The organism is Rathayibacter sp. AY1B8, from assembly GCF_002932775.1.
Classification (GTDB): Bacteria; Actinomycetota; Actinomycetes; order Actinomycetales; family Microbacteriaceae; genus Rathayibacter.
In genome coordinates this window covers 1-54687 of the sequence record NZ_PSWJ01000023.1, presented here as the reverse complement: position 1 = coordinate 54687, position 54687 = coordinate 1, and the positions used below count along the sequence as shown (strand labels likewise).

Here is a 54687-nt window from a genome sequence, read left to right as displayed (position 1 = left end):
GAGACCGCGGATCCGCGAGCCGGCGGGCTGGGAGACGTCGATCACGTAGTCCAGGCCCGAGATCGCGTCGTAGTTGTAGTCCGGGATGCCGTCGGGGCGGTCCTCGGTCGTCGCGTTGGTGCCGGTCTCGGGGTCGAACACGGCGCCCTCGGCGGTCTGCACGAAGTAGCGGGCCGAGAACTCGAGGTAGTCGCGCACCTCGGCTCCGGTCAGCTCCACTCCGCGGAGGGTGTTCTCGTAGATGTACAGGCCCGCGATGTCGCGGATGCTGACCTGCCCCTTCGGGAAGACGGCGGTGCGCGAGAACGGCGACGCCTGCGAGATCACCGGCAGGTCGGCCCACTCGGTGCCCTCGAGAGCCGTCTCGACGGTCTCGGCCTGGACGGTGTTGATGAAGTCGATGATCGGGGTGTCCTCGTAGCGCGAGGTCGCGGCCGAGAGCTCCTCGACCGAGTCGGCGACGGGGGTGTTCACGTACTCGATCGTGGCGGCGTGCTGCTCGGCGAGGGCGTCGACCAGTGCGGGCGACTCCTCGGCGATGTCCTTCGCGTAGACGGGCTGCGTGACGGGCGCGTTCCCGGCCGACCAGTCGACCTCGAGGCCGCCCGCGGCGTCCGGCACCAGGTTCAGCGTGACCTCGGTGAGGCCCTGCGCCCAGAACTCGGGCTGGGTGACCAGCACCTGCTCGCCGGCGACGTTGGTGAACAGCGTCTGCGGCAGGTCCTTGTGGCTGTGGCCGGCGACGACCACGTCGATGCCGGCGACCTGCGTCGCGATGTTGTTGACGACGTCCTCGTTGAGATCGGCGGCGTCGTACTCGGCGTCGGGCACCGTGCCCTGGCCGGTGTGCGCGAGGACGACGACCACGTCCGCCTGCTCCTGCACGATCGGGACCCACTGCTTCGCGGCGGCGACCATGTCCTGGAACTCGAGGACGCCGTCGACGTACTGCTTGTCCCAGACGCGGACGCCGGGGGTGACGAGGCCGAGGACGCCGACGGTGACCGTCTTCCCGTCGATCTCGCGCTCGATCAGCGTGTAGGGGTCGTGGTACGGCTTGCCGGTGGCGACGTCGACGACGTTCGCGCCCAGCAGCGGGGCGTTCAGGTCGCCCTCGTACGCGCTGAGCATGTCGAGCCCGTAGTTGTACTCGTGGTTGCCGACGACCTGCGCGTCGTAGCCGATGGTGTTGAACGCGGTGGCCATCGGGTGCGTCGTCTCGCCGGAGAGGACGCCCGCGGCGCCGTCGCCGAGGCCGTAGTAGTAGGTGAGCGGCGTGCCCTGGATCGCGTCGCCGTTGTCCATGACGAGCACGGACTCCTCGCCCTTCTCGGCGCGGAGGCGGTCGACCTCGGTCGCGACGCGGGTGAGGCCGAGCGCACCGTCGGCCGGGTACGGCGCGTTCGCGAAGTAGTCCCAGTCGTAGACGTGCCCGTGCGTGTCGGTCGTCGACACCAGGGTGAGCTCGACGCCGTCGTCGAGAGGGGCGGCCGAGGCGATCGGAGCGGCGGTGGCGGCTCCGAGTGCGACGACGGCGAGGAGGCTTGCGGCGCGGAGTCTGCGCATCGTGGTCCTGTTCGCGTGATGAGTGGAGTGTGAACGTCCTCGAATCTATGCGCCGCGTGTGAACTGCGCATGACGGGATCGAGAGCATTGCTCGGCGATGGATCCGCGGTGCCGGCCCGGAGCCGGGGGAGTCCGCGGTGCCGCCCCGCGCGCTGGAGCCGTCCTCCGGCCCCTCCGCTAGAATCGAGCGGCTGGTCGCGCGGAGGCGGCACGACTGCCGCGCCGCACCCGCCCACCCCCGCCCCTCCCGTCGAGAAGGACACGCCATGCCAGCAATCGTCATCACCGGCGCCCAGTGGGGCGACGAGGGCAAGGGACGCGCCACCGACCTCCTCGGCAGCCGCGTCGACTACGTCGTGAAGTTCAACGGCGGCAACAACGCCGGGCACACGGTCGTGGTGGGCGACGAGAAGTACGCCCTGCACCTGCTCCCCTCCGGCATCCTCACCCCGGGCGTCGTCCCGGTCATCGCGAACGGCGTCGTCGTCGACATCGAGGTGCTGTTCCACGAGCTCGAGGCGCTGAGCGCGCGCGGGGTCGACGTGTCGAAGCTGCTCGTCAGCGCCAACGCACACGTCATCACCAGCTACCACCGCACCCTCGACAAGGTGACGGAGCGCTTCCTCGGCAAGCGCCAGATCGGCACCACCGGCCGCGGCATCGGCCCGGCGTATGCCGACAAGATCAACCGCGTCGGCATCCGCATCCAGGACCTCTTCGACGAGAACATCCTCCGCCAGAAGGTCGAGGGCGCCCTCGACCAGAAGAACCACCTGCTGGTGAAGGTCTACAACCGCCGCGCGATCCTGGTCGAGCAGGTGCTGGAGGACCTGCTGCAGTACACCGAGCGCCTCCGCCCGATGGTCGCCGACACGTCGCTGATCCTCTCGCAGGCGCTCGACGCCGGCAGGACGGTGCTGTTCGAGGCCGGCCAGGCCACGATGCTCGACGTCGACCACGGCACCTACCCGTTCGTCACCTCCTCCAACGCGACCTCGGGAGGAGCGGCCACCGGCTCCGGAGTCGCGCCGAACCGCATCGACCGCGTCATCGCGGTCATCAAGGCGTACACGACCCGTGTCGGCGCCGGCCCGTTCCCGACCGAGCTCTTCGACGAGTGGGGCGAGTACCTCCGCCGGCAGGGCTTCGAGTTCGGCACCACGACCGGCCGCCCGCGCCGCTGCGGCTGGTACGACGCCCCGATCGCCCGCTACTCGGCGCGGATCAACGGGGTCACCGACTTCGTCCTCACCAAGCTCGACGTGCTCTCGGGCCTCGAGACCATCCCCGTCTGCGTCGCCTACGACGTCGACGGCGTGCGCCACGACGAGGTCCCGGTCTCGCAGAGCGACTTCCACCACGCGAAGCCGATCTACGAGGAGTTCCCCGGCTGGCAGGAGGACATCTCCGGCTGCCGCGAGTTCTCGGACCTGCCGCAGACCGCGCAGGACTACGTGCGCGCGCTCGAGGCGATGAGCGGCGCCCGGTTCTCGGCGATCGGCGTCGGGCCGGAGCGCGAGCAGGTCGTCGTGCTGCACGACCTGCTCGACTAGAAGCGGCGAGGAGCCGGGCCGGGCAGCCCTCTCGGAGGCGGCCCAGGTGTTCACAGCGGAGGAAGAACATCGGTGACCTCGCGGAGAGACGCGGATCCCGGGCCCTGTCGACGAATCCTTCCTGCGGTGTGGACACGACCGCCGCCGAGCGCGCCGGATAATCGGCGCATGCAGATCTACGCCGACCTCCCGGCCGTCCGCGCGCGGCAGATCCTGGCCGACGCCCTCGCTCTCGGCGTGGCCGTCGTAGCGATCGCCGCGGGGATCGCGGTCGGCTCGCTGATCGCCGGCCTGGCCGAGATCGGCCGTCGGCTCGAGAGCGCCGGCAGCGGCTTCGGCTCGACCATGAGCGACGCCGGGACCACCCTCGGCGGCATCCCCCTGCTCGGCGACGCCGTGCGCGCGCCGTTCGACGAGGCGAGCGGGGCCGGCTCCGTGCTCGCCGCCGCCGGACGCGACCAGCAGCAGCTCGCGAGCGCCCTGGCCGTGGTCGCCGGGCTCGCCGTCGGGGGCCTCCCGCTCCTGCTCCTGGCCGTGCTCTGGCTCCGGCCCCGGCTCCGCTTCGCCCGCCGGACCGCCGAGCTGCGCGCCCTCGGCTCGACCGGCGGCGGAACCGAGCTGCTGGCCCTGCGCGCGCTCACCCAGGCGTCCCCCCGCGACATCCTCGCCGCGCACCCGGAGGCCGCCGCGGGCTGGAGGACCGGCGACCCCGCCGTCACCGCCGCGCTGGCGGCCCTCGCCCTCCGCCGGGCGGGACTCCGGCCCCGCTGACCCCGCAGGACCATCGCGGGTCCGCCGGAGGGATGATGCCGCGAGCCACTGCGGACGACGCCGGCGACACGGGTGCCTCCGTAGCGTCGAGGACATGCAGAACCAGACCTCCTCCGTCGTGGCGCGCGTCGAGGGCGTGCTCAAGCTCTACGGCAGCACGCCGCCCGTCGTCGCCCTCGACGACGTCACGCTCTCGATCGAGCGGGGCGAGTTCACCGCGGTGATGGGCCCCAGCGGATCCGGCAAGTCGACGCTCATGCACGTCCTCGCCGGCCTCGACACCGCCTCCTCCGGCCGCGTGTTCCTCGGGGACGCCGAGATCACCTCGATGAGCGACGCCGAGCTGACCGTGCTCCGCCGCCGCAGCGTCGGCTTCGTCTTCCAGGCCTTCAACCTCGTCCCCACGCTCGACGTGCGCGGCAACATCCGCCTCCCGTTCGAGCTCGACGGCCGCTCCGTGACCGGCGACGAGGAGCAGTGGATCGCCCGGCTGATCGAGTCCCTCGGGCTCCGCGAGCGCCTCACGCACCGGCCCCACGAGCTCTCGGGCGGGCAGCAGCAGCGCGTGGCGATCGCCCGCGCCCTCGCCACCCGGCCGCAGCTGATCTTCGCCGACGAGCCCACCGGCAACCTGGACTCCCGCACCGGCCGCGAGGTCCTCAGCCTGCTCCGGGCCTCCACCCGCGAGTACGGCCAGTCGATCGCGATGGTCACTCACGACCCGATCGCGGCGGCCTATGCCGACCGCATCGTCTTCCTCCGCGACGGGGCCGTCGTCGACGACCGCCGCGGGATGAGCGCCGAGGAGATCTCGCGCGCGATGCTCACGATGGAGGGCGCGGCGTGAGCGGCGTGCGCACGGGCTCGAGCCAGGGCGGGGGCGCCATCGTCACCGTCGCCGCGCTCGCCGCGGCGTTCGGCGCCGTGCTGGTGCAGGTCATCGCCGACATGGTCGCGGCCTTCGCGGCAGCGGGGATCGACGGCATCGGCCAGGTCGCCCTCATGCTCGGGATGGTCGGCGCCGTCTTCTTCGGCATCGCGGTGTTCGTGGGCGGGATCGTCACGGCCAACGCGGTCTCGACCGTCATCGCCGGGCGCACCCGCGAGATCGCCCTGCTGCGCCTGCTCGGCGCCTCCGGCCGGTCGCTGCGCAGCGGGATCGTCCGCACGGGCCTCCTGCAGGGGCTCCTCGGAGCGGCGATCGGCCTGGTCGCCGGCGTCGCTCTCGTGGCGCTCGCCGCGGAGCTCGCCATCCGGAGCGCCACCCTGCCCCGCTTCGACTACCCGCTCGTCTCGCCCGGCCTCGTGCTGCCGCTGATCGCCGTGGTCGCCTCGACGGTCATCGCCTCGTGGTCCGGATCGCGCCGCGTGCTCGCGGTCGCGCCGTCGCAGGCCGCCGGATCGTCCGCCGAGCCCCGCTACGAGGAGCTGCGCGGCCGCACCGCCCGCAACGTCACGGCGATCGTCTTCGTCGTGGTCGGCGCGCTGCTGCTCGCCGGCGGCGTGGTGTTCGGGCTGGCCAACCCCGGCGGCGTCCTGCTCGGGCTCGTCGGAGGCATGGCGTCCTTCACCGGCGTGATCCTCGGAGCGCCCGTCCTGCTCCCTCCGCTCACGGCCCTCGTGGGCCGCGCCTTCGGCCGGGGCCCCGTCGCCCGCCTGGCGTCCGCCAACGCCGTCCGCAATCCGGCGCGCAGCGCCCGCGCCGTCATCGGACTGGTCATCGGAGTGTCGCTGGTCACGATGTTCGCGGTCGCCGCCGCCACCTTCGGCACGATCATGGAGCGCTCGGGTGAGACGAATCCCGAGGTGATCGCGGCGTTCGAGCAGTTCATCCAGGTGAGCACCGCGGTGATGAGCGTCCTGCTCGGCTTCTCGGTCGTCCTGGCCGCCGTCGGGATGGTCAACACGCTGTCGCTCAGCGTGCTGCAGCGCCGGCGCGAGCTGGGCCTGCTCCGCGCGCTCGGCTTCACCGGCTCGCAGGTGCGGTCGATGGTGGTGCTCGAGGCGGCGCAGATGATCATCGCTGCCGCGGTGCTCGGCATCGTGCTCGGGATCGTCTACGGCTGGTGCGGCGCGATCTCGGTGTTCGGCTCGCTGCCGGGCATCGGACTGATCCCGCCGACCGTCCCGGTGCCGATCCTGGTGGCGGTGCTCGTGGTGGGCGTCGTGATCACGGTCGTCTCGGCCGTGCTGCCCGCCCGCCGCGCCACGAAGGTGTCGCCGGTCGCCGCTCTCGCCGTGGCCTGAGGACCGGCACCACGTAGAACCCGCGGCCGGAGGATCGGCGCCCTCACCACGGAGGACCCGGTGCCCCGAGGGCCGGCGCCGCGCAGAACCCGCAGCCGGAGGGCCGGCGCCCTCACACCACCGAGAACCCCGCGGCGAGGGGCTCCCGCCCGCTCAGCGCGAGCAGGAGCTCCTCGCCGCGTCCGGCTCGAGCGGCCAGCCCGCCGGTCAGCGCGCAGCACGCCTCGACGGCCTCGGCGGGCAGCACGTGCGGGATCCCGGTGGCCCGCGAGAGGTCGAGCGTGTGCACGACCAGCTCGAGCAGCCGGGTCCGGAGGTACTCGTCCAGCTCGATCGCGTGGCCGCCCACGGCGACGAGGCAGCCGGGACGCTGGGCGGCGACCAGCTCGACCGCGCGGCCCGCCGCCTCCGCCAGCGCCTGAGCCGGCCTGTCGCCGAGCAGCAGCCCCGCCTCGACCCCGCGCCGCGCCACCGCCGCGGGGTCGGCGACATTCCCGGCCAGCGCGGCGTAGTAGTCGAGCGCGTCCTCGATGGTCGGCTCGGGCGGCTCCGGAGCGAGGAGGTACGCCTCGACGGTCAGCACCGCCCGCGAGGCGTGTCCCGCGAGGCCGCGGACGTCCCAGACACCGAGCCCCGGCTGCTCCCACTGGTCCTCCCGCACCTGCGCGAGCAGGCCGACGAGGGCGGCGGCGGCGGACTCGAACAGCGCGGCGGTGCTCATGGAGCCATGCTGGCACGGTGCCCCACACTGATCGCATGAGCAGCCCCCGCCGCCCCGGTCCCGTCACGCTCGTCGGCCGCTCGATCGTCCTCGAGCCGCTCGCCGTCGAGCACGTCGAGCCGCTCGGGCGGGCGATCGGACGTCCGGAGGTGTTCGCCGGCGGCTACGGAGGAGGACCGTCCGGCCTCCCCGGCACCCCGGAGGAGTTCCGCGCCTTCGTCGACCGCTACTACCCCTGGGGCACAGGCCTGCCGTTCGCCGTGCTGCAGGAGGGACGCGTCGTCGGCACGACCTCGCTGGCCGACTTCGACGAGACGCGCGAGGCGGCCCACCTCGGCTGGACGGCCTACGCGCCCGAGACGTGGGGCACCGTCGTGAACCCGGAGGCGAAGCGGCTGGTGCTCGGACTCGCCTTCGACAGCGGCTACGAGCGGGTGAAGCTCCAGGCGGATGCGGTGAACGCGCGCTCGCGGGCCGCGATCCTCCGCCTCGGCGCCGTGTTCGAGGGGGTGCTCCGCCACGACCAGCGCCGGGCCGACGGCTCGTGGCGCGACACGGCCGTCCACTCGATCCTCGCGGCCGAGTGGCCGGCCGTCCGCGACGCGCTCGACCGCCGGATCGACGCGGCGCTAGCGCTCCCTCCCTCGACCGCGCAACCGCTGACCGGGCGGCCGCCCGAGGAGTAGGAAGAAGGCATGGAACGCATCCACTACGCCGGCAGCTCCGTGCTGACGGGTACCGCCATCGCGCGGTCGCTGCTGGCCTACGCGGAGGCGCTGGCGCTCACCAAGGGGTCGATCACGGTCGACATCCCGATCCGCCAGGAGTCCGGCCGGCCCGGACGGGCGGCGCTGCTGATCGGACCGGCGAGCCAGCTGTTCTCGGAGTCCGAGGACGACGGAGCCGAGGAGCTGCTCGACGAGGAGCTCGTCGAGCGCTTCACCCGCGAGACGGCCCGCCTGGGCGTCTCGCACCCCGTGGCCGAGGAGGACGGCGGCGCCGGGCCCCTCTCCGCCGTCGACACCGAGATCCCGCACTTCCACGGCGAGGACGACTCCTGGTGAGCGTCCGGGGCGCCGGTAGGATCGACACTCACGACTCCGCCCGATCCTTCGCGGACGGGCGACTTCCCGAACGGAGAACCGCCTGATGGGGCGACTGATCTACGACTCGACCCTCGAGGCCGACTTCGACGACCGTCTGCTGGCGCACCTGCAGATCGTGATCGGCTCGAAGCTCGCGCGCAACGAGTCCTTCTACTTCTCGTGGAAGGACTCGCAAGCGGTCGGCGACGGACGCACCTCGATCTGGCTGCACCCCGCCATCCCGCTGCGCTTCAAGTACCACGGCGGCCGTGCCCCGAACATCAACCCGGACTGGATCCGCCAGCTGCTCGCCGACTCGCACACGGCGCACGGGCTGCGGATCAGCGAGGAGCCCCACGGGACCGCCCGTCAGAGCGAGGAGAGCATGCTGTGAAGCGCGTCGAGATCATCTACGGCGGAGCGCCGTTCAGCCTGAGCGAGACGTCGGCCGCGGAGGTGCGCGAGAGCATCGACCGCGCCCTGGACGGCTCCGCGTCGCGCTGGATCACGGTGAACCAGGGCGAGGGCGAGCCCCGCGAGACCTCGATCCTGATCACGCCGGGCGTGGCGTTCTCGGTCGCCGACGTCGCGCACTGAGGTCGACGCCGCGGTCACGGTGATCGCCGCCGCTCACGCCGCCGGCCCGGGCCGGGGCGCTCGCACCGCCGGCCCGCCTCGGAACGACTGCCGTCCTCAGCGCACCCGCGCCGCTCAGCCCGCCAGCACGCGCGGGAACTCCCCCGGGATCTCGCTCGCGAGGTACCCGGCCGGGCCGATGCGCGCGGAGAGGCGCGTGTCCGCCTCCGTGTGCAGGAACGCGCCCCACGCGGCCGCGCCCATCGGATCGACGCCGCGCCCGCGCAGGCCCGCCGTCGCTCCGGCGAGCACGTCGCCGCTGCCCGCGGTGGCCAGGCCGGGGTGCTCGCCCTCGATCCGCACCGCGTCGCCGTCGGGCGAGGCGATCATGTTGAACAGGCTCACCACCGCGCCGTAGCGCTCGGCGACCGCGAGGGCGGCCCGCTCGACGTCGTCGACCTCCTCGCCGAGGAGCCGGGACGCCTCCTCCGGGTTCGGGGTCAGCAGGAGCCGGCCCGCGAGCCTCCACGCGAGACGGCGCTGCCCGGGCAGGACTCCGAGCGGGAAGGCGTCGAGGTGCACGGCCGGCACATCGTCGAGGAGCGGAGCGAGGGCACGGAGGTTCGCGGCGGTCGCGCGCGGGTCGTCCAGGCCGGGTCCGATCAGGGCGACGTCGGCGGAGGAGAGCTCACCGGCCAGGACGTCGAGCCCGCGGCCCGAGACGGAGCCGGTGCGCGTCTCCGCGAGCGGGACCACTCCGCACTCGGGCAGCGCGACCGCGGTGGCCGACGCGACCGACTCGGCGACGCAGAGCGTGATGCGCCCCGCGCCGGTCCGCAGCGCGGCGATCCCCGCGAGGATCGCGGCGCCGGGCGTCTTGCGGGCGCCGCCGACGACGACCACGTCGCCGCGGGAGTGCTTCGAGCCTCCGGGCTCCGGGAGGGGCCAGCGCTGCTCGAGCAGGGCGCGGGAGACGAGGTCACTCATGAGGGTCTCCTTCTCCGGCCGCGCGGTCGTCGTGCCGGGTGACGGGTGCGCCGGAGCGCTCGAGGTGGGACGTGCGGTTGAAGAGCTCGAGGCGCCACGCGACGCCGTCGCGGACGAGACGGGTGACGGAGCCGTTGGCGACGGGCGTCGAGGCGCCGATGTCGAGCAGCTCGTGCTCGGAGAGGCCCTCGAGGACGTAGCGGAGGACGAGGACGACCGCGTCGTGGCAGAAGAGGATCGCCGGCCCGGGAGGCGCGGCGACGGCGAGGTGGTCGACGAAGGCGCGGACGCGGAGCGCGAGGTCCGTCCAGGCCTCGCCTCCCGGCGGCCGGTAGTAGAACTTGCCGAGCCACTCGCGCCGCGCCGCCTCCTCGGGCATCCGGGCCCGCACGCCGGCGGAGGTGAGGCGGTCGGTGACGCCGAGGTCGCGGTCGCGCAGGCGCTCGTCGGGGCGCAGCCGCAGGTCGATGCCGGCCTCGCCGAGGGCGAGGCGGGCGGTCGCGGAGGCGCGGCGGTAGGGCGACGTCCAGGCGGAGGCGGGTCGCGCCTCCTCGGCCAGCCAGCGGCCGAGCGCGCGCGCCTGGTCCTCGCCGGCGGGGGAGAGCTCGACGTCGGGGTCGCGGCGGTCGACGGCGATCTCGTGCGCCCCCGAGGCCTCGGCGGCGCTCGCCGCGATGTTGGCGAGGCTCTCGCCGTGACGGACGAGGAGGAGCTCGGTCGGGCCGGTGGAGGAGGCGGGCATGGCTCCACGCTCCGCCTCGCGGGCCGGAGGCGCCAGGGGGTTCCGCCGCGGCGACGCGGGTTGCTACGGAGGCGTCAGGGGTTCCGCCGCCGTCAGGGCGCCTCTCCGTCGGCGCGCTCCTCCGCAGAGACCGCCGTGACGACCGCGGTGAGCGTCTCGGGGTCGCTCAGGATGCGGAAGTGCCCGCCGGTCTCGATCCGGACGTTGACCGCGCCCTCGAGCATGCTGCCCTCCGGGATGTGCGGGTCGAAGAGGCCGAACACGGACGTGATCCGCGCGTTCGCTCCGGGGCGGCTCGACAGCAGCAGGGTCGTGGCGTCGCGCGGAGAGAAGGCGCGCAGGCTCCGGAGGACCAGGTAGGGCGCGTAGCGGGAGCCGCCGAACGGAGTCGCCACGGCGACCATCCGGTCGACCCGGCCGTCCGGGTCGAGCTCGGTCATCACGTACTTGCCGATCAGCCCGCCCTTGCTGTGGGCGACGATCACCACGTCGTGGAGCCCGTGCTCGGCGAGGTAGGCGGCCACGTCCTCCGCGGTCCGGGCGACCGGGCGGCCGTTGCGGCCGAGGCTCGTCAGCACGTGGAGAGGGTGCCCGCGCTCGTGCAGCGGATCGATGATCGGGCGGAGGAAGGACCAGGTCTCCCAGATCCCCGGCAGGACCACGACGGGCCGCCGGTCGCCGTCGAGGTAGTCGTCCGGGGCACGGCGCGAGAGGACGCCGCGCACCTGCCAGGCGACGGCGTAGGCGTAGTCGCGGATCCACCAGACGGCGTCGCGGACCAGGCGCCGGAGCCGGCTCATGCGGCCGGCTCCGACCGGAGGGGGAGCGGGGCGGCGGGCCTCTCGCCGAGCGCGGCGGCGAAGCGGAGGATCTCGCGGGCGAGCGCTCCGGGCTCGGTGCGGGGGACGACGTGGCGCGAGCCGGCGAACTCGACGAGCCGCCCCTCGCGCGCGTGGGCCGTGAGCCGCTCGCACCAGTCACGGGTGGCGATCGGATCGTCGCGGCCGCGGGCGACGAGGACCGGCACCTCCAGCCGGGCGACGCGCTCCTGGACCGGATGCCGCAGCATCTCGGGCAGCTGGCGCAGGTACCAGCGCAGGCCGCCGCGCAGGTAGTCGGCCAGCAGGATCGCGTCGACGCCCACCGGCTCGCCGAGGCAGTCCCGCAGCAGCGCGAGCCCCTGGCGGACCGCTCCGGGCCGCTGCGGATCCACCACCGGCCCGATGAGCACCGCGCCGTCGACGAGGCCGGGCGCGCGCAGCCCCAGCTCGACCGCCACCTGCGACCCCATCGAGTGCCCGACGACGACCGCGCGCGAGACGCCCAGTCCGCGGAGGACCTGCTCGACCTGCCGCGCGTGGTCCTCGAGGCCGACCCTCCGCCGCGGGCGCGCATTCGCGCCGAAGCCGGCGAGGTCGACGCCGATCACCCGGCCGTGCCGCTTCAGGCGGGCGGCGAGCGGCGAGAAGGTGTGGTGCGACATCCCGATCCCGTGGATCAGGACGAACACCGCGCCCGCTCCGGCCGGACCGGTGTCGACCGTCCGCAGCGTGACGCCCTCGACCTCGTGTCGCACGGGGAGGACGCGGCGGGGCGGTGTCGGCAGCATCGTCCCAGGCTAGGGATCGGCGGCCGGCCGCGCGGGGGGATGCGCCCGCTCCCGCCGTGGTCTAGGCCGCATCCGCCCTGGGGAGGAGCGTTCACTCCGCCGGCCGCCGGCGGTCCCCGCCGAGCGTCCCGTCGTCCCCGCTGTCAAGCGGCTCCTCCGCGGCGGCGCCCCTGCCTAGCCTCGGAGGAGGGGGTCGGCGTACGCCGCTCCCGGAGGGATGACGCCATGCGGATCGCGATCGTCGGGGCGACCGGCAACCTGGGGACGGCGCTGCTGCGGCGCCTGCACGGCGAAGCCGGGGTGGAGGAGATCGTGGGCATCGCCCGCCGGGCACCTCGGCTCCGCTCGGAGGAGTACCGCGACGTGCGCTGGGTCGAGATCGACCTCGCGTCGAGCGTCGCCCCGCGGCGGCTCCGCGAGGCCTTCGCCGGCGTCGACGCCGTCGTGCACCTCGCCTGGGCGCTGCAGCCCAGCCACGACGAGCCGTTCCAGCGGCTGGTCGACGTCGGAGGCACCGCGGCCGTGCTCGAGGCGGTCGCCGCCGCGGGAGTCGGCCAGGTCGCCGTCGCCTCGTCCGTGGGTGCCTACAGCGCGGCGCCGAAGTCGATCCGGGTGACCGAGGACTGGCCCACGGGCGGCCTGCACACCTCGACCTACAGCCGCCACAAGGCCGCGAACGAGCGGCAGCTCGACGCCTTCGAGGAGCGGCACCCCGAGATCGTCGTCACACGCCTGCGCCCGGGGCTCGTCTTCCAGCGCGGAGCCGCGACGGAGATCGCCGGGCTCTTCGCCGGTCCCCACTACCCGACGCGGTGGCTGAAGGCGGTCCGGATCCCGGTCCTGCCGCTGCCGCGGAGCATCGTCTTCCAGGGCGTGCACGCCGACGACGTGGCCGACGCCTTCTGGCGCGCGCTCGACCGGCGCGCCGGCGGGGCCTTCAACATCGCGGCCGAGCCGGTCCTCACTCCGGAGCGGCTGGCGCACGCCTTCGGCGCCCGCCTGGTCACGGTGCCGTTCGGGCTGCTCCGCTCCGTCGTCACCGCGACCTGGCACCTGCGCCTGCAGCGCACCGACGCGGGCTGGCTCGACATCGCGGGCAACGTCCCGGTGATGTCGACCGAGCGCGCCCGCGCCGAGCTCGGCTGGGCGCCGACCCGCACGGCGGAGGAGGCGCTCGCCGAGCTCGTGGCCGGCCTGGCCGACCGCTCGACCGTCCCGGGCTCGCCCCCGCTCCGGGGATGATCCGGCCGGTCGTCGATCGGAGGCGAGCCCTCCCGGTCAGTCGGCGACGCGGATGAGCACCTTGCCCGTCGCGCCCTGCTCGACCGCGTCGTGGGCGGCCGCGGTCTCCTCGAGCGGGAACCAGGTCAGCGGGAGGCCCGCCTCCTCGCCCACCGGGAGCGCGCCGTCGGCGAGCGCCGCGGTGATGTCCTCGGCCGCGGCCTGCAGCGCCTCCTCGCCCTCGGTGTAGAGCAGCAGGCCCTGCCAGCGGGCGTTCTTCGCGAAGCTCGCGACGATCGGCACGGTGAACTCGTCGCCGTTGTTGTTCGCGTAGTACCCGATGCTGCCGTGGTTGGCGAGCACCTCGACGTCGAGCGCGGCGTTCTGAGCCGGTGCGACCTCGACCACGTGCTGGACGCCCTCGGGGGCGAGCTCGCGGATCCGGTCGGCGAGGGCGTCGTCCGGGTACTGCAGCACGTGCTGCGCACCGGCCGCACGGGCGAGCCGCTCCTTGGAGTCGCTGCTCACCGTCGCGATGACGGTCGCCCCGGCCCAGACCGCGAGCTGGATCGCGGCGTGCCCGACGGCTCCGGCGCCGCCCTGGACCAGGACGGTGCGGCCGGCGAGGGCGCCGGGGGCGAGGCGGGAGGGGCCGTGCTCGTGCACGGTGAGGGCGCGGTGGGCGGTCATCGCGGGGACGCCGAGGCTCGCGGCGACGTCGGTGCCGACGCCCTCGGGCAGGCGCACGACGTGCTCGGCGGCGAGCACCGCCGACTCCTGCGCGGTGCCGGTGGGGCGGCGGTGCGCGGAGAGGTACATCCAGACCCGGTCGCCGACGGCCAGGCCCTCGACGCCCTCGCCGACCGCCTCGACGACACCGGCGCCGTCCTGGTTCGGCACGACCTCGTCGAACGCGAGGTCGCCGTCTGCGCGCGCCTTCCAGTCGGTCGGATTCACGCCCGACGCCAGGACGCGGACGCGGACCTCGCCGGCGCCCGGCGCCTGCTCCTCCCGGTCGACGAGGGAGAGGACGGAGGAGTCACCGGTGCGGGAGTAGACGATCGATCGCATACGGAGGGCAAGGAGCGCGGGCGGCGGTGTATTCCCGGCGGCACGACGAAGGGCGGCGGGCCCGGAGGCCCACCGCCCTGTCAGCGCCGACGGATCAGTGCTGCACGTCCTCCTGGACGGCGTGCTTGGCCTCGCGGGCCGAGTCCTTCACGTCGTCGGTGGCGGAGGTGCCCGCCTCCTTGACGTTCTGCGCGGCGTCGGTCGCGGTCTCCTTGACGGAGGCGAAGGCCTGCTGCGCGGGCTCGCGGAGCTCGCTCGCCGCCTCCTTGGCCGCGTCGGTCACCTTGTCGACGACCGGCTGGGCCTGCTCCTTGACGCGGCTCGCCGCCTCCTTCTCCTTGCTGGAGGCGGGGATGAGCGAGGCGACGAGGAGTCCGGCGCCGAGGGCGATGAGCCCCACGGCGAACGGGTTGCCCTCGGCCTTGGCCTTCGCCGAGCCCGCACCGCTCGAGAGCGAGTCGGAGGCGTCGTGCGCCGAGCCCATCACCCGGTCGCGGACGGAGCCCACGGCCGACTTGACCTTGTCGGTCTGACGCTGCGCGATGGCGGACGGGCTGACCTTCTCGGCCAGCGCGTCGACGTCCCCGCCCAGCTCGAGGCGCGTGCGCTCGATGTCCGCCCGGATCTCCTCGGGTGTCTTGTTCTGTCCTGCGTCGTACGTCATCGTCCTGCCCCGTTCGGCTTGAGGGTGTCGGGAATCTTCTTGAGGGAGTCGACCGTCTCGGGAGCGCCGTCGACCTGCTTCAGGCTCTTGCGGCCCACCGCGTAGAGGATCGCGGCCACGATCGCCCAGATGACGGCCACGACCACTCCGGACCAGCCGTTGCCGATCAGAGTGCCCAGGCCCCACCAGAGGGCGATCGAGAGGAAGAGCACGGCCATCAGCGCGGCGTAGCCCGCCCCGCCGAGGAGGCCCGCTCCCTTGCCCGCCTTGCCGGCGGACTCCTTGAGCTCGGCCTTGGCGAGGGCCATCTCCTGGCGGATCAGCGTGGAGAGGTCGCGCGAGACCTCGCCGAGCAGATCGCCCAGCGACGTCGACCCGGCCCGCTGGTCGGGCGTCTCCGTCGAGCGGTGGACGCCCGTCGGGTCGGTCACAGCCGGCCGCCGTTCGGGAAGCCGCCGTCGAGCGGGTCGGCGACGGGCTCGGTCGGCGCGTAGTCGCGCTCGAGGGAGCTCGAGCCGACGGTGCCGTAGGCGGACGCGACGGGCGCGTCGTATGCGGAGGCGTCGGAGTACGCGGTGGTCGAGGCGGGGGCGTCGAACTCGGGCCCGTCGGTGCGGGTGCTCGTCGCCTCCTTCTCGTCCTTCGCCTCGGCGGTCAGGGCGCGGATGAGGCGCCCGCCGACGAGTCCCGTCGCCGCGGCGATGAGGATGAAGGCACCCGGGCGGCGGCGGGCGAACGCGCGGACGTCGTCGAGGAGCTCGGACGGGTCGCGGTTCTCGAGCCACGAGGCCACACCCTGCACGCGGGTGGCCGCCTGGGAGACGAGCTTCGCGGCGGCGTTGTCGCTGCCGCCCTCGCCGTTGGCCAGCGCGGTCAGGTCGTCGCTGAAGGCGCGGGCGCCCTTGGCGGCGTTCTCCTTCTGGGCGTGGGCCTGCTCGGTGAGCTGGGTGCGGCTCTGGTCGTAGAGGTCCTTGACCTGGACCTTGGCCTCCTGGACCACGTTGGCGGCCTCGTCCTTGCCGGTCGAGAGCACTTCGCTCGCGGCCTGCTTGGCGTCGCCGGCGACGGCGCCGGCCTGGTCCTTGGCGGTGCCCGCGGCGGCGCTCGCCTTCTCCTTCGCGGAGTCGGCCGTGCTGCCCGAGGAGGAGCCGGAGGAGGTGTCCGTGGAGGCGACGTGCGCCCCGCTGTCGATGGGGGTCTCGGTCGCGCCGAAGTTCGCGGCGCCGTCTCCGAACGGAGGTGAAGCGGGATCGATGTTCGACATCGTCTGTCCCTTCCAGGATCGAGTGGGGAATGAATGCGTGCCGGCGTCGCCAGTCTGTTCGGGCCCTCGAGTACCGGGAAGGGCATAGCGGCTGACCCCCCGATGGGGCTACCATCCCGCGCCCACGAGGGCGGGGCCCGAGAGCCCGTGGATCGACTGCTCCGCCACCGCGTCAAGCCCCTTCTGACCCGCGAACAGGGCTCCCTACCGTCGAGAGGACAGACATCGGACGTCCGCACCCGGATCCGCCCGGCTACCCCGCAAAGGCAACCAGTCATGTTCTTCCACCGTCAGGAACTCCAATTCACGTCCACGCCCTCGAAGCCCGACGCGGTCTTCGCCCGCCGCTTCCAGGAGGTGCTCGGCGGCCAGTACGGCGAGATCACCGTGGCGATGCAGTACGGCTTCCAGGCCTGGAACGCCCACGACCCGGGCAAGTACCGGGACCTGCTCTTCGGCATCGGCGCCGAGGAGTTCGGCCACGTCGAGATGATCGCCGTGATGATCGCCCAGCTGCTCGAGAAGGCCCCGGTCGAGCAGTCCGAGGACGCGATGAAGAAGGACCCCGTGCTCGCGGCGGTCATCGGCGGCTCCGACGTGCAGCACGCCATCGTGGCCGGCGCCGGCGCGCGCCCCGACGACAGCATGGGCAACCCGTGGCAGGGCTCCTACATCACCGCCAGCGGCAACCTGCTGGCCGACTTCACCGCCAATGCGAACGCGGAGATGCAGGGCCGGCTCCAGGTCGCCCGGCTCTACCACATGACCGACGACCACGGCGTGCGCGACCTCCTGTCGTTCCTCCTGGCCCGCGACACCATGCACCAGAACCAGTGGATCGCGGCAGCCGCCGAGCTGCGCGCGGAGGGCCGGGAGGACCTGCCCGTGCCCTCGAACTTCCCGATCTCGAAGGAGGAGCGCTCCGTGTCGTACGGGTACATCAACTTCTCGGACGGAGCAGCGGCCTCCGAGGGCAGCTGGGCCTCGGGCCCGACCCCGGACGGCAAGGGAGAGTTCAGCTACCGCGTCGCGGAGCCCGGCGGCAACGTCCCGATGCCCCCGCCCACCCAGCCGGACGAGCGCCTCTACGGCACCGACCCGAAGCCGAACATCGTCGAGAAGGCAGTGGGGGCCGTCAAGGACGCGGTGACGGGCAAGTGAGCGCCGCACGGGTCCTCGGGGCGCTCGGCGCCTCCGCCCTGACGATCGGCCTGCTGGCCGGCTGCACCGGCGACGCCCAGACGCCGTACCAGTCGGGGAGCGCGGTGCCCACCAGCGCCGACGACGGATCGTCGCAGACGCCCACGAACGCGCCCTCGCAGTCCGCTCCGTCCGAGTCCGCCACCCCGGCGACCTGATCCCGCGCCCTCGACCGGCCGGCACCGGTCGAGGTCGCGAATCATCGCAGTCCAGCGGGCGCCCGGGCAAGCCCCTTCCCGCTCCCAGGAAGCGGGCAGTTCCCGGTCCTACGGTCGTGCCAACGATCAGCGAAGGAGGCACCACCATGGGGCTCGATGACAAGATCAAGAACGCCGCTCAGGACATCGCCGGCAAGGCGAAGGAAGCCCTGGGCGACCACAAGAACGACGACAGCCTGAAGGCCGAAGGCCAGAAGGACCAGGCCGCGGCCTCGGCCAAGAAGGCCGGCGAGGACGTCAAGGACGTCTTCAAGTAGGTCTCGGCAGTACCGCGAAGGCGGCGCTCCCCTCGGGGGGCGCCGCCTTCGCTGTTCCCCGGCTAGGGGTGCAGGACGACCTTGATGCAGCCGTCCTCCTTCTTCTGGAAGGTCTCGTAGAGGGCCGGAGCGTCCTCGAGCGGCGCCCGGTGGGTCACGAGGTCCATCACGCCGAGCGGATCGGAGGAGTCCTCCACCAGCGGCAGCAGGTCGTCGATCCAGCGCTTCACGTTGCACTGGCCCATCCGCACCGTCACCTGCTTGTCGAACATCGACTTCAGCGGCATCGGGTCGGCCTCTCCGCCGTAGACCCCGCTCAGCGACACGGTGCCGCCCCGGCGCACCAGGTCGAGGGAGGCGTGCACTGCGGCGAGGCGGTCGACGCCGACCGTGTCCATCGCCTTGCGGGCGATCGGGTCGGGCAGGAGCCCCGCCATCGACTGCGCGAACGAGCCGACAGGCGAGCCGTGCGCCTCCATGCCGACCGCGTCGACGACGGAGTCGGGGCCGCGCCCGTCCGTGAGGTCGCGCAGCTGCGCGGCGATGTCGTCGGACAGGTCGAACGTCTCCACGCCGTACCGCTCGGCCATCGCGCGCCGCTCGGCGACGGGCTCCACGGCGAGGACGCGGTAGCCGCGGTGGGCGCCGATCCGCGCCGCGAACTGACCGACAGGGCCGAGTCCGAAGACGACCAGGGTCCCGCCGTCGGGCACCTGCGCGTACTCCACGCCCTGCCACGCGGTGGGCACGATGTCGCTGAGGAAGAGGTAGCGCTCGTCCGGCAGGTCCGTGCCGACGACGATCGTGTTGTAGTCGGCCAGCGGCACGCGGAGCAGCTCGGCCTGCCCGCCGGGGACCTGGCCGTACATCTTCGTGTAGCCGAAGAGCGCCGCTCCCGAGCCGTACTCGGTGATCTGCGTCGTCTCGCACTGCGACTGCAGCCCTCGGCGGCACATGAAGCACTCGCCGCAGGCGATGTTGAAGGGCACGACGACCCGGTCGCCGGGCTTCAGGGTGGTGACTCCGGAGCCCACCTCCTCGACGACGCCCATCGGCTCGTGGCCGAGCACGTCCCCGCGGTCGATGTAGGGCCCGAGGAGGCGGTAGAGGTGCAGGTCGGAGCCGCAGATCGCGGTCGAGGTGATCCGGACGATCGCGTCGGTCGGCTGCTGGATGCGGGGGTCGGGGACGGTCTCGACCGAGACCTTCTCGATGCCCTGCCAGGTGAGTGCTCGCATGCTCGTGTCCGTTCTCCGGCTCGCGCCGGTCGGGGTCGGTGTCCCTCCACCGCACACCCGGAGGGCGCTGAGGGGGAGGGGCTTGACGCTCCCCGGAGCGTTCCCGAGGGGGATTCCCGGGAGAACGCACGGACGTGCATCCCGCGTTCACCCGACTCACGGCGGCCGAGTGGTGGGATGGGGGGATGGATGCTCTCTACACCGCCATCGCCCACGCCTCCGGTGGAGGACGCGACGGCCACGTCCGCACCGAGGACGACCGTCTCGACCTCGACACCCGCGCCCCGCAGGAGCTCGGCGGCTCCGGCGAGGGGACCAACCCCGAGCAGCTGTTCGCGGCCGGCTACTCCGCCTGCTTCCTCAGCGCCCTGCACGGAGCCGGTCGCCAGCTGAAGATCGACACGACCGACGCGGCCGTCTCGGCCAGCGTCTCGATCGGGAAGAACGACTCCGACGGCTTCGGCCTCTCGGTCGAGCTCGACGTCTACGTGCCGAAGGCGAGCTCCGAGGACGCGCAGAAGGTCGCCGACGCGGCGCATCAGCTCTGCCCGTACTCCAACGCCACCCGCGGCAACATCCCCGTGCAGATCAACCTGGTCGACTGACCGGGCCCTCTCGACGGCCCCTCCCGGACTCCGGGCAGGGGCCGTCGTCGTGTCCGGGGGCGGTCCGTTAGGGTCGGGGCATGACCGAGGAGCTGTCGCACGAGGAGTCCCTGGCGCGGGCCGAGCTCGTGCAGATCCGTCAGAGCATCGACAACATCGACGCGGCGCTGATCCACCTGCTCGCCGAGCGCTTCAAGTTCACGCAGAAGGTCGGCCGGCTGAAGGCCGCGCACGGGCTGCCCGCCGCGGACCTCGAGCGCGAGGCCCGCCAGATCGCGCGGCTGCGGGCGCTCGCCGAGGAGTCGCACCTCGACCCGGCATTCGCCGAGAAGTTCCTCGGGTTCATCGTCGCCGAGGTGATCCACCACCACCAGCGCATCGCCGACGGCGCCGAGGACTGAGGCTCAGCCCTCGATCCGCAGCAGCCCCGCCGTGCGCTCGCGCAGCACGCCGAGCAGCAGCGGGTAGTCGGGGAAGAGCTGGTCGCGCCGCAGCGTCGGCACCCGCAGCCCGAGGGGGACCTCCGTGATGCGGCCGTTCGTCTCGGTGAGGGTCAGGCGGAGGCTCCGGCTCCCCGTCGGGCTCGAGGCGACGACCGAGCGCAGGGCCTCGAGCGGGAAGATCAGCCCGTCGATCTGGATGGCCGACTCCGACACCACGATCGAGCCCGGCAGTCCGGGCCGCAGCGCCAGCCGCGCGGCGACCAGCCCGAGCGGGAGGGAGAGCGCCACGACGACCGCCCCCAGCGCGATCTGCGCGCGGTCGCCCGACGGGGATCCCGCGAGGGCGACGGCCAGGACGCCGGCGGCGAACGCCTCCGTGGCGACGACGACCAGGGCGACCGCCCGGCGCTGGAGCGGAGCGCGGTGCGGCCGGAAGCGGACGGCCGAGGCGGGCCCGGCCAGAGCGGGCGGCAGGGCGTCGCGGACGCGGGCGGCGGCGCCGAGGTCGGCGAGCAGGGCGGCGAGGTCCTCCGGGCGGAAGTGGCCGCAGCGCACCTCGACTCCGTCGCCGCGGCACCAGGCGACGAAGCCGTCGCCGTCGGCGGACTCGAGGAAGCGGACCGACCGGCGGGGCCACTGCTCGCGGCGGCGGCGGCCGCGCATCAGCACGACCTGCGTCTCGGTCGTCATCACGCGGGTGGGGGAGACGACGAAGAGCGAGACCGCCGAGGCCAGTCCGATGACGACGGTGAGGGCGAGGAGGCCGAGCGCGAGCACCGACTCGTCGAGGACCCCGCGGCGGTCCGCGAGGACGGCGAACGGGATGAGCACGGCCGCGAGGCCGGCGCCGAGGAGCCGCAGGAGGAGGGCGCGGAGGCGCCGCAGGACCGATGGGCCGTACACCCGTCGCGTCCGGATCGCCATCGGTTCCGACTCCATCGCGTCAGGCTAGCCCCGGCCGGGACCGGTCGCCCGGAGAGGCGCGGCGGTGGCGCGATCCTCGCGCCACCCGTCCCCGGTTCGGGGGTGGAGTGGCGCGAGGCGCGGCCTACGCCTCCGCGGTGCGGTGCAGGGCGCGGACCGAGACGACCCGGCGGCGGGCGATCGCGGCGACGGTGAGCAGCAGGCCGAACAGCAGCCAGATCACCAGGCCGACGACGGCGCCGGCCGTGCCGTCGGTGCCCTCGACCACTCCGGACAGCGCGTTCTGCGCCGCCGAGAGCGGCAGGAACCCGAGCACGTCGTCGAACAGCCCGGGGACCGTCGAGATGATGCCCGCGCCGAGCGCGATCACCGCCGCGACCATCGCGAGGAAGCGGCCGATCCCTCCGAGTAGGGCGACCAGCCCCTGGTTCACCGCGGCGAACGAGGCGCCGGTGAGCATCGCCAGAAGGGCGAAGCCGACCCAGCGGCCCGGCTCCAGGCCCGCGACCCCGCTCATCACGATCGCGACCGCGAGTCCCTGCACCACGCCGATCACGAGCGCCGGCACGTAGGAGGAGAGGGCGAGCGCGGCGGAGGAGCGGGTCGAGGAGAGCGCGCGGTGCGAGAACGCGGCGAGCACCAGGAACGTCGCGAGGGCGCCGAGCCAGAGGGCGATCGTCGCGAAGAACGGGACGCTGGAGGCTCCGAACAGGTCGGTCGCGCTGCTCGCGTTCTCGACCGGGTCCGAGACGACGTCGGCGAGGTTCGTCGACTCCGACTCGGTGTAGGTCGGGAGCTGCGCGACCGCGGCGTCGAGGCCGGTCGCGAGCGTGCGGGTGCCGTCGGCGAGCTGCACGGCGCCGTCCGAGACCCCGCTCGCGCCGTCGGCGAGCTGGTCGGCTCCGTCGGCGGCGGAGGAGGCTCCCGCGGCGAGGTCGGCGGCGCCGCCCGCGGCGGTGGTCGCGCCGGTCGCGAGGTCGCGGGCGCCGGCCGCGGCGGTGGTGGCGCCGGTCGCGAGCTGCGCGGACCCGGCCGCCGTGGTGTCGAGGCCGTCGGCGAGCTGGGACGCTCCGCCCGCGGCGTCGTCCGCGCCGTCGGCGAGCTGCGTCAGGCCGCCGGACAGCTGTCCGATGCCCCCCGAGAGAGTGCGCGCGCCGGTGGCGGACTGCCCGACCGCGTCGATCAGCGAGGGCTGCCCGTCGCCGCCGAGGCGGATGCCCGCGTCGATCCCGGCGACGGCTCCCGCGGTCGTCGTGGCGAGGGTGGTCGCGCCGGTGGGTCCGTCCGCCGAGGCGATGACGGCGCGCGCGGCGAGGCACTGCGTCGTCTCGCAGCCCTCGAGCGCGGCGCTGAGCGCCTCGAAGGTCCCCGCAGTGGCGGCGGCGGCGCCGGCGCTGAGGGCGGCGACCTGCTGGGTCCCGTCGCCGGTCCTCACCACTCCCTCCCTCAGCTGGTCGAGCCCGTCGGCCAGGTCGGAGGCGCCGCCCTGCAGCGCGGTCGCCCCGGTCGCCGAGTCGCGGGCGCCCGTCGCGAGCTGTCCCACTCCGCCGGAGAGGCCGCGCGCACCGGTGGCCAGCTGCGCGACTCCGCCGGAGAGGTCGGAGGCTCCGGTGCCCAGCTGTCCCACGCCGTCGGCGAGGGACGAGGCTCCGGTGCCGATCTGCCCGACGCCGTCCGAGAGCGAGGAGGCGCCGGTGGCGAGCTCGTCGATCCCGTCGGCGAGGCTGCTGGTGCCGTCGGCGAGGGTGGAGGCGCCGGTGCCGAGCTGGTCGGCGCCGTCGGCGAGCGTGCCCGCGCCCTCGGCCGCCTGGCCGATCTGCTCGTTGAGGGTGTTGAAGCCGACGTAGACGTTCTCGAGGTAGGCCGTGGTCAGCTGCGTGTTGAGCAGTGAGGTGGCGGTGCTGGTCACCGTGGCCGAGATGGCGTCGTCGACGAGTTTGGCCTTCTCGCTGGTGGCGATGTCGATGGTCGCCTTCGTCGCCTCCGCGGCGTCGCCCGAGTACGAGGTGGCGGCGGCGGAGAAGGAGGAGGGGATCGTCACGACGGTCGCGTAGCTGCCGTCGGCGAGGCCCTTCGCGGCGTCGTCCTTGTCCGTGAGGACCCAGGTGAAATTGCCCGTCGAGTCCGAGCCGGAGACGTTGGGCACCGGGGTCGTGCTCGCGGACGGCGTCGCGCTCGCCGAGGGGGTGGAGGAGGGGGCGTCCGAGCTCGCGGAGTCGGTGCCGCCCGTCACCAGGCCGGCCGCGAGCTGGCGCCCGAGCGGCACGGTCTGCCCGTTGATCTCGACCGGGGTGTCCTCGTTGACCACGGCGGCCGTGATCGTGTCGAGTCGCTCGGTCGGGTTCCACAGCGCCCACACCAGGAGGCCGCCGATGACGAGGGGGACCAGGACGATCCCGAGAAGGGTCAGCCAGGACACCTTCTTGACGCCGCGGGGGCGTTCGAGGGAGAGGAGAGCCATCTGTCAGAGGACCTTTGCGATCGCGCGGCGCTCGGCCGCGGGCGAGACCGCGAGCACGCCGCGGTCGGAGGGGAGGAGGTCGTCGAGCGCCTCGGCGTCGACGGAGGAGGCGACCACGGTGAACGCGTCGTCGGCGGCGCGGGCGGCGTCGAGCTCGGCCCGGATCGCGCCGCGCAGCTGCGGGTCGGTGACCGTGTCGAGGTCGTCGAGCACCAGGATCGGCGGAGCCGACTCCAGGGCCGACCGGACGTCGGCGACGGGGTCGGCGGCTCCGGCGAGGCGCACCAGCCCGACCCGGCCGCGCACGGCGGCGGAGCGGATCGGCACGACCAGGCCCGCGACCTTCAGGCGCCCGGAGTCGGGGGCGAGCCGGCCGGCGATGCTCAGCAGCAGCGCGGTGCGGCCGGAGCGGTGCGGCCCGTGGACCACGAGGGAGGAGCCGGGAGCGACCCGCAGCGAGACGCCGCTGTAGACGGGACCGTCGGGTCCGTCGAGGCGGAGGTCCTCGGCCGCGATCACGTCCGTGGATCCGGGCTCCGGCCAGTCGGCCAGCGCGAGCTCCTTCGTGAGGCCCTCGCCCTCGACGTCGAAGGACGGCAGGACGCGGTCGAGCCAGCGCGGCATGTGCCAGGCGCGGTCGCCGAGCAGGTGCAGCACGGCGGGCACCAGCGTCATCCGCACGATGAACGCGTCGACGAAGACGCCCACGGCGAGCCCGAGCGCGATCGGCTTGATGTTGGTGTCCCCCTCCGGCACGAAGGCGGCGAAGACCGAGAACATGATGACCGCGGCGGCCGTGACCACCTTGGCCGAGCCGACGAAGCCCGACTCGACAGCGGCGCGCGCCGGCCTCCCGTGCACGTAGTCCTCGCGCATCCGCGAGACCAGGAACACCTCGTAGTCCATCGCGAGGCCGAAGAGCACGCCCATCAGGATGATCGGCATGAAGCTGATGATCGGGCCCGTCTTGTCGACGTGCAGAGCGTCCGAGAACCATCCCCACTCGAACACCGCCGCCACGGCGCCGAAGGACGCACCGACCGACAGCAGGTAGCCCAGCGTCGCCTTGATCGGCACCCAGAGCGAGCGGAACACCATCGTCAGCAGCACCAGCGACAGGCCCACGACGAGCAGGCCGAACGGCAGCAGGGCCTTGGCGAGCGTGTCCGAGATGTCGATCCCGACCGCGGTCTGGCCGGTCACTGCGAGGTCGACGCCGTACTCCTGCTGGAAGTAGTCGTGCTTGTCGCGGATCTCGGCGACCAGCGCCTTGGTGGCCTCGGAGTCGGGGCCGCCCTCGGGAATGACCTGGATGATGCCGGTGTCGGCGGTCTCGTTGGGCGTCGCGAGCGGCACCGAGGCGACTCCGTCGAGCTTCTCGATCTCGCCCTTGAGGTCGTCCATCAGGCCGAGCGGATCGGTCGAGCCGATGATCGTGCCGGTGACGATGAGCGGGCCGTTGTAGCCGGCGCCGAAGTTCTCGGCGAGCAGGTCGTAGGTGGTGCGCGCGGGAGTGCCCTCGGCCTGGTAGCCGGCGTCCGGCAGGGCGAGGCGGAGGCTGAGCGCCGGGATGCTCGCGACGCCGAGCACGCCGATCACCGCGATGATCGTCACGATCGGGAAGCGCGTGACGACCCGGACCCAGCCGCGGAAGAACCCGCGCGGGACCTCGGCGTGCACGTGGCCGCCGGGGGAGGCGGTCGCCGCCTCCTCGTGCGCCTCGGTGTCGGAGTGGGTGCCCGCGGCGGCGGCGGCCTTCGCGGCCTTCTTCTTCGCGCGGCGCTCCTTCGGGCGCAGCCGCGCGCCGGCGAAGCCGAGGAGGGCGGGGGTCAGGGTGAGCGCGATGACCACGGCGATCGCGACTCCGCCCGCCGCTGCGACGCCCATCGTGGTGAGGAACGGGATGCCCGCGACCGAGAGGCCGACGAGCGCGATGATCACGGTCAGGCCCGCGAAGACGACGGCGGAGCCCGCGGTCGCGGTCGCCCGCGCGGTCGACTCCTCCGGGTCCATGCCCTGCTTCAGCTGGTCCTGGTGGCGGCTGATGATGAAGAGGGCGTAGTCGATCCCGACCGCCAGGCCCAGCATCAGGGCCAGGAGCGGCGTGGTCGAGGAGATCGAGGCGAAGCGGGTGGCGATGAAGATGGCCGACATCGAGAGGGCGACACCCAGCAGTGCGGTGACCAGCGGCATGCCGGCGGCCAGGAACGAGCCGAAGGTGAGCACGAGGACGACGAGGGCGACCACGAGGCCGATCGCCTCCGTGATGGTCACGCCGGGGAGGTTCTGGGCGAAGAGGTCGCCGCCGAGCGAGACCACGGAGCCGGCGGGCAGCGCGTCCTGGAGGGTCGTCGCCTCGGCCTTCAGCGCGTCGCGGCTCTCGGGGCTCGTGGTGGTGGCGGAGCCGTCCATCTGCGCGGTGATGACGAGGGCGTTCCCGGCGTCGGAGATCGTGCCGGACACGCTGTCGGAGTAGGGGTCCGTGACGGCTGCGACCTCGTCGACGTCGCCGAGCGCGGCGACCGCGTCGCTGACGGGGCCCTTCACGTCGGCGTCCTGGACGCTGCCCCCGTCGGGCGCGACGACCACGTACCGCGCGGACGTGCCGCTGACCTGGGGGAAGGTGCGCTCGAGCTGGTCGAGGGCGGTCTGCGACTGCGTGCCCGGGATGGAGAACGTGTTGTCGGTGCCCTGGTTGAGCAGCAGCGCTCCTCCTCCGCCCGCCACCACGATCAGCAGCCACAGGACGGCGACGAGGCGGTGGGCGCGGTACACGCGACGACCGAGACGGTAGAGCAGCGACGACACGCGGTCTCCTGACGATGGGTGGGGAGGGAGGCGATACGTCTCTGTACCAGGGCGGAGCCGGGCTCCGATACACGAGCGTATCCGATACAGGACCGTATTCGATACGTGAATGTATCGGATAAGGTGAACGGCGTCGAAGGTGTTGACAGGGCGGGCAGGAGGCTGGTGATGACGGCGATCGACTCCACCCCTCCCGAGACCTCCCGCCGAGGCCGCACCCGCGAGCGCCTGCTCGACGCGGCCTACGACGTCTTCGCCGAGACCGGCGTGCACAGTGCGTCCGTCGAGCAGATCTGCGAGCGCGCCGGGTTCTCGCGCGGCGCCTTCTACTCCAACTTCTCCACCAAGGAGGAGCTGTTCTTCGCGCTCATGGAGCGGGAGAACGGCGCCCGGGTGACCGCCCTCGTCGAGCAGATGGACCGTACGATCCCGCGCGTCGTCTCGGCCGACGAGCCGCTGACGGCCGAGACGCTGGCCGTGGTGATCCTCGACTTCCTCCAGGGTCCTGCCACCGACAACCGCCGCTGGTGCGTGGTCGAGTCGGAGTTCGAGCTGCTCGCGCTGCGCGACCCGCGGATCGCTCCGCAGTACCGCGACTTCCGCGCCGGCTTCGACGCCTCGCTCGTGCAGATCGTGCACGGGGCGCTGCGCCAGGTGCGCCGCGAGTTCTCCCTCGAGCCGACGACCGCCGTGCGCCTGCTGGTGGCGGGCTACGACGACGCGGTGAAGCAGTCGATCCTCGAGGACGAGTCGGAGCCCGAGTCGCTCGAGCGCCTCCGGGCGACGCTGACGGCGATCGTCCTCGCGATCTCGTCCGCCGACGCCTGAGCCGGGCCGGCTCTCGCGGCCGCCGCCGCCGTATGCGCCGGCCGGCTCCGCACCCGGCGGCCGAGCGGCCGCTGGGGAGTGCCGGGTCCGGTCCCCGCTCCTCCGCCTGCGCGACGAGGATGGACCCATGGAACTGCGTCAGCTCGAACACTTCCTCGCCGTCGCGAAGGAGCAGCACTTCACCCGCGCCGCGAGCGCCCTGCAGATCTCGCAGTCGGGCCTCTCGGCGTCGATCCGCGCGCTCGAGAGCGAGCTGGGCAGCCCCCTCTTCACCCGCAGCACGCGCCGGGTCGAGCTGACGCCGGCCGGTCGGGCGATGCTCGCGGAGTCGGAGCGATCGGTCGCCAGCGCGCTCGCCGCCCGCGACGCGGTTCTCGCCGTGCAGGGGGTGCTCCGCGGGAGCCTCGCGGTCGGCACGGAGGAGTGCCTCGGCGGCGTGCACCTGCCGCGTGAGCTCGCGACCTTCCGCGAGCAGCACCCGGGAGTCGCGCTCCGGCTGATCCACGAGGGGTCCGGCACGCTGCTCGACTCCGTCGCCGCCGGCCGCCTCGACCTGGCGCTGGTCGCCGACATCGGAGCCGTGCCGGGCGGCGTGCGGACGATGCCGCTGGCGAGCGAGGGCTTCGCGGTGCTCGTGCGCCCGGGTCACCCGCTCGCGAGCCGCGTCGGCTGCCGCATCCCGGACCTGGCGGGCGAGACGATCGTGGGGCTGCAGGAGCACTGGGCGGCGAGTCACCTCGCGGCGCGGGCGTTCGCGGCGCACGGCCTCGCGTTCGAGGTCGAGCTCGAGGTGAACGACGTGCACACGCTGCTCGACCTGGTCGAGTACGGCATGGGGATCGCGGTCGTGCCGGCGCACTTCGCCGAGAAGCGCCCGGCCGGGCTGCGGGCGGTGGCGCTCGCCGATCCGCTCCTGGTGTGGCGGACGATGGTGGCGGTGCCGGAACGTCCGAGCGCCGCGGCCCGCGCGTTCGTCTCGGCCCTCCCGCAGCCGCTGCAGGACGCGGTCTGAGTCGGAACGCGCTCGCAACGGAGGAGGGACCAGCGCCGAGATCCCGCGATCCGCGTCGGACCGGTGCCTCGACCGGATCCCTCCTCCGTCCTGAACGGGCTCAGTCGAGCGAGGCCAGCTCCTCGGGCGTGAGCTCCAGGTCGGCCGCCGTGGCGGAGTCGCGGATGCTCTCGGGGCGGGAGGCGCCCGGGATCGGCAGCACGACCGGGGCCTTCGCCAGCTCCCAGGCGAGGCAGACGACCTGCGGCGTCACGCCGCGGGCCTCGGCGACCGCCGCGAACGCGGAGTAGCGCGAGCCGAGCTCGCCCGCCGAGGAGATGCCGCCGAGCGGGCTCCACGGCAGGAACGCCAGTCCGAGCTCGGCGCAGAGCTCGAGCTCCGGCTCGCTGGAGCGGAACGACGGCGAGAACTGGTTCTGCACCGAGACCAGGCGCTCGCCGAGGATGCCGTGCGCCTCGCGGATCTGGTCAGGGTCGGCGTTAGAGATGCCCGCGCGGAGGACGACGCCCTCGTCGAGCAGCTCGGCCAGCGCTCCGATCGAGTCGGCGTAGGGGACCGCCGGGTCGGGCCGGTGGTACTGGTAGAGGCCGATCGCGTCGACGCCGAGGCGCTTCGCGGACGCGCGGGCCGCCTCCTTGAGGTACTCGGGGCGGCCGTCCTGGTCCCAGGGGCCGGGCTCGCGCCGCAGGTGGCCGCCCTTGGTGGCGACGAGCACGGCGGAGGTGTCGCCGCCGTAGCTGCGCAGCGCCTCCGCGATCAGCAGCTCGTTGTGACCGAGGTCGTCCTGGGTGGCGAGGTGGTAGGCGTCGGCCGTGTCGATCAGGGTCACGCCGGCGTCGAGGGCGGCGTGGATCGTGGCGATCGAGCGCTCGCGGTCCGGGCGGCCCTCGATCGACATCGGCATGCCGCCGAGTCCGATCGCGCCGACCTGGAGGTCGCCGAGAGTGCGCTGCTTCATGAATGCTCCTTCGCAGTGGGGTGGATGGTCACCAGGCGTAGTCCTCGGGGGCTGTCCGGTGGCCGGGGAAGATCTCGTCGAGGCGCGCGAGGGCCTCGGGGTCGAGGGTGATGTCGACGGCGGCGACGGCGCTCTCGAGCTGCTCGAGCGTCCGCGGCCCGGTGATCGGACCGGTGACGGCGGGCTGGTGGAGGAGCCACGCCAGCGCCAGCTCGCCGGGCGCCTCGCCGCGCTCGCGGGCGAACGCCTCCCACTGCTCGAGCGCGGGACGGTGCTCCTCGATCGCGGCGAGGGTGCGCTCGGAGGAGCGGCGCCCGCCCTCCGCGGTCTTCTCGAGCACGCCGCCCAGCAGCCCGCCCTGCAGCGGCGACCAGGGGATGACGCCGAGCCCGTAGTGCAGCGCGGCGGGCAGGACCTCGCGCTCGACGTCGCGGACGAGCAGGTTGTAGATCGACTGCTCGGAGGCGAGGCCGGTGAAGTGGCGGGCGCGCGCCGCCTCCTGCGCCTGGGCGAGGTGCCAGCCGGCGAAGTTGCTGGAGCCGACGTAGAGGACCTTGCCCTGCTGGACGGCGACCTCCATCGCCTGCCAGATCTCGTCCCAGGGCGTCGTCCGGTCGACGTGGTGGAACTGGTAGAGGTCGATGTGGTCCGTCTGCAGGCGGCGGAGGCTCTCGTCGAGCGCGCGGCGCAGGGTGAGCGCCGAGAGGCGGCCGCCGTTGGGCCAGGAGTCGCGGCCGCGCTCGGCTCCGGGAGCGGCGAACTCGCCCATGTCGCCGAAGACCTTGGTCGCGAGGACGGTGCGCTCGCGGCGCTCGCCGCCTTGCGCGAACCAGCGGCCCACGATCTCCTCGGTGGCGCCGCGGCCGGCCTCGCCTCCGTACACGTTGGCGGTGTCGAAGAAGTTGACGCCGAGCTCGTGCGCGCGGTCCATGATCGCGAACGAGTCGGACTCCTCGGTCTGCATGCCGAAGTTCATGGTGCCGAGGACGGTGCGGGAGACGGACAGGCCGGTGCGACCGAGGTGCGTGTACTGCATGGTCCCAGTCGACTCCGGTTCGGGCCGCGTGTCCAACAGGTGCTCGGCATGGGTGCGATCGACGGGGGAGGTCAATCGGGGGCGCGCCGTCCAGGGGCCGCCCGAGCCCCGCCTCGGTCGGGCCTGCGCGTCGGCCGGGTCCAGCGGCCTCGACCGGATCGCCCGCAGCCCGCTGGGCGCGGTGGCGCCCGGCCGCCCGGGTGCCGGGTTAGAGTCGCGGAATGGTCCGGACGACGCAGCGCCTCGTGATCGCCCTCTCCGCCGTGGTCCTGCTCGCCGGCTGCACGGCGGAGGCGACGAGCCCCGCCGCCGCACCCGCCGAGCCGACCGCCTCGACCGCCTCGACCGCACCGCCCGCCGCCGGAGCCGAGTCCACGCCGCGGCCGGTGCCGAGCGTCGCGACCACTCCCGCACCCGTCGAGGACGTCTCGGGCGAGTGCGTCGTCCAGGCACTCGACGAGGGGACGCTCGACGGCGTCGACCTCGAGCGCGTGCGCGACCGCGGCACCCGCCCCGGCGCGACCGGGACGGCGAGCACCGCCTCCGACGGCGCCCCGGCCTCCTACCTGGTGGCAGCGGGCGACATCAGCGAGCGGATCGCGGACCGGTTCTGCATCAGCTCCGACTACCTCTCCGCGCTGAACTCGGTGCGCCGCGACGGCGTCGACATCGACAGCCTCTACGGCGGCGACACACTCAACCTCCGCCCGACGACCGTCCTGAGCGTCGGCGACCAGAACGGCCGCGTCCTCGACAACGCCGAGCCCGACGACCTCCCCGCGCAGACCGGCTGACGCCGCTCCCGCCCGCGCCCGCCGCCACTCCTCCCGCCTCGCAGCAGCACGCGACCACCGCGGAAGGCGCGGATCCGACGGCACGTGCGCGGCGCTCAGCCCAGGACGCCGATCAGGACCGCCGACACGGCGACGGTCGCCGCGAGCCCGGTCGTCCGCGAGCGGCGGCGCGCCGGGTCCTCGAACCACGGCAGCCCGTCCCAGCGCAGCACGGCGCCGGCCGCCCCGGCCGCGGTGAGAGCCACCAGCACGGCCCAGGGGAGCAGCGTCAGCGCCGACCAGTCGACGAGCGCCCGCCCGAGCAGCAGCACGGCGCCGGCCTCGACGCCGCGGGCGAGCGTCCGGACGCGGTCGCGGTCGAGGAACCCGGCCGCCCGGCGCCGGGGGATGCTCCCCATGGCGAAGCGGCCGACGGTGAACGCGACGACGAGCAGGACGAGGATCGAGGCGATCATCACGACTCCTCCCCGGCGCGCTGCAGCAGGCGCAGACCGAGCTCGTCGACCGAGCTCGCCGTGTCCCCGTTGACGAACACGGCTAGGCCGCGCTCCCGGTCCATCGCGAGCATCGTCGAGTAGCCGGAGGTCCCTCCGTTGTGCCAGGTGACGGATCCGCCGTCCTCCGACTCCGAGGTGAACCAGCCGAGGCCGATCCGCGCCCCGTCGGCGTCGAACCGGGGATCCAGGACGCTCGCCGCGGACACCCCCAGCGCGGGGTCGTCGGTGAGGAGGGCCTGTGCGTAGCGGGCCATGTCCGCCGCCGTGGAGCGGACGCCGCCCGCCGGCGCGTAGCCCGCCATCGTCCACGCATCGACGGACCGCCCGCTCGCCGAGAAGCCGGTCGGCGCGTCGGCGGGGAGGGCGTCCGCGGTCTCCGGGACGGAGGTCGCGGTCATCCCGAGCGGATCGAGGACGCGCTCGCGGAGGAGGTCGGCGTAGTCGCGGCCCTCGGCGCGGGCGAGCGTCTGGCCCAGCACCGCCGCACCGAGGTTCGAGTAGGCGTGCACGTGCTCGCCCTGGTCCGCCTCTGCGGCCTGCCGGAGGACGTCGTCGGCCGACCAGCCCGCGTAGGGGTCCGTGCCGCGCAGCTGGGCGACGAGCGTCGAGGCGAGGTCGCCGACACCGGTGGGGAGGCGCGGCAGGCCGGAGCGGTGGGTCGCCAGCTCCTCGAGCGTCCCGGTGAAGCCGCCGACGTCGGCGTGCTCGGCGGCGGGGTCCTCGAGCCCGACCGTCCCCTCGGCGGCGCTCCGGGCGAGGAGGAGCGCGGTCATCGTCTTCGTGACCGATCCGATCTCGACCTCGGTCCGCTCGTCGGCTCCGAGTCCGCCGTAGCGCACGCCGTCGGGCGTGATCACGGCGGCGACGAGGTGGTTCCGCGCCCCGTCCCCGACGTCGGTCCGGAGCCACCCGGCGATCTCGGCGTCGCCCGTCGCCTCGGTCGAGAGGGTGGGAGCGGAGGGACGGAGCAGCACTCCGCCGAGCAGGACGACGGCCGCGGCGGAGGCGGCGGCGAGAGCGAGGCGGCGGCGGGTCATCGGGGTCCTCCGGAGGCGAGCAGGATCACGAGCAGGGGGACGAGGCGCTCCGGCGGGACGCCGTAGCGACCGCGGCCGCGCGCCTCCAGCCAGCCGGCGGCGACCAGCTGGTTGACGTGGTGGTAGATCTGCCCGGTGGTGCCCGCGCCCTCGCTCTCGGCGAGCTGCGCGACGGTCTCGACTCCGCCGGCCACCGCCTGCAGGAACCGCAGACGCACGGGGCTGCCCAGCGCGGCGAGCGCGGTCGGCCCGGGGCTCGCTCCCCAGTCGCGCTCGAAGAACGCGTCGGTGCTGAGGCCGTACTGCCACTCGACGGGGCCGGCCGGAGTGGCGACCGAGCCGGCGAAGACGACTCCGCCGGGAGAGGGCAGGCGCTCGCGGAGAGCGGTCAGGGCCCAGAGCGGATCGTCGGCGGCGGGCGCGGCGGGGGTGTCGGCGCGCTCGAGGCGGTCCAGCCGCGCTCGGAGCTCGTCGACCTCGCCGGCGAGGTCTCGGGAGGAGGTCATGCTCCACTATTGCAAACATTCCGTAATCACGGAACTCCGAAGCGGAGCCGGTACCGCAGGAGTCGCGGTGGTCCAGCTCGACCACCGCGACTCCTGCGGACTCGGATCGCCCGGAGGCTCAGCCGAAGTGGCGCGGCAGCACGGCGCCGTTCACCGAGCGGAGCTCGTCCAGCGGTAGCGTGAAGAGGCCCTGCACCTCGACCGCGGGGGTCGCCGCGTCGGTCACGCCGATGCGCAGCACCGGGTAGCCCCGGCCCTCGCAGAGCCCGCGGAACTTCACGTCGTCCTCGCGCGGCACCGACACGAGCACGCGGCCGGTCGACTCCGAGAACAGCGCGGCCGTCGCGTCGACGCCGTCGCGCTCCATCAGCTCGTCGAGCCAGATGCGCGCCCCGACGCCGAAGCGCAGCGCCGACTCGGCCAGCGCCACCACGAGCCCGCCGTCGGCGAGGTCGTGGGCGGAGGCGATGAGCGACTCCTTCGCGCCCGCCGAGATCAGCTCGGCCAGCGCGCGCTCGGCGCCCAGGTCCAGCTGCGGGGGCAGCCCGCCGAGGTGGTCGTGGATCGTGCCGGCCCACGCGGAGCCGTCGAGCTCGTCGCGGGTGGTGCCGAGGAGGTAGAGGTTGTCGCCCTCGTCCTGCCAGCCGGAGGGGATGCGGCGCGCGACGTCGTCGATCACGCCGAGGACGCCGACGACGGGGGTCGGGAAGATCGGCACGTCGCCGGTCTGGTTGTAGAACGAGACGTTGCCGCCGGTGACGGGGATCTCGAGCTCGAGGCAGGCGTCGGCGAGCGCGCCCACGGCCTCGCGGAACTGCCACATCACCTCGGGGTTCTCAGGGCTGCCGAAGTTGAGGCAGTCCGAGACGGCGACCGGGGTCGCTCCGGTGACGGCGACGTTGCGGAACGCCTCGGCCAGCGCCAGGCGGGCGCCCTGCGCCGGGTCGAGCTGGCACCAGCGCCCGTTCGCGTCGGTCGCGACCGCGAAGCCGAGGCCCGACTCCTCGTCGACGCGGACCATGCCGCCGTCGTCGGGGTAGCTGAGCGCGGTGTTGCCGAGCACGTAGCGGTCGTACTGCGAGGTGATCCAGCTCTTGTCGGCGAGGTTCGCCGAGCCCAGCAGCGCCAGGGTCTCGGCGCGCAGCGCGTCGCCGCCGGTCGAGCGGGGCAGGCGGGAGGAGGAGTCGGCCTGCAGCGCGTCGAGCCAGGAGGGGTACTCGATCGGGCGCTCGTAGACCGGGCCGTCGACCGCGACGGTGCGCGGGTCGACGTTGACGATCTCCTCGCCGTGCCAGTTGATGATGAGGCGGCCGGAGTCGGTGACCTCGCCGAGCACGCTGGTCTCGACGTCCCACTTGCCGACGACCTCGAGGAACGCGTCGAGCTTCTCGGGTGTGACGACGGCCATCATCCGCTCCTGCGACTCCGACATGAGGATCTCCTCCGCCGTGAGCGAGGGGTCGCGCAGCAGCACCGAGTCGAGCTCGATGAACATGCCGCCGTCGCCGTTGGAGGCCAGCTCCGAGGTGGCGCACGAGATGCCCGCGGCGCCCAGGTCCTGGATGCCCTCGACGAGGTCCTTGCGGAACAGCTCGAGGCAGCACTCGATGAGCACCTTCTCGGCGAACGGGTCGCCGACCTGCACCGCGGGGCGCTTGGTCGGTCCGCCGTCGGCGAAGGTGTCGGAGGCGAGGATCGACGCGCCGCCGATGCCGTCGCCTCCGGTGCGCGCCCCGAACAGCACGACCTTGTTGCCGACGCCGCGGGCGTTCGCGAGGTGCAGGTCCTCGTGGCGGAGGACGCCGACGGCCAGCGCGTTGACGAGCGGGTTGCCCTGGTAGACCGAGTCGAAGTAGGTCTCGCCGCCGATGTTCGGCAGGCCGAGGCAGTTGCCGTAGAAGGAGATGCCGGCCACGACGCCGTGCACCACGCGCGCGGTGTCGGGGTCGTCGATCGCCCCGAAGCGCAGCGCGTCCATGACCGCGACCGGCCGGGCGCCCATCGAGATGATGTCGCGGACGATGCCGCCGACCCCCGTCGCCGCACCCTGGAAGGGCTCGATGTAGCTCGGGTGGTTGTGGCTCTCGATCTTGAAGGTGACGGCCCAGCCCTCGCCGACGTCGACCACTCCGGCGTTCTCGCCCATGCCGACCATGAGGTTCTTCTTCATGGCGGGGGAGACCTTCTGCCCGAACTGGCGGAGGTACATCTTCGACGACTTGTAGGAGCAGTGCTCGCTCCACATCACCGAGTACATCGCGAGCTCGCCGCTCGTGGGGCGGCGGCCGAGGATCTCGCGGATGCTCGCGTACTCGTCGGGCTTGAGTCCGAGGGCCGCGTAGGGCTGCTCCCGCTCGGGCGTCGCCTCCGCGTTCGCAGTGGTGTCGGGAACGGCGGTGCGGCTGTCTGCCATGTGCTGGAGGCTCCAGGGGAGGGGGACGGGATGCGGGTCGATCCTACCCGCCGCGGTCGCCGGGGCCCGGGCCCTCCGGTGGAGCGGTGCGGGCAGCGGCGCCTAGGATCGGGCGGGTGAAGCGGGCGGCTCTGATCGGGACCGTGCTGTGGGGGCTCTACCAGTGCTTCGGGAACCTCGGAGCGGCGAACATCTCGTCGGACGAGCCCGTGTACCTCGCCGCGGGGTGGGACTACCTGCACGGCGACGTGAGCGCGAACCTCGAGCATCCGCCGACGGCGAAGTACCTGATCGGGCTCGCGCAGGTGCTGCTCGGCGAGGGGCTGCTCGCGGGCAGGATCGCCGCCGGCGCGGCCGCGTTCCTCACCGGGGTGGTGCTCTGGCTCTGGTTCCGGCGCGAGCTCGGCCCGACGCTCGCGCTCGTCCCGGCCGGCCTGTTCCTCCTCCTCCCGCGCACCGCCGTGGGAGCCGGCACCCGGATCGACCGCCTCGCGCTCCTGGAGCCGTTCATGGTGCTCTTCGCCGTCGCGGCGATGGCGGCGGCGTGGACCTGGTCGCGCGCCTCCCCGGACAGGCGGAGCGGCTGGCTGATCGCACTGGCCGGTGCGCTGCTGGCGCTGTCGGTCACCTCGAAGCTGACCACCGCGGTCCTCGCGCCCGTGCTCCTGCTGCCGCTGCTGTGGTCGGGGAGCAGGGCCCGGGCTCTGCGGGGCGGCCTCGCCCTCTCCGTCGCGTTCGTCGTCACCGGGGTGCTCGCCTACCTGCCGGTGCACCCGGTCGAGGCGGTCCGGTATCTGCTCGAGTTCCAGTCCGAGCACAACGCCGACGGCCACCTGATCGAGGTCGCCGGGACCGCGTACGTCTTCCCTCCGTGGTGGGCGAACCTCTGGTTCATGGTCGTCGGCATCGGGCCGGCGGCGCTCGCCGTGCTGCTCCTCGGGACCCTGCTGGCCCTGCTCGCTCCACGGCGCCGCGCGCTGGTGCTCTACCTGGGCGCCGCGACGCTGCTCCTCCTCGTGTTCCACCTGGCGATCAGCTCGGTCGCGCTGCCGCACTACTACGCGGCGTGGGCGTGGCTCCTCTGCGCGCTGGCGGGCGTCGGCATGGCGGAGGCGCTGCGCGGCGGGATCGTGCTGCCCGCACCCCTCGCCCGCGGCGCCGGCGCGGTGCTGCTGGCCGCCTCCCTCGTGATCGCGATCGCCACCTCGGCGGGGATCGCCCAGGAGCGGCCGACCGGAATCGCGCGGGTGGCCGACGTGCTGCGCGAGCGCGGCCTCGACGGCGGCCTGGTCCTCGCGCAGGGCATGTCCTCGGGCGTTTACGTGCCCTACATCGGCGACCGGGTGACGACCGATCCGTCGTCCGCCGGGATCGTCGCCATCGCGATCGAGCGGTCGGCGCGCTTCCCCGTCGATCCGCGCGTGTCCGCCTACCTCGAGTCGGCGCGGCCCGAGACGGTGCGGCTCGACGACCTCACCCTCGTGCTGGTCGACGGACCGCTGCCGTGACCGCTCACTTCGAGCGGCAGGCCCCCGGATCGACGGCGTCCGTCAGCGAGGCGGCCTGCTCGACCACGGGAGTGAGGACCGAGAGCGGGATGGCGTAGCCGACGTTGTCGACGGAGGCGGCCTTGCCGAAGACGACGCCCGACACGGTGCCTTCGAGAGAGAGCAGCGGGCCGCCCGAGTTGCCCTGGTTGACTACGGCGGCGAGGGTCAGCACCTCCCGTGAGGTCGGTGCTCCGTCGACCATCAGCGAGACCGTGGCGTCGGAGGAGATCTCGGCCGAGCCGAGGGTCAGCGGGCCGCCGAAGGGGTAGCCCGCGACCACCGCGTCGTCCCCGGCGGCGACGGCGTCGTCGAGCGGGAGCGGGGAGGCGTCGAGCCCGTCGACGGCGATCACGGCGAGGTCGGCGGCCGGGTCCAGGTAGACGACGCGGCCGGTGCGCGGGGCCTCGCCCGGCGCCTCGACGACCGGCTGCGAGACTCCGCCGACCACGTGCGCGTTGGTGATCACGCGGTCGTCCGAGACGACGAAGCCGCTGCCCGTCACTCCGACGTCGCAGGCCCAGGCCGTGCCGGAGACGCGCACGACCGAGCGGGTGGCGGCGGCGACCTCCGGGTCGTCGGTCGAGACGTCCGGGATCGCGGGCGCCTGGGTCGGTGCGTCGAGCGCCTCGACGACCCAGGACGTGCCCTCGTCGACCACGGTCGACTGCAGCTGGGCGAGGAAGGCGCGGACGGGGGAGGGGGTGAGGTCGTCGATCGTGCGGATGACCGTCGAGCCGGCGACCGAGGTCGTGACGAGGGGGACGCCGAGGAGGGAGACGGCCGAGGTGACGGCGATCCAGACCAGGCCGGAGATCGCGACGCCGGCGACGCCGCCCGCGAGCCGGTCGAGCAGGCCGAGCTTCACCCGGTCGGCTCCGCGGCCGATGACCGCGCCGAGCGTCGCTCCGATCGCGTAGCCGACGCCCAGCAGCAGCACGGCGGTGCCGATCACGGCGAGCAGGCGCCACTCGCTGCCGGCCGTCCACGACGAGACGGCGGGCACGGCGAACGAGGCGCCGATCGCGCCCGCGACGATCCCGGCGAGACCGCCGAGGGTCCGGAGCAGGCCGCGCCGCAGACCGTCGACGAGCGCGCCGATGAGGCTCAGCACGACGATGACGTCGACGATCACGGATGCACCCACGCGGAACTCCTGCCGGTGTCGGGGACGGGTCCTCCAGCATGACCGACGCGGGATGCGCGGACGCCCGGAGGCGGCTGGCAGTCCGCGGCAGCTGAGGTGCGCGGGACGGCGGCGGCGCGGGAGCCGGACGCCTCCGGGCGGGCGCTGCAGCCGAGCGGGCGGTGCCGCCGGGAGGGCGGTGCCTCTTAGAAGAACGAGATGCAGTACGGCGTCGCGATCGGCGCGAACAGGCGGTCCATCCGCCCCGCCTCGCCCGTGACGCGCGCCAGCCCGGCCTTCGCCAGGATCGACGGCCGCACCGAGCCCAGCAGCAGCGAGCCCAGGTCGGCCACGTCCAGCGCGAGCTCGGCCTCGTCCCCGGTGCGCTCCACGGTGGCGGAGCCGCCCGAGGCGGTGAGGCGGTAGCGGCCGTCGGCGAGCCCGAGCCCGTCGGCCACCTCGACGACGACCGAGCCGTCAGCGGTCCACGGCCGGGCCGAGAACGCGGCGGCGACGTCGAGGATCCGCAGCCAGATCAGGTCGCCCACGTGGCTCACCTGCACCACGCGCGCGTCGCGGAGCGCCCAGGTCAGCGGATCGTCCACCGGCGCCATGTCCCAGGTCACCGCGGAGGCGAGGTCGACCGCGCCGAGGTAGCCCCAGAGCGCGAGGTAGGCGTCGGCGCCGGGGGCGACGAGGTCGACGATCTCGAGGGTCTTGTCGTCCTCGGGCCCGACCGCGCGGTAGGTCACGAAGCCGTCGAGCGTCCCCTCCTCGTCGAGGTGGACGGCCGAGCGGACGTCGAGGCCGGGCGTGGTCTCGCCGGACGCGGTGCCGACGGAGTTCGCCTCGTAGCGCGACTGGCGGGTCAGCGAGCCGGGGGTCGACGCCTGGAACGCGGCGAACACCGCGGGGATGCGCGGCTGCAGCCAGCTCGTCGCGACCACCTCGACGCGGCCGGCGGGCTCGGTCTGCAGGCCGAAGCGCGGTCCGGTGTCGACGCGGATCGAGCGGGTGAAGGCCGAGCGGCCGAAGCCGAACCGGCGGTAGATGGAGGCCTCGCTCGCCGTGAGCGCGGCGACCGGGGTGCCGGCCTCCTTCGCCAGGCGCAGGTCCTCGGTGATCATCGCGCGCAGGATGCCGCGGCGCCGGTGCGTGGGCCGCACGGTCACCTGCGAGACGAGGTGCGCCGGCAGCTCGCGTCCGCCGCCGACCTGCAGGGCACCGGGGAACGCCGCGTAGGTGCCGACCGGCACGCCCGCGCCGTCGAGCCCCTCGGGGGCGGAGGAGTCGACGACCGCGGTGAGCACGCGCTGGTCGGCGACCATGTGCTCGGCCCAGTCGCGCAGCTTCTCCGGCGTGAACTCCTTCTCGTGGAAGCCCGCGTTGATCGCGGTGGCCCACGCGGCGGTGGCGGCGTCGGGACCGCCCTCGTCGTTCAGGGCGGCGGGGAAGCGGCGGAGGTCGAGACCGGTGAGAGGCATCCGTCCAGCCTATTCACCCGGGGTGCGCGGGGGCTGAACCGGTGCGCGAACGGTCACCGCGACGGGCGCGCCCGTAACGCGGACCGCCGTCAGAGCACGGTCCACCGCTTCTCGACCGCCGCGTCCACCGCCTCCGCGAGCTCGTCCAGCCGCCGGGAGTCGAGGCGCCCCGGGTCCGCGGCCGCCCGGATCCGCCCGCTCATCGCCGCGATCGCCGAGCGCCGCCGCGGCAGGGTCGCGGTGAACGCGCAGTCGCGCAGCAGCACCAGCAGCTCGCCCGCCCGGCCCTGCGCCTCCGCGAGGACCTCGAGCCGCCGCTCGAACGGCGACTCCGGGACCGTCACGCGCAGGAACCCGTCCGGATCCTGGAACGCCGCCGGCGGATCCGGGACCCGCGCGAGCAGCGCCAGTGCGGCGCCCAGTTCGTCCAGATCGCCCTCGTGCGCCAGCTCCCGCAGCCGCGAGTCCACGTCCTCGGCCGGCCCCGCCCCGAGCTCCACCGTCCGCAGCACGAGCGCGTCGAGCCGGCGCTCCTCCTCCTCGCCCGGGACCGACGGAGTCGCCGACCACCACGAGAGCACCGGAGTCGCGGCCACCGCGTGCTCGCCGATCCGCCGCTCCAGCGCGATCAGCAGGTCCTCCCGCGCGGCGAGCGCCACCAGCGCGTCCACGTCGAGGTGGAGCAGGGTGCCCGAGGCGGGCGGCGCCACCAGCCGGCGTCCGGAGGGAGGGACGGTCTCCGCCCGCGTCCTCGCCCCGGGTCCGCGCTCGCTCGCCCGCAGGATCTCCTCCTCGAGGGTCCGCCGGGGTCGTCGTCGTCCGCTTCCGCGCGCCATGCCGTCACGCTACCGTCGGCCGCATGACCCGGTTCCTCGCCCTCCTCCGCGGAGTGAACGTCAACGGCCGCACCGTCCGCAGCGCCGAGCTCGCCGAGACGGTCGCCGGCATCGGCGTGGACCGGGTGCGGACGGTCCTCGCGAGCGGCAATGCGGCCTTCGACTCCGACCGCCCGGCCGCCGAGCTGAAGCCCGCGCTCGAGGCGGCGCTCGCCGAGCGGTTCGGCTACGACGCCTGGATCGTGCTCGTGACGCAGGAGGCGCTCGCCGCGGTGCTCGCCGCCTACCCGTTCCCGCGGATCGACGAGGAGGCGCATCCGTACGTCGTCTTCGGCTCGGACGAGGAGGCGCTCGACGCCGCGCAGGGCGCGATCGGCGAGCCGGATCCGGCGGTCGAGCTCGTCGCCCGGGGTGCCGGCGTCCTCTACTGGCGCTGCCCGCGCGGCTCCTCGACGGACACTCCGGTCGCGCGGATCCTCGCCCGCTCCGCCTACCGCTCGAGCACCACGACCCGGAACCTGCGCACCGTCGAGAGGCTCGCGACGGCCTGACGTCCGCGGCTGTGGCGGGGCCGTCTCCGGGCTCCGCGAGCGGCACCTCGGGGCGCCTCCGACCTCGGGAGGCGAGGAATCGGGGCTGAGAGCACGCACATTCTTTGGTTAGGCTGTCCTTAGTGCCGGTCCACTCGGACCCTGCGCCGCCTCCCGCACAGCCTCTCGAAAGGGACCCATGCCCCGCGCCACCACGCCCCTCGCCCTGCTCGCCGCCACCGCGCTGACGATCGGCCTCGCCGGCTGCAGCGGCTCGGCCGCCGGAGACGACGCCGCCGCCGACAGCGGCTTCACGCCGATCACGATCGAGCACGCTCTCGGCACCACCACCATCGAGTCGGCGCCCGAGCGCGTGGCGACGGTCAACTGGGCCAACCACGAGGTCCCGCTCGCGCTGGGCGTGGTCCCCGTGGGCATGGCCGCCGCCAACTTCGGCGACGACGACGGCGACGGGCTCCTCCCCTGGGTGAGCGAGAAGCTCGACGAGCTCGGCGCCGAGGCCCCCGTCCTCTTCGACGAGACCGACGGCATCGACTTCGAGGCCGTCTCGGACACCGACCCGGACGTCATCCTCGCCGCCTACTCCGGCCTCACGCAGGAGGACTACGACACCCTGAGCGAGATCGCCCCCGTCGTCGCCTACCCCGAGACCGCCTGGGGCACCTCCTGGCGCGACATGATCACGCTGAACAGCGAGGCGATGGGCAGGGCCGACGAGGGCGCCGCCCTGATCACCGAGCTCGAGGGCGAGATCGAGGAGAAGGTCGCCGCGCACCCGCAGCTGGCCGGCACCTCGGCGATGTTCCTCACCCACGTCGACCCGACGGACCTCAGCCAGGTCAGCTTCTACACCTCGCACGACACCCGCCCCGCGTTCTTCGAGGACCTCGGCATGGCCACCCCGGGCAGCATCGCGACCGCCTCCGCCGCGACCGACAAGTTCTCGCTCACGCAGAGCGCCGAGCAGGCCGACGCCTTCAGCGACGTCGACGTGATCGTCACCTACGGCGACGACGAGCTCGTGAGCACCCTCAAGGCCGACCCGCTGCTCTCGCAGATCCCCGCGGTCGCCGACGACGCCATCGTGCGCCTGCCCTCCACGCCGCTCGGCACCGCCGCCAACCCGACGCCGCTCTCGATCTCGTGGGTCCTCGACGACTACCTGGACCTGCTCGACGAGGCCGCCGCCAAGGCCGCGCAGAGCACTCCGGCCGCCTGAGCCGGGATCCGGCCCGCGTGACCCTCGCCGCTCCTCCCGCCGCCTCGGGCGTCGCCGCCGTGCGCCGCCCGAGGCGGCTGCGCGCCCTCTGGCTGCTCGCGGCCGTGGCCGTGCTGCTCGCCGCCGCCGTGGTGTCGGTGCTGGTGGGGTCGCGGGAGGTGGCGTGGAGCGACGTGGTCGCCGCGTTCGGCGGGTCCACGGACGGGTTCGCGCAGGCCGCGGTCGCCAAGCGCATCCCGCGCACCGTGCTCGCCGCGATCGCGGGCGCGGCCCTCGGCGTCGCCGGCGTGCTGATGCAGGGGGTGACCCGCAATCCGCTGGCCGACCCCGGCATCCTCGGGGTGAACACCGGAGCCTCGCTCGCGGTCGTGACGGGCATCGTCTTCTTCGGGCTGACGAGCTCCGCCGCCTACGTCTGGGTCGCGATCGGCGGGGCCGCGGTCGCCGCGGTCTTCGTCTACACGGTCGGGTCGCTCGGGCGCGGCGGCGCGACTCCGCTCAAGCTCGCCCTGGCCGGGGCCGCCACCTCGGCCGCGCTGGTCTCGGTGATCAGCGCGATCGTCCTGCCGCGCGCCGACATCGCGGGCGGCATCCGCTCCTGGCAGATCGGCGGAGTGGGCGGCGCCACGTCCGCGAGCATCGCGCAGGTGCTCCCCTTCCTCCTGGCCGGCCTCGTCCTCTGCGTGCTCTCGGCCAAGAGCCTCAACACCCTCGCGCTCGGCGACGAGCTCGCCGCGGGCCTGGGGGAGCGGGTCGCCCTCGCGCGCGGCGGGGCCGCCCTGGGCGCGGTCGTGCTCTGCGGAGCGACGACCGCGGTCACGGGGCCCATCGGCTTCGTCGGCCTGGTCGTCCCGCACGCCTGCCGCCTCCTCGTCGGCGTCGACCACCGCTGGCTGCTGCCGTTCTCGGCGGTGACCGGCGCCGTGCTCCTGATCGCGGCGGACATCGTCGGCCGCGTCGTCGCGCGCCCGAGCGAGATCGACGTGGGCATCGTCACCGCGCTGGTCGGCGCCCCGGTGTTCATCGCGATCGTCCGCCGCCAGAAGGTGCGCGAGCTGTGACCGCGCTGCTCGAGGCGCCCTCCGCCACCGCCCGCGCCGTCGCGGCCGGCCGCCGCCGCCGCGGTACCCGCCGCCGGGTCGTCGTCGCCGTGCTCGCTGTCCTGATCGCGGCCGTCCTCGCCGTCTCCCTGCTGGTCGGCCAGACCGTCTACTCGCCCGACGAGGTGCTGCGCGTGATCCTCGGTGAGCAGGTCCCCGGGGCGAGCTTCACCGTCGGGCGCCTCCGCCTCCCGCGCGCCGTCCTCGCCCTGCTGGTGGGCCTGTGCTTCGGGCTCGGCGGAGTGAGCTTCCAGACCATGCTCCGCAACCCGCTCGCCAGCCCCGACATCATCGGGATCAGCGCCGGGGCGAGCGCCGCCGCGGCCTTCGCGATCGTGACGCTCTCGCTCGGGGCGGCGCAGGTCTCGGCCCTCGCGATCGTCGCGGGACTCGTGGTCGCCCTGCTCGTCTACGCCCTGTCCTACCGCAGCGGAGTCGCCGGCACCCGGCTGATCCTGATCGGCATCGGGGTCGCCGCGATGCTCGACTCCCTCACCGCCTACGTGCTCTCGCAGGCCGCCGCGTGGGACCTGCAGGAGGCGTCCCGCTGGCTCACCGGGAGCCTCAACGGCGCGAGCTGGAGCGAGGTCGTGCCGGTCCTCGCCGCGGTCGTCGTCCTCACCCCCGTCCTGCTCTCGCGCTCGCGCGACCTCTCCGCCACGCAGCTCGGCGACGACACCGCCTCCGCGCTCGGCATCCGCGTGAACGCCACCCGCCTCGTCGTGATCGTCGCCGCGGTCGGGCTGATCGCCTTCGCGACGGCCGCCGCCGGCCCGATCGCGTTCGTGGCCTTCCTCTCCGGCCCGATCGCCGCCCGCCTGATCGGGCCCGGCGCGTCGCTCCTCATCCCCTCGGCCCTCGTCGGCGCGCTGCTCGTGCTCGTCGCCGACTTCGTCGGGCAGTTCGGGCTGGGCCTGCGCTACCCGGTCGGAGTGGTCACCGGCGTCCTCGGGGCGCCGTACCTCGTCTACCTCATCGTCCGCAGCAACAGAGCGGGAGGCTCACTGTGACCACCGCGCACACACTGACGGCCGAGGGGGTCACCCTCGGCTACGGCGACCGGACGGTCGTCGACGGCCTCGACCTCGTCGTCCCGCCCGGCCGCATCACCGCGATCGTCGGAGCGAACGCCTGCGGCAAGTCGACGCTCCTGCGCTCGATGTCGCGCCTGCTCGCGCCCCGCTCCGGCGCCGTGCTGCTCGACGGCAGGGCCGTGCACCGGACGCCGGCGAAGCAGCTCGCCCGCACGCTCGGCCTCCTCCCGCAGTCGCCGATCGCCCCGGAGGGCATCACCGTCGCGGATCTCGTCGGCCGCGGCCGCCATCCGCACCAGGGGATGCTGAGCCGCTGGAGCGCCCACGACGACGAGGCCGTCGCGACCGCGCTCGACGCGACCGACACCGCCGCCCTGGCCGACCGCTCCGTCGACGAGCTCAGCGGCGGGCAGCGCCAGCGCGTCTGGATCGCGATGGCCCTCGCGCAGGAGACGGACGTGCTGCTGCTGGACGAGCCGACCACCTTCCTCGACGTCAGCCACCAGATCGAGGTGCTCGACCTGCTCGTCGACCTCAACCGCACCCGCGGGACGACGGTGGTGATGGTGCTGCACGACCTCAACATGGCCGCCCGCTACGCCGACCACCTCGTGGCCATCGCGCACGGCGCGGTGCACGCCTCCGGCACCCCGGCCGCGGTGCTCACCGAGGAGACGGTGCTCGCCGTGTTCGGCCTCGACAGCCGCATCATCACCGACCCGACCTCGGGCACTCCGCTGATGCTCCCCCTCGGGCGGCACCGCCTCGCCCCCGAGCGGATCGACGCCCCCGGCGGCGCGCAGATGACGGACGTGTAAACGGTTCCACACGGCGGCCGGGGGCGTATACGATACCTGCAGTCCGCGGCGGACGACCGTCATCGGCGGAACCGCCGAACGCCTGCCCCCGATCAGAGGTCCTCCCCGCCGTGACTGCATCCCCGACGCGCCCCGACGCCTCCGCCCTCCGCGGCGTCCGCGCGCTCCTGTTCGACCTCGACGGCGTGCTCACGCCGACCGCCGACGTCCACATGCAGGCCTGGTCGCGGCTGTTCACGGAGTACCTCTCCTCGCGCGGGATCGCCGAGGGCTACACCGACGCCGACTACTTCCGGTACATCGACGGACGCCCGCGGTACGACGGCGTCCGGGCGCTCCTCGCCTCGCGCGGCATCACCCTCCCCGAGGGCGCGCCCGAGGACGACCCGTCGCTCGAGACCGTCTGCGGGCTCGGCAACCGCAAGAACGACGCCTTCAACCGCACCCTCGCCGAGACCGGCGTCGCTCCCTACCCGGGCTCGCTCCGCTTCGTCGACGCCGCGATCGCCGCGGGCGTGCAGGTCGCCGTCGTCACCTCCTCCCGCAACGGCGTGCCGGTGCTCGAGGCGGCCGGCCTCCGCGACCGCTTCGAGGTCGTCGTGGACGGGCTCCTCGCCGCCGAGCGCTCGATCGCCGGCAAGCCCGCGCCCGACACCTACCTCTACGCGGCCGAGCTCCTCGGCCTCCCGGCCGCCGCGTGCGCCGTCCTCGAGGACGCGCACTCCGGAGTCGCGGCAGGCCGCGCGGGCGGCTTCGGCCTCGTCGTCGGCGTCGACCGCGGAGTCGGGGCCGACACCCTGCTCGAGCACGGCGCCGACCTGGTCGTGGACGACCTGGCCGAGCTGCTCCCCTTCCTCCCCACCGCTCCCGCCCCCGAGGACGCCGCATGAACCCCATCACCTCCGACCCGCTCGACCGGAACCGCTTCCCGATCGACGAGTGGGCCCTCGTCGAGACCGAGTTCGCCTCCGAGCTGCAGGGCCGCACCGAGACGCTCTTCGCCACCGGCAACGGCTACCTCGGCCTCCGCGGCAACGTGGAGGAGGGGCGCGACGGCTACGCCTACGGCACCTTCATCAACGGGTTCCACGAGACCTGGCCCATCCGCCACGCGGAGGAGGCGTTCGGCTTCGCCCGCGTCGGCCAGACCATCGTCAACGTGCCGGACGCCAAGATCATCCGCCTCTACGTCGACGACGAGCCCTTCGTGCTGAGCGAGGCCGACGTCCTCGCCTACTCGCGCCGTCTCGACTTCGCGAACGGCGTGCTCACCCGCGAGCTGGAGTGGCGCACCCCCTCCGGCAAGCGCGTCCTGATCCGCTCGCGCCGCCTGGTCTCGTTCACCGACCGGCACCTCGCGATCCTCGACTACGAGGTCGAGATGCTCGACCACGACGCGTCCGTGCTGATCTCGAGCCAGATCCTCAACCGCCAGGACGGCGTCGACGAGTACCACGCCCCCTCCGGCAGCGAGGGGGCCGGCTTCGACCCGCGCAAGGCGGAGTCGTTCGAGGACCGCGTGCTCCAGCCGCGCCTCAAGCGCGTCAGCGGCACCCGCTACCTTCTCGGCTACCGGACCACCAACTCCCAGATGACCGTCGCCTGCGGCGCCGAGCACCAGCTCGAGACCGAGAACGAGTGGGACCAGACCTCCCAGATCGACGACGACCTCGCCAAGCACGTCTACCGCGTGAAGGCCAAGGCCGGCCGGCCGGTCCGCCTGGTCAAGACGCTGACCTACCACACCTCCCGCGGCGTGCCCGTGCGCGAGCTCGCCGACCGCTGCGACCGCACGCTCGACCGCGCCCGCGAGACGCCGGTCGAGGAGCAGTTCGTCAAGCAGCGCGAGTGGCTCGACGACTTCTGGACCCGCTCCGACGTGCAGCTGGACGGCCAGCCCGCCATCCAGCAGGCCACCCGCTGGAACCTCTTCCAGCTCGCCCAGTCCACCGCCCGCACCGACGGCGGCGGAGTCGCCGCGAAGGGCGTCTCGGGCTCCGGCTACGGCGGCCACTACTTCTGGGACACCGAGGTCTACGTCCTCCCGTTCCTCAGCTACACGGCGCCCCTCGTGGCCCGGAACGCCCTGCGCTTCCGGCAGAACATGCTCGAGGCCGCCCGCGCGCGCGCCTCCGAGCTCAACCAGCGCGGCGCGCTCTTCCCCTGGCGCACCATCAACGGTCAGGAGTCGTCGGCGTACTACGCCGCCGGCACCGCTCAGTACCACATCGACGCCGACATCTCCTACGCGCTCATGCAGTACGTGGGTGCCACGGGCGACGACGACTTCCTCGCCCGCGGAGCGATCGACATCCTCGTCGAGACCGCGCGGATGTGGGCCGATCTGGGCTTCTGGCGCAGCAACGGCGACGACCACTTCCACATCCACGGAGTGACGGGGCCGGACGAGTACACGACCGTCGTCAACGACAACCTGTACACGAACGTCATGGCCCGGGCGAACCTCCGCTCGGCCGCACGCGCTGTCGAGCTGCTGAAGGCCGTCGAGCCCGCCGCGTACGAGCGGATGGCCGACCGCCTCGCTCTCGACGAGGGCGAGGTGCTCGAGTGGGCGCGCGCCGCCGAGAAGATGCACATCCCCTTCGACGCGCGGGCGGGCATCCACCCGCAGGACGCGGCCTTCCTCGAGAAGGAGCTGTGGGACCTCGAGAACACCCCCGCGAGCAAGCGGCCGCTGCTGCTGCACTTCCACCCGCTGGTGATCTACCGCTTCCAGGTGCTCAAGCAGGCCGACGTCGTGCTCGCGCTGCTGCTGCAGGGCAACGAGTTCACCGCCGAGCAGAAGCGCGCCGACTTCGAGTACTACGACGCGCTGACCACCGGCGACTCGACCCTCTCGGCCGTCGTGCAGTCGATCATCGCCGCCGAGGTCGGCTACAGCGACCTGGCCCGCCACTACTTCCTGTCGGCGCTGTTCGTCGACCTCGCCGACCTGCACCGCAACACCGCGGACGGCATCCACGTCGCCTCGACGGGCGGCGTCTGGAGCGCCCTCGTCTACGGCTTCGGCGGGATGCGCGACCACGGTGGGCGGATCACGCTCGACCCGCGCCTGCCCGACGACTGGGACCGCCTCGCCTTCCGCATCACCCTCCACGGCACGCGCGTGCGCGTCGAGGTGACGCAGACCGAGGTCCTGCTGACGGTCGAGACCGGCGACTCCGCCGCGATCACCGTCCGCGACGAGCGCGTGCACGTCGCTGCCGGCAGCCCCGTGCGCGTCCCGCTCACGCACCAGGGCCGCCGCCTGCACGGCGCGCCGACCACGTCCGACATCGAGGGCACCCGCCGCTCCGACGGCACCGTGATCACCGCCTCGATCCCCACCATCTCGATGACCCCCGAGCCCGAGGTCCTGACCGGGCCCTGAGCGGCGCCGCGAACATCGCCCATCACGCACGAGACCCCCGGCCGGAACCGGGGGTCTCGTGCGTCGCGGGCGGGCGGAGCCGCCCGGACCGGATGCGTCAGGCGGAGGCGAGCAGCGACTTCAGCGCCGACGTGAAGAAGGTCAGCCCGTCCACACCCGAGCGCATCGCGGCGGCCGTGTCGGGCCCGAAGCCCTCCTCGACGGCGTGCTCCGGGTGCGGCATGAGCCCCACCACATTGCCGCGGCGGTTGCTGATGCCGGCGATGTCGTTCATGGAGCCGTTCGGGTTGTGGCCGAGGTAGCGGACGACGACGCGTCCCTCCGCCTCGAGCTCGAGCAGCGTGTCGGCCGAGGCGATGTAGCCGCCCTCGCCGTTCTTCAGCGGGATCGTGATCTCCTGGCCGGGCTCGAAGCCGTTCGTCCAGGCGGTCTCGGTGCTCGCGACCATCAGGCGCTGGTCGCGGCAGACGAAGGATCCGATGTCGTTCGCGATCAGGCCGCCGGGCAGCAGGTGCGCCTCGGTGAGCATCTGGAAGCCGTTGCAGATGCCGAGGACCGGGGTCCCGGCGTTCGCCGCGTCGACGACCTCGCGCATGATCGGGGAGTGGGAGGCGATGGCGCCGCAGCGCAGGTAGTCGCCGTAGGAGAAGCCGCCGGGCAGGACGATCGCGTCGACGCCGTCGAGGTCGTGGTCGCCGTGCCACAGCGCGACCGGCTCCGCACCCGCGAACCGGACGGCGCGCTGGGCGTCGCGGTCGTCGAGCGAGCCGGGGAAGGTGATGACGCCGATCCTCATCGGGCGGCCTCCGCCGGGTAGTGGATCCCGACGACGTCCTCGATCACCGAGTTCGAGAGCATCTCGTCGGCGATGCGCTGCACCGAGGCGCGCACCTCGTCGGTCACCTCGTCGACGGTGATCTCGAAGCGCTTGCCCACCCGCACGCCGTGGATGGCGGAGTGGCCCAGCCGCGCGAGCGCGCCGGCGACGGCCTTCCCCTGCGGGTCGAGCAGCTCGGCCTTGGGCATGACTTCAACGACGATCGTGGGCACCGTGTTCTCCGGAGTCTCGGGGGAGTGCGGTCTTCCGCGCGACCATCGTACCCGCGGGGGTCCCCCGCGATCGGCGGCGCTCAGGAGGTCGTGACGCGGATCGCGTTCGCCCAGGGGTCCTCGAAGGCGAGGGTGCGGCCGTCGTCGCGGGTGGCGACTCCGGAGCGGGTCAGCCGCTCGCCGAGCGCGCCGAGATCGTCGGCGCCGGGAACCACGATCTCGACCTGTCCGAGGCCGAGGGCCTGCTGCCGGCGTCCGGCGCCCGCAGAGTTCCAGGTGTTCATCGCCATGTGGTGGTGGTAGCCGCCCGCCGAGACGAAGAGCGCCTGCCCGCCGTACGCGATCGTCGTCTCGAAGCCGAGCCGGTCGACGTAGAACTCCTTCGCGGTGGCGACGTCGCCCACGCTCAGGTGCACGTGGCCGACGGAGGCGCCGCCGAGGCGCGGCTGCGCGATCGACTCCTCGGTGAGGTGCTCCTGCAGGAACGCGTTCGGGTCGAGGAAGAGCGTGCTCATCTCGATCCGCCCGTGCGTCCACGACCACTGCGTGCGGTCGCGGTCCCAGTAGAGCTCGACGCCGTTGTGCTCGGGGTCGTCGAAGTAGAAGGCCTTGCTGACCAGGTGGTCGGAGCTGCCGGTGAACGAGCCGGGGTGCCGGGTCGCGACGCTGTACACGGCCGCGGCGAGCGCCGCCTCCGATTCGAAGAGGATCGCCGTGTGGAAGAGGCCGGCGCTGCGCGGCGAGGCGTGCACCAGCTCGGGCGCGTGCTGGAGGATCACGGCCGGCACTCCGCCGCGGCCGAGCACCGCGACCGGTCCGTCGTGCGAGAGCAGCTCGAGCGTCACGGCGTCGCGGTAGTAGGCGATCATCCCGTCGAGGTCGGCGACGCGGAGGGTCACCGCGCCCATCGCGGTGTCGGGAGCGAGCAGGTCGGGGGAGGAGGTGGTCACGGCGGAGACGCTACCCGCTTTTGGTTGAAGCTACAACCATTCAGAGGGGCGAGCGCTCATAGGAACCGCATAAGCAGCATCCAGGCGGCGCCGGGAGGCCGGGCGTGGAATGGGAACCGGTCGCCGTCAGGGGCGGCCCCGGCACGAGGACGACACCATGAACGAGCGACACGAATCCGACGAGCGAGAGCTCGCCGACCAGCCCGCCACCACCGAGGCGACGGGCGCCGACGAGGTGCGCGCGCTGCGCGCGGACGACCGTCGTCGTCGTCGTCGGGCGCTGATCGCCGGCGGCCTCGGCCTCGCCGTGCTGATCGGAGTGACAGCAGGCGGAGTCGCCACCGCCGGCCGCACCGAGGCGGCCTCCTCCGCCTCGGCCGGCGCCACCACGATCGTCTACCCCGGCGGCTCGCGGGGATCCTTCGGCGGCGGGTACGTGATCGTCCCCTCCTGGGGCGGCTCGACGCAGGGCGGCTCCTCCGCCGCCGAGCCGGCCACCGGCGCGACCGACGCCGTGGCCGCGAGCACCGCGCAGACCGCCGGCGTCGTCACGATCACCTCCGAGCTCACCTACCAGGGCGCCCGCTCGGCCGGCACCGGCATGATCCTCACCTCCGACGGCATGATCCTCACCAACAACCACGTCGTCGAGGGCGCCACCGCGATCTCGGTCACGGTGGAGTCGACGGGCCGCAGCTACACCGCCCGCGTCGTCGGCACCGACGCGACGAACGACGTCGCCGTCCTGCAGCTGGAGGACGCCTCCGGCCTCACCCCCGCCTCGCTCGACACGGACGGGGTCGCTGTGGGCGACACCGTGACCGCCGTCGGCAACGCGGGAGGGACGGGCGACCTGGTCGCCGCCACCGGCACGGTCACGGGTCTCGATCAGCAGATCACCACCCGCTCCGAGTCGGGGATCTCCGCCGAGACGCTGACCGGGCTGATCCAGACGGACGCCGACATCGTCTCCGGCGACTCCGGCGGCCCGCTCGTCGACTCCGCCGGCCGCGTCGTGGGGATGGACACCGCCGCCTCCAGCGGGACGGCCGACATCACCGGCTTCGCGATCCCGATCTCGAAGGCCCTGGACATCGTGGCCACCATCGAGGCGGGCGCCGACACGGCCACCGTCGAGATCGGCTATCCGGCCTTCCTCGGCGTCTCCCTCTCCTCCGGCACCGCGTCGCCGACCTCGCGCGCGCTCGCGACCACCGCGTCCGGCGCCGTGATCGGCGGAGTCGTCGAGGGCGGGCCGGCCGCGCAGGCGGGCCTCGAGGCGGGGGACGTCGTCACCGCGGTCGACGGGGTCGCCGTCGCCTCGGCCGATCAGCTGTCCGCCTCGCTCGCGCAGCGCGAGCCCGGGGAGTCGGTGACGATCTCGTGGACCGACACCGCGGGCGCCGCCCGCTCCGCCCAGGTCGTGCTGGTCGAGGGTCCGGTCGCCTGATCGGAGCCTCCGCGGGGCCGCCGGAGCGTTCCCGGCCGTTCACCCGGACGAGCGCGCCACGCCGCCCGTTGTTTTGATCCGCTCAAGACAACTCGGGTAGTGTCCTCGGCATGACGACAGTGGACGAGCGGCTCCGAGCCTCCGGGCTCAAGGTCACCGCCACCCGGCGCGCGGTGCTCCTCGCTCTCGAGGAGCACCCGCACTCCGGGGTCGACGCGGTCCTGGCCCGAGTGCGCGAGGGCCTCCCCGAGGCCTCGGCCCAGGCCGTCTACGGAGTGCTCTCGGCGTTCACCGACGCCGGGATCGTCCGCCGCATCGAGCCGGAGGGCCACCCCCGCCGGTTCGAGCTGCGGGTCGGCGACAACCACCACCACGTGGTGTGCCGGCGCTGCGGGGCCGTGGCCGACGTCGACTGCGTCGTCGGGGAGGCGCCGTGCCTGCATCCGCAGACCGCGAGCGGCTTCGCCGTCGACACCGCCGACGTCACGTTCTGGGGCACCTGCCCCGACTGCCTGGCCCTGGCCCACTGACCGACATCCGCTACACCGCAGCGGCGGGCTCCGTGCCCCTCGCCGACAGGAGGAACATGACCGAGGAACGATTCACCACCACGAACTCCGGAGCACCGGTCGCGAGTGACGACCACTCGCTGAGCGTCGGAGCCGACGGACCCCTCGCGCTCCACGACCACTACCTCGTCGAGAAGCTGGCCCAGTTCAACCGTGAGCGCATCCCGGAGCGGGTCGTCCACGCCAAGGGCGGCGGAGCCTTCGGACGCTTCACCACCACCGCCGACGTCAGCGCCTACACGCGTGCCGCGCTCTTCCAGCCCGGAGTCGAGACCGAGATGCTCGCGCGGTTCTCCACGGTCGCCGGCGAGCAGGGCTCGCCCGACACCTGGCGCGACCCCCGCGGCTTCGCGCTGAAGTTCTACACGAGCGAGGGCAACTACGACCTCGTCGGCAACAACACCCCCGTCTTCTTCATCCGCGACGGCATCAAGTTCCCCGACTTCATCCGCTCGCAGAAGCGCCTGCCCGGCAGCCACCTGCGCGACCACGACATGCAGTGGGACTTCTGGACCCTCTCGCCCGAGTCGGCCCACCAGGTCACATGGCTCATGGGCGACCGCGGCCTCCCCTCCTCGTGGCGGCACATGGACGGCTTCGGCTCGCACACCTACCAGTGGATCAACGCCGCCGGCGAGCGCTTCTGGGTCAAGTACCACTTCAAGACCGATCAGGGCGTCGAGATCCTGAGCCAGGAGCAGGCCGACCAGATCGCCGGTGAGGACGCGGACTTCCACATCCGCGACCTGTCCTCCGCCATCGACCGCGGCGACTTCCCCTCGTGGACGCTGTCCGTGCAGGTCATGCCGTACGAGGACGCGAAGAGCTACCGGTTCAACCCGTTCGACCTCACCAAGGTCTGGCCCCACGCGGACTACCCGCTGATCCAGGTCGGCACCATGACGCTCGACCGGAACCCCGAGAACTACTTCGCGCAGATCGAGCAGGCGGCGTTCGCCCCCTCGAACTTCGTGCCCGGGATCGCGGCCAGCCCCGACAAGATGCTCCTCGCGCGCATCTTCAGCTACGCCGACGCGCACCGCTACCGCGTGGGGACCAACCACGCGCAGCTGCCGGTGAACGCGCCGAAGTCGCCCGTGCACTCGTACTCAAAGGACGGCCCCATGCGGTTCGACTTCCAGAAGTCCGAGGTGCCCGTCTACGCGCCGAACACGATGGGCGGCGCCCACGCCGATCCCGCCCGGGCGGCGGAGTCGGCCGGCTGGGAGACCGACGGCGAGCTGACGCGCGCCGCGGCGACCCTCCACCCGGAGGACGACGACTTCGGTCAGGCGGGGACGCTCTACCGCGAGGTCCTCGACGACGACGCGCGCGCCCGCCTGGTCGCGAACATCGCCGGCCACGTGTCGAAGGTCACCCGTCCGGAGCTGCGGCAGCGCGTGCTCCAGTACTGGGCGAACGTCGACTCGTCGCTCTCGCAGCGCGTCGCCGAGGCGCTCGAGCCCTCGGCTCCCGGTGCGGACGTCTCCCCCGAGGCGGTCGGCATCGGGGCGTAGTCCCGGCATCCCCTCGAGGAGCGCGCGGTACCGGAGCGATCCGGGTCGCGCGCTCCTCGTCGTTTCCGGGGAGGGTCCTTCCACTCGGTGGAGTCGGATCCCGCGCGCGCGGGTGCCCGCGTCGGTCCGATGCAGCCGGCTCGGACCCCGGATCCGCCCGCGGAACCGGGCGCCGACGGGGAGGACCCCTGATCCCGACACGCCCGGGATGTGCGATTTCGGCCCGTCGTTTGACAGCACCGCGATCGCTGCGTAACTTATTCCGAGTCGCCACAAAGGCCGCAGGGAAACGGAAAGAGCAGCAGCTCCTACGTCCCGGCCTCAATCGGGACCATCCACTCGGCAAGACAGCTTTTCGGAGCAGGTCTGCCGCACGGATGTAAAGCCTTCGCAGGATCCCTCGGATCCAGCAACTTCGCCGCCCGGCGCAGGACTCAGGTCCTGAACCGAGCAACGTCGGAGCGCCTATGAGCGTGACGTCATCGCGAAGAAGCCGGATTTGACACGGCCCGCGGATGTGCTAAGTTATACAAGTTGCCACGGCGACAGGGAGAAAGAAACTCCTCCTAGTCTACCGAGAAGACGCGTATGACGCAAGCAACAATATCTTCGATCACTTCCGTTGTGAAGCACTGTTCTGGTGTGGAGGCGGGATGTGTCCGATTCTTGAGAACTCAACAGCGTGCACTATGTTCAATGCCAATTTTATACCCCGGCCTTGATCTTCGGATCG

Annotated in this window: 54 protein-coding genes (1 of these 54 only partly in view); 28 read left to right on the top strand and 26 right to left on the bottom strand. The window is 73.3% G+C overall.

Translation table 11 applies throughout. The features are described from left to right. Positions 1–1566 carry the 5' portion of a bifunctional UDP-sugar hydrolase/5'-nucleotidase gene (locus tag C5C63_RS13230; protein WP_104326215.1) on the bottom strand. 459 nt of this gene lie to the left of the window's left edge, so the window shows 1566 of its 2025 coding nt (coding positions 1–1566); it begins with the start codon at positions 1564–1566; the stop codon falls past the left edge of the window. 266 nt (positions 1567–1832) lie between these two features. Here C5C63_RS13230 and C5C63_RS13225 point away from each other — a divergent pair, with 266 nt between their 5' ends. From C5C63_RS13225 to C5C63_RS13210, 4 genes are all read left to right on the top strand, one after another. Then, positions 1833–3119: an adenylosuccinate synthase gene (locus C5C63_RS13225; RefSeq protein ID WP_104234282.1), complete on the top strand. Its 1287-nt coding sequence runs from the start codon at positions 1833–1835 to the stop codon at positions 3117–3119. Between the two features lie 168 nt (positions 3120–3287). Next, complete coding sequence (locus C5C63_RS13220; RefSeq protein WP_104225708.1) at positions 3288–3890, top strand: hypothetical protein; 603 nt, start codon at positions 3288–3290, stop codon at positions 3888–3890. A 94-nt stretch (positions 3891–3984) separates the two neighbouring features. After that, a complete protein-coding gene (locus C5C63_RS13215) occupies positions 3985–4737 on the top strand; it encodes an ABC transporter ATP-binding protein (RefSeq protein WP_104326214.1) in 753 nt (250 codons plus the stop codon). Then, the gene (locus C5C63_RS13210) at positions 4734–6137 is read left to right on the top strand and encodes an FtsX-like permease family protein (RefSeq protein ID WP_104326213.1); all 1404 of its coding nucleotides are present in this window, start codon (positions 4734–4736) and stop codon (positions 6135–6137) included. Before C5C63_RS13215 ends, C5C63_RS13210 begins: the two co-directional genes overlap by 4 nt. A gap of 112 nt (positions 6138–6249) precedes the next feature. Here C5C63_RS13210 and C5C63_RS13205 read toward each other — a convergent pair whose 3' ends face one another. After that, positions 6250–6858 (bottom strand): maleylpyruvate isomerase N-terminal domain-containing protein, encoded by a 609-nt coding sequence (locus C5C63_RS13205; protein ID WP_104326212.1) that lies wholly within the window; start codon positions 6856–6858, stop codon positions 6250–6252. Positions 6859–6893: 35 nt separating this feature from the next. Between C5C63_RS13205 and C5C63_RS13200 the strand changes: the two genes are divergently transcribed. From C5C63_RS13200 to C5C63_RS13185, 4 genes are all read left to right on the top strand, one after another. Next, positions 6894–7544 carry a GNAT family N-acetyltransferase gene (locus tag C5C63_RS13200; RefSeq protein WP_104247482.1) on the top strand — a complete coding sequence of 217 codons (651 nt, stop codon included), beginning with the start codon at positions 6894–6896 and terminating at the stop codon, positions 7542–7544. 9 nt (positions 7545–7553) lie between these two features. Continuing rightward, positions 7554–7922 carry a hypothetical protein gene (locus C5C63_RS13195; protein ID WP_104222777.1) on the top strand — a complete coding sequence of 123 codons (369 nt, stop codon included), beginning with the start codon at positions 7554–7556 and terminating at the stop codon, positions 7920–7922. A gap of 85 nt (positions 7923–8007) precedes the next feature. After that, entirely contained in the window at positions 8008–8337 is a 330-nt protein-coding gene (locus tag C5C63_RS13190; protein WP_104222776.1) for an ATP-dependent DNA ligase, read from the top strand. Continuing rightward, entirely contained in the window at positions 8334–8540 is a 207-nt protein-coding gene (locus C5C63_RS13185; protein WP_104222775.1) for a hypothetical protein, read from the top strand. The genes C5C63_RS13190 and C5C63_RS13185 overlap by 4 nt, the downstream gene beginning before the upstream one ends. A gap of 114 nt (positions 8541–8654) precedes the next feature. Here the strand turns inward: C5C63_RS13185 and C5C63_RS13180 are convergent, their stop codons facing one another. The 4 genes from C5C63_RS13180 to C5C63_RS13165 all read right to left on the bottom strand — a co-directional run bounded on the left by C5C63_RS13180 (position 8655) and on the right by C5C63_RS13165 (position 11857). Continuing rightward, on the bottom strand, positions 8655–9506 hold the full coding sequence (locus tag C5C63_RS13180) for an NAD(P)H-hydrate dehydratase (RefSeq protein WP_104326211.1): 852 nt from the start codon (positions 9504–9506) through the stop codon (positions 8655–8657). Beyond that, on the bottom strand, positions 9499–10248 hold the full coding sequence (locus C5C63_RS13175; RefSeq protein WP_104326210.1) for a histidine phosphatase family protein: 750 nt from the start codon (positions 10246–10248) through the stop codon (positions 9499–9501). The genes C5C63_RS13180 and C5C63_RS13175 overlap by 8 nt, the downstream gene beginning before the upstream one ends. Positions 10249–10340: 92 nt before the next feature. Further along, positions 10341–11048 carry a triacylglycerol lipase gene (locus C5C63_RS13170; protein WP_104326209.1) on the bottom strand — a complete coding sequence of 236 codons (708 nt, stop codon included), beginning with the start codon at positions 11046–11048 and terminating at the stop codon, positions 10341–10343. Beyond that, on the bottom strand, positions 11045–11857 hold the full coding sequence (locus tag C5C63_RS13165; protein WP_104288360.1) for an alpha/beta fold hydrolase: 813 nt from the start codon (positions 11855–11857) through the stop codon (positions 11045–11047). The genes C5C63_RS13170 and C5C63_RS13165 overlap by 4 nt, the downstream gene beginning before the upstream one ends. 225 nt (positions 11858–12082) lie before the next feature. On the opposite strand from C5C63_RS13165, the gene C5C63_RS13160 reads away from it, so the two are divergent. Then, positions 12083–13099, top strand: coding sequence for an NAD-dependent epimerase/dehydratase family protein (locus tag C5C63_RS13160; protein WP_104222770.1), 1017 nt, complete (start codon positions 12083–12085; stop codon positions 13097–13099). A 36-nt stretch (positions 13100–13135) separates the two neighbouring features. Here the strand turns inward: C5C63_RS13160 and C5C63_RS13155 are convergent, their stop codons facing one another. The 4 genes from C5C63_RS13155 to C5C63_RS17460 all read right to left on the bottom strand — a co-directional run bounded on the left by C5C63_RS13155 (position 13136) and on the right by C5C63_RS17460 (position 16077). Continuing rightward, positions 13136–14149 carry an NADPH:quinone reductase gene (locus C5C63_RS13155; RefSeq protein WP_104326208.1) on the bottom strand — a complete coding sequence of 338 codons (1014 nt, stop codon included), beginning with the start codon at positions 14147–14149 and terminating at the stop codon, positions 13136–13138. Positions 14150–14243: 94 nt separating this feature from the next. Then, positions 14244–14813: a DUF3618 domain-containing protein gene (locus C5C63_RS13150; protein ID WP_104222768.1), complete on the bottom strand. Its 570-nt coding sequence runs from the start codon at positions 14811–14813 to the stop codon at positions 14244–14246. After that, positions 14810–15244 carry a phage holin family protein gene (locus tag C5C63_RS17465; protein WP_104222767.1) on the bottom strand — a complete coding sequence of 145 codons (435 nt, stop codon included), beginning with the start codon at positions 15242–15244 and terminating at the stop codon, positions 14810–14812. Before C5C63_RS17465 ends, C5C63_RS13150 begins: the two co-directional genes overlap by 4 nt. Continuing rightward, complete coding sequence (locus C5C63_RS17460; protein WP_104261171.1) at positions 15241–16077, bottom strand: hypothetical protein; 837 nt, start codon at positions 16075–16077, stop codon at positions 15241–15243. Before C5C63_RS17460 ends, C5C63_RS17465 begins: the two co-directional genes overlap by 4 nt. 276 nt (positions 16078–16353) lie before the next feature. Between C5C63_RS17460 and C5C63_RS13135 the strand changes: the two genes are divergently transcribed. The 3 genes from C5C63_RS13135 (at position 16354) to C5C63_RS13125 (ending at position 17752) form a co-directional block, all read left to right on the top strand. Further along, entirely contained in the window at positions 16354–17238 is an 885-nt protein-coding gene (locus tag C5C63_RS13135) for a manganese catalase family protein (protein WP_104326207.1), read from the top strand. Then, positions 17235–17435 carry a hypothetical protein gene (locus C5C63_RS13130; RefSeq protein WP_104222764.1) on the top strand — a complete coding sequence of 67 codons (201 nt, stop codon included), beginning with the start codon at positions 17235–17237 and terminating at the stop codon, positions 17433–17435. Before C5C63_RS13135 ends, C5C63_RS13130 begins: the two co-directional genes overlap by 4 nt. 146 nt (positions 17436–17581) lie before the next feature. Beyond that, complete coding sequence (locus tag C5C63_RS13125; RefSeq protein WP_104222763.1) at positions 17582–17752, top strand: CsbD family protein; 171 nt, start codon at positions 17582–17584, stop codon at positions 17750–17752. Positions 17753–17814: 62 nt separating this feature from the next. Here C5C63_RS13125 and C5C63_RS13120 read toward each other — a convergent pair whose 3' ends face one another. Continuing rightward, positions 17815–18990 carry a zinc-dependent alcohol dehydrogenase gene (locus tag C5C63_RS13120; RefSeq protein ID WP_104326206.1) on the bottom strand — a complete coding sequence of 392 codons (1176 nt, stop codon included), beginning with the start codon at positions 18988–18990 and terminating at the stop codon, positions 17815–17817. Between the two features lie 185 nt (positions 18991–19175). Here C5C63_RS13120 and C5C63_RS13115 point away from each other — a divergent pair, with 185 nt between their 5' ends. Both C5C63_RS13115 and C5C63_RS13110 read left to right on the top strand, forming a co-directional pair. Then, positions 19176–19595, top strand: a complete 420-nt coding sequence (locus tag C5C63_RS13115; protein ID WP_104222761.1) for an organic hydroperoxide resistance protein — start codon at positions 19176–19178, stop codon at positions 19593–19595. Between the two features lie 80 nt (positions 19596–19675). Then, positions 19676–19996: a chorismate mutase gene (locus tag C5C63_RS13110; RefSeq protein ID WP_104326205.1), complete on the top strand. Its 321-nt coding sequence runs from the start codon at positions 19676–19678 to the stop codon at positions 19994–19996. Between the two features lie 3 nt (positions 19997–19999). Here the strand turns inward: C5C63_RS13110 and C5C63_RS13105 are convergent, their stop codons facing one another. The 3 genes from C5C63_RS13105 to C5C63_RS13095 all read right to left on the bottom strand — a co-directional run bounded on the left by C5C63_RS13105 (position 20000) and on the right by C5C63_RS13095 (position 26231). Next, on the bottom strand, positions 20000–20977 hold the full coding sequence (locus tag C5C63_RS13105; RefSeq protein ID WP_146076942.1) for a hypothetical protein: 978 nt from the start codon (positions 20975–20977) through the stop codon (positions 20000–20002). Between the two features lie 109 nt (positions 20978–21086). After that, a complete protein-coding gene (locus tag C5C63_RS13100) occupies positions 21087–23423 on the bottom strand; it encodes a YhgE/Pip domain-containing protein (protein ID WP_104261173.1) in 2337 nt (778 codons plus the stop codon). A 3-nt stretch (positions 23424–23426) separates the two neighbouring features. Further along, a complete protein-coding gene (locus C5C63_RS13095; protein WP_104326204.1) occupies positions 23427–26231 on the bottom strand; it encodes an MMPL family transporter in 2805 nt (934 codons plus the stop codon). Between the two features lie 168 nt (positions 26232–26399). On the opposite strand from C5C63_RS13095, the gene C5C63_RS13090 reads away from it, so the two are divergent. Further along, a complete protein-coding gene (locus C5C63_RS13090; RefSeq protein ID WP_104225692.1) occupies positions 26400–27059 on the top strand; it encodes a TetR/AcrR family transcriptional regulator in 660 nt (219 codons plus the stop codon). 127 nt (positions 27060–27186) lie between these two features. After that, complete coding sequence (locus C5C63_RS13085; protein WP_104222755.1) at positions 27187–28071, top strand: LysR family transcriptional regulator; 885 nt, start codon at positions 27187–27189, stop codon at positions 28069–28071. A 100-nt stretch (positions 28072–28171) separates the two neighbouring features. On the opposite strand, the gene C5C63_RS13080 is transcribed toward C5C63_RS13085, so the two are convergent. Then, on the bottom strand, positions 28172–29029 hold the full coding sequence (locus C5C63_RS13080) for an aldo/keto reductase (RefSeq protein ID WP_104239446.1): 858 nt from the start codon (positions 29027–29029) through the stop codon (positions 28172–28174). Positions 29030–29057: 28 nt separating this feature from the next. Next, entirely contained in the window at positions 29058–30065 is a 1008-nt protein-coding gene (locus tag C5C63_RS13075) for an aldo/keto reductase (protein WP_104255984.1), read from the bottom strand. A gap of 221 nt (positions 30066–30286) precedes the next feature. On the opposite strand from C5C63_RS13075, the gene C5C63_RS13070 reads away from it, so the two are divergent. Next, complete coding sequence (locus tag C5C63_RS13070; RefSeq protein WP_104326203.1) at positions 30287–30859, top strand: hypothetical protein; 573 nt, start codon at positions 30287–30289, stop codon at positions 30857–30859. Between the two features lie 95 nt (positions 30860–30954). Here the strand turns inward: C5C63_RS13070 and C5C63_RS13065 are convergent, their stop codons facing one another. From C5C63_RS13065 to purL, 4 genes are all read right to left on the bottom strand, one after another. Beyond that, entirely contained in the window at positions 30955–31314 is a 360-nt protein-coding gene (locus tag C5C63_RS13065; RefSeq protein WP_104326202.1) for a hypothetical protein, read from the bottom strand. After that, positions 31314–32393, bottom strand: a complete 1080-nt coding sequence (locus C5C63_RS13060; RefSeq protein WP_104326201.1) for a serine hydrolase — start codon at positions 32391–32393, stop codon at positions 31314–31316. Before C5C63_RS13060 ends, C5C63_RS13065 begins: the two co-directional genes overlap by 1 nt. Beyond that, on the bottom strand, positions 32390–32899 hold the full coding sequence (locus C5C63_RS13055) for a helix-turn-helix transcriptional regulator (protein ID WP_104222749.1): 510 nt from the start codon (positions 32897–32899) through the stop codon (positions 32390–32392). The genes C5C63_RS13060 and C5C63_RS13055 overlap by 4 nt, the downstream gene beginning before the upstream one ends. A gap of 118 nt (positions 32900–33017) precedes the next feature. Further along, the gene (purL, locus tag C5C63_RS13050; protein WP_104222748.1) at positions 33018–35312 is read right to left on the bottom strand and encodes a phosphoribosylformylglycinamidine synthase subunit PurL; all 2295 of its coding nucleotides are present in this window, start codon (positions 35310–35312) and stop codon (positions 33018–33020) included. A gap of 116 nt (positions 35313–35428) precedes the next feature. On the opposite strand from purL, the gene C5C63_RS13045 reads away from it, so the two are divergent. After that, on the top strand, positions 35429–36820 hold the full coding sequence (locus C5C63_RS13045; RefSeq protein ID WP_181110619.1) for a glycosyltransferase family 39 protein: 1392 nt from the start codon (positions 35429–35431) through the stop codon (positions 36818–36820). A 4-nt stretch (positions 36821–36824) separates the two neighbouring features. Here C5C63_RS13045 and C5C63_RS13040 read toward each other — a convergent pair whose 3' ends face one another. The 3 genes from C5C63_RS13040 to C5C63_RS13030 all read right to left on the bottom strand — a co-directional run bounded on the left by C5C63_RS13040 (position 36825) and on the right by C5C63_RS13030 (position 40305). Beyond that, on the bottom strand, positions 36825–38006 hold the full coding sequence (locus C5C63_RS13040) for a MarP family serine protease (RefSeq protein ID WP_244230541.1): 1182 nt from the start codon (positions 38004–38006) through the stop codon (positions 36825–36827). Between the two features lie 185 nt (positions 38007–38191). Further along, positions 38192–39469 carry a GNAT family N-acetyltransferase gene (locus C5C63_RS13035; RefSeq protein ID WP_104222746.1) on the bottom strand — a complete coding sequence of 426 codons (1278 nt, stop codon included), beginning with the start codon at positions 39467–39469 and terminating at the stop codon, positions 38192–38194. A gap of 89 nt (positions 39470–39558) precedes the next feature. Next, a complete protein-coding gene (locus C5C63_RS13030; RefSeq protein ID WP_104234260.1) occupies positions 39559–40305 on the bottom strand; it encodes a DUF2254 family protein in 747 nt (248 codons plus the stop codon). Between the two features lie 23 nt (positions 40306–40328). Between C5C63_RS13030 and C5C63_RS13025 the strand changes: the two genes are divergently transcribed. The 7 genes from C5C63_RS13025 (at position 40329) to C5C63_RS12995 (ending at position 48418) form a co-directional block, all read left to right on the top strand. Then, positions 40329–40856 carry a DUF1697 domain-containing protein gene (locus C5C63_RS13025; protein WP_104292726.1) on the top strand — a complete coding sequence of 176 codons (528 nt, stop codon included), beginning with the start codon at positions 40329–40331 and terminating at the stop codon, positions 40854–40856. A 178-nt stretch (positions 40857–41034) separates the two neighbouring features. After that, a complete protein-coding gene (locus C5C63_RS13020; RefSeq protein WP_104292725.1) occupies positions 41035–42075 on the top strand; it encodes an iron-siderophore ABC transporter substrate-binding protein in 1041 nt (346 codons plus the stop codon). 17 nt (positions 42076–42092) lie between these two features. Beyond that, positions 42093–43136 (top strand): iron ABC transporter permease, encoded by a 1044-nt coding sequence (locus C5C63_RS13015; RefSeq protein WP_104222742.1) that lies wholly within the window; start codon positions 42093–42095, stop codon positions 43134–43136. After that, entirely contained in the window at positions 43133–44185 is a 1053-nt protein-coding gene (locus C5C63_RS13010) for an iron chelate uptake ABC transporter family permease subunit (protein ID WP_258059902.1), read from the top strand. The genes C5C63_RS13015 and C5C63_RS13010 overlap by 4 nt, the downstream gene beginning before the upstream one ends. Beyond that, positions 44182–45027, top strand: a complete 846-nt coding sequence (locus C5C63_RS13005) for an ABC transporter ATP-binding protein (RefSeq protein WP_104222740.1) — start codon at positions 44182–44184, stop codon at positions 45025–45027. The genes C5C63_RS13010 and C5C63_RS13005 overlap by 4 nt, the downstream gene beginning before the upstream one ends. Before the next feature lie 110 nt (positions 45028–45137). After that, positions 45138–45917 carry an HAD family phosphatase gene (locus C5C63_RS13000; RefSeq protein ID WP_104292724.1) on the top strand — a complete coding sequence of 260 codons (780 nt, stop codon included), beginning with the start codon at positions 45138–45140 and terminating at the stop codon, positions 45915–45917. After that, positions 45914–48418 carry a glycoside hydrolase family 65 protein gene (locus C5C63_RS12995; protein WP_104222738.1) on the top strand — a complete coding sequence of 835 codons (2505 nt, stop codon included), beginning with the start codon at positions 45914–45916 and terminating at the stop codon, positions 48416–48418. The genes C5C63_RS13000 and C5C63_RS12995 overlap by 4 nt, the downstream gene beginning before the upstream one ends. A 97-nt stretch (positions 48419–48515) precedes the next feature. Here the strand turns inward: C5C63_RS12995 and purQ are convergent, their stop codons facing one another. The 3 genes from purQ to C5C63_RS12980 all read right to left on the bottom strand — a co-directional run bounded on the left by purQ (position 48516) and on the right by C5C63_RS12980 (position 50376). After that, entirely contained in the window at positions 48516–49214 is a 699-nt protein-coding gene (purQ, locus tag C5C63_RS12990) for a phosphoribosylformylglycinamidine synthase subunit PurQ (RefSeq protein ID WP_104222737.1), read from the bottom strand. Beyond that, on the bottom strand, positions 49211–49468 hold the full coding sequence (gene purS / locus C5C63_RS12985) for a phosphoribosylformylglycinamidine synthase subunit PurS (RefSeq protein WP_104267819.1): 258 nt from the start codon (positions 49466–49468) through the stop codon (positions 49211–49213). The genes purQ and purS overlap by 4 nt, the downstream gene beginning before the upstream one ends. A gap of 80 nt (positions 49469–49548) precedes the next feature. Continuing rightward, positions 49549–50376: a VOC family protein gene (locus C5C63_RS12980; RefSeq protein WP_104267823.1), complete on the bottom strand. Its 828-nt coding sequence runs from the start codon at positions 50374–50376 to the stop codon at positions 49549–49551. Positions 50377–50575: 199 nt separating this feature from the next. Here C5C63_RS12980 and C5C63_RS12975 point away from each other — a divergent pair, with 199 nt between their 5' ends. The 3 genes from C5C63_RS12975 (at position 50576) to C5C63_RS12965 (ending at position 53954) form a co-directional block, all read left to right on the top strand. Continuing rightward, the gene (locus C5C63_RS12975) at positions 50576–51868 is read left to right on the top strand and encodes a S1C family serine protease (RefSeq protein WP_104326199.1); all 1293 of its coding nucleotides are present in this window, start codon (positions 50576–50578) and stop codon (positions 51866–51868) included. 110 nt (positions 51869–51978) lie between these two features. Beyond that, the gene (locus C5C63_RS12970; RefSeq protein WP_104222735.1) at positions 51979–52398 is read left to right on the top strand and encodes a Fur family transcriptional regulator; all 420 of its coding nucleotides are present in this window, start codon (positions 51979–51981) and stop codon (positions 52396–52398) included. 56 nt (positions 52399–52454) lie between these two features. Beyond that, the gene (locus C5C63_RS12965; protein ID WP_104222734.1) at positions 52455–53954 is read left to right on the top strand and encodes a catalase; all 1500 of its coding nucleotides are present in this window, start codon (positions 52455–52457) and stop codon (positions 53952–53954) included. The last annotated feature ends 733 nt before the right edge of the window (positions 53955–54687 follow it).

Bases quoted from the DNA above. Each gene is read 5' to 3' on its own strand.
- C5C63_RS13225 (WP_104234282.1), top strand. From the start codon at position 1,833: ATGCCAGCAATCGTCATCACCGGCGCCCAGTGGGGCGACGAGGGCAAG.
- C5C63_RS13220 (WP_104225708.1), top strand. From the start codon at position 3,288: ATGCAGATCTACGCCGACCTCCCGGCCGTCCGCGCGCGGCAGATCCTG.
- C5C63_RS13215 (WP_104326214.1), top strand. From the start codon at position 3,985: ATGCAGAACCAGACCTCCTCCGTCGTGGCGCGCGTCGAGGGCGTGCTC.
- C5C63_RS13205 (WP_104326212.1), bottom strand. From the start codon at position 6,858: ATGAGCACCGCCGCGCTGTTCGAGTCCGCCGCCGCCGCCCTCGTCGGC.
- C5C63_RS13200 (WP_104247482.1), top strand. From the start codon at position 6,894: ATGAGCAGCCCCCGCCGCCCCGGTCCCGTCACGCTCGTCGGCCGCTCG.
- C5C63_RS13195 (WP_104222777.1), top strand. From the start codon at position 7,554: ATGGAACGCATCCACTACGCCGGCAGCTCCGTGCTGACGGGTACCGCC.
- C5C63_RS13190 (WP_104222776.1), top strand. From the start codon at position 8,008: ATGGGGCGACTGATCTACGACTCGACCCTCGAGGCCGACTTCGACGAC.
- C5C63_RS13180 (WP_104326211.1), bottom strand. From the start codon at position 9,506: ATGAGTGACCTCGTCTCCCGCGCCCTGCTCGAGCAGCGCTGGCCCCTC.
- C5C63_RS13175 (WP_104326210.1), bottom strand. From the start codon at position 10,248: ATGCCCGCCTCCTCCACCGGCCCGACCGAGCTCCTCCTCGTCCGTCAC.
- C5C63_RS13170 (WP_104326209.1), bottom strand. From the start codon at position 11,048: ATGAGCCGGCTCCGGCGCCTGGTCCGCGACGCCGTCTGGTGGATCCGC.
- C5C63_RS13165 (WP_104288360.1), bottom strand. From the start codon at position 11,857: ATGCTGCCGACACCGCCCCGCCGCGTCCTCCCCGTGCGACACGAGGTC.
- C5C63_RS13160 (WP_104222770.1), top strand. From the start codon at position 12,083: ATGCGGATCGCGATCGTCGGGGCGACCGGCAACCTGGGGACGGCGCTG.
- C5C63_RS13155 (WP_104326208.1), bottom strand. From the start codon at position 14,149: ATGCGATCGATCGTCTACTCCCGCACCGGTGACTCCTCCGTCCTCTCC.
- C5C63_RS13150 (WP_104222768.1), bottom strand. From the start codon at position 14,813: ATGACGTACGACGCAGGACAGAACAAGACACCCGAGGAGATCCGGGCG.
- C5C63_RS17460 (WP_104261171.1), bottom strand. From the start codon at position 16,077: ATGTCGAACATCGATCCCGCTTCACCTCCGTTCGGAGACGGCGCCGCG.
- C5C63_RS13135 (WP_104326207.1), top strand. From the start codon at position 16,354: ATGTTCTTCCACCGTCAGGAACTCCAATTCACGTCCACGCCCTCGAAG.
- C5C63_RS13125 (WP_104222763.1), top strand. From the start codon at position 17,582: ATGGGGCTCGATGACAAGATCAAGAACGCCGCTCAGGACATCGCCGGC.
- C5C63_RS13120 (WP_104326206.1), bottom strand. From the start codon at position 18,990: ATGCGAGCACTCACCTGGCAGGGCATCGAGAAGGTCTCGGTCGAGACC.
- C5C63_RS13115 (WP_104222761.1), top strand. From the start codon at position 19,176: ATGGATGCTCTCTACACCGCCATCGCCCACGCCTCCGGTGGAGGACGC.
- C5C63_RS13110 (WP_104326205.1), top strand. From the start codon at position 19,676: ATGACCGAGGAGCTGTCGCACGAGGAGTCCCTGGCGCGGGCCGAGCTC.
- C5C63_RS13105 (WP_146076942.1), bottom strand. From the start codon at position 20,977: ATGGAGTCGGAACCGATGGCGATCCGGACGCGACGGGTGTACGGCCCA.
- C5C63_RS13100 (WP_104261173.1), bottom strand. From the start codon at position 23,423: ATGGCTCTCCTCTCCCTCGAACGCCCCCGCGGCGTCAAGAAGGTGTCC.
- C5C63_RS13090 (WP_104225692.1), top strand. From the start codon at position 26,400: ATGACGGCGATCGACTCCACCCCTCCCGAGACCTCCCGCCGAGGCCGC.
- C5C63_RS13085 (WP_104222755.1), top strand. From the start codon at position 27,187: ATGGAACTGCGTCAGCTCGAACACTTCCTCGCCGTCGCGAAGGAGCAG.
- C5C63_RS13080 (WP_104239446.1), bottom strand. From the start codon at position 29,029: ATGAAGCAGCGCACTCTCGGCGACCTCCAGGTCGGCGCGATCGGACTC.
- C5C63_RS13075 (WP_104255984.1), bottom strand. From the start codon at position 30,065: ATGCAGTACACGCACCTCGGTCGCACCGGCCTGTCCGTCTCCCGCACC.
- C5C63_RS13070 (WP_104326203.1), top strand. From the start codon at position 30,287: ATGGTCCGGACGACGCAGCGCCTCGTGATCGCCCTCTCCGCCGTGGTC.
- C5C63_RS13065 (WP_104326202.1), bottom strand. From the start codon at position 31,314: ATGATCGCCTCGATCCTCGTCCTGCTCGTCGTCGCGTTCACCGTCGGC.
- C5C63_RS13060 (WP_104326201.1), bottom strand. From the start codon at position 32,393: ATGACCCGCCGCCGCCTCGCTCTCGCCGCCGCCTCCGCCGCGGCCGTC.
- C5C63_RS13055 (WP_104222749.1), bottom strand. From the start codon at position 32,899: ATGACCTCCTCCCGAGACCTCGCCGGCGAGGTCGACGAGCTCCGAGCG.
- purL (WP_104222748.1), bottom strand. From the start codon at position 35,312: ATGGCAGACAGCCGCACCGCCGTTCCCGACACCACTGCGAACGCGGAG.
- C5C63_RS13035 (WP_104222746.1), bottom strand. From the start codon at position 39,469: ATGCCTCTCACCGGTCTCGACCTCCGCCGCTTCCCCGCCGCCCTGAAC.
- C5C63_RS13030 (WP_104234260.1), bottom strand. From the start codon at position 40,305: ATGGCGCGCGGAAGCGGACGACGACGACCCCGGCGGACCCTCGAGGAG.
- C5C63_RS13025 (WP_104292726.1), top strand. From the start codon at position 40,329: ATGACCCGGTTCCTCGCCCTCCTCCGCGGAGTGAACGTCAACGGCCGC.
- C5C63_RS13020 (WP_104292725.1), top strand. From the start codon at position 41,035: ATGCCCCGCGCCACCACGCCCCTCGCCCTGCTCGCCGCCACCGCGCTG.
- C5C63_RS12995 (WP_104222738.1), top strand. From the start codon at position 45,914: ATGAACCCCATCACCTCCGACCCGCTCGACCGGAACCGCTTCCCGATC.
- purQ (WP_104222737.1), bottom strand. From the start codon at position 49,214: ATGAGGATCGGCGTCATCACCTTCCCCGGCTCGCTCGACGACCGCGAC.
- C5C63_RS12980 (WP_104267823.1), bottom strand. From the start codon at position 50,376: ATGGGCGCGGTGACCCTCCGCGTCGCCGACCTCGACGGGATGATCGCC.
- C5C63_RS12975 (WP_104326199.1), top strand. From the start codon at position 50,576: ATGAACGAGCGACACGAATCCGACGAGCGAGAGCTCGCCGACCAGCCC.
- C5C63_RS12970 (WP_104222735.1), top strand. From the start codon at position 51,979: ATGACGACAGTGGACGAGCGGCTCCGAGCCTCCGGGCTCAAGGTCACC.
- C5C63_RS12965 (WP_104222734.1), top strand. From the start codon at position 52,455: ATGACCGAGGAACGATTCACCACCACGAACTCCGGAGCACCGGTCGCG.